Annotated in this window: 48 protein-coding genes (1 of these 48 cut by a window edge); 22 read left to right on the forward strand and 26 right to left on the reverse strand. The window is 66.5% G+C overall.

The window, feature by feature from the left end; all coding sequences use genetic code 11:
* Positions 1–686 carry the 5' portion of a SpbR family protein gene (spbR, locus tag QRN13_RS09440; RefSeq protein ID WP_055754841.1) on the reverse strand. It extends 454 nt beyond the left edge of the window, so 686 of the gene's 1140 nt are visible here — the first part of the coding sequence; the start codon lies at positions 684–686; its stop codon lies off the left edge, out of view.
* Positions 687–774: 88 nt separating this feature from the next.
* The gene (locus tag QRN13_RS09445; protein WP_284877697.1) at positions 775–1572 is read right to left on the reverse strand and encodes a transglycosylase SLT domain-containing protein; all 798 of its coding nucleotides are present in this window, start codon (positions 1570–1572) and stop codon (positions 775–777) included.
* Between the two features lie 166 nt (positions 1573–1738).
* Between QRN13_RS09445 and QRN13_RS09450 the strand changes: the two genes are divergently transcribed.
* The gene (locus QRN13_RS09450; RefSeq protein ID WP_284877698.1) at positions 1739–2470 is read left to right on the forward strand and encodes a TonB family protein; all 732 of its coding nucleotides are present in this window, start codon (positions 1739–1741) and stop codon (positions 2468–2470) included.
* Here the strand turns inward: QRN13_RS09450 and QRN13_RS09455 are convergent.
* Positions 2467–3480, reverse strand: coding sequence for an NAD(P)/FAD-dependent oxidoreductase (locus QRN13_RS09455; RefSeq protein ID WP_284877699.1), 1014 nt, complete (start codon positions 3478–3480; stop codon positions 2467–2469). The two genes, QRN13_RS09450 and QRN13_RS09455, sit on opposite strands and share 4 nt — an antisense overlap.
* Before the next feature lie 48 nt (positions 3481–3528).
* The gene (locus QRN13_RS09460) at positions 3529–5376 is read right to left on the reverse strand and encodes a phosphoenolpyruvate carboxykinase (GTP) (RefSeq protein WP_284877700.1); all 1848 of its coding nucleotides are present in this window, start codon (positions 5374–5376) and stop codon (positions 3529–3531) included.
* 282 nt (positions 5377–5658) lie between these two features.
* Between QRN13_RS09460 and QRN13_RS09465 the strand changes: the two genes are divergently transcribed.
* Positions 5659–6207: a DUF938 domain-containing protein gene (locus QRN13_RS09465; RefSeq protein ID WP_502868586.1), complete on the forward strand. Its 549-nt coding sequence runs from the start codon at positions 5659–5661 to the stop codon at positions 6205–6207.
* On the opposite strand, the gene QRN13_RS09470 is transcribed toward QRN13_RS09465, so the two are convergent.
* Positions 6208–6699 (reverse strand): hypothetical protein, encoded by a 492-nt coding sequence (locus QRN13_RS09470; RefSeq protein WP_228763712.1) that lies wholly within the window; start codon positions 6697–6699, stop codon positions 6208–6210.
* A gap of 279 nt (positions 6700–6978) precedes the next feature.
* On the opposite strand from QRN13_RS09470, the gene QRN13_RS09475 reads away from it, so the two are divergent.
* Positions 6979–7758: a pseudouridine synthase gene (locus QRN13_RS09475; RefSeq protein WP_284877702.1), complete on the forward strand. Its 780-nt coding sequence runs from the start codon at positions 6979–6981 to the stop codon at positions 7756–7758.
* Between the two features lie 9 nt (positions 7759–7767).
* Here QRN13_RS09475 and QRN13_RS09480 read toward each other — a convergent pair whose 3' ends face one another.
* The 8 genes from QRN13_RS09480 to QRN13_RS09515 all read right to left on the reverse strand — a co-directional run bounded on the left by QRN13_RS09480 (position 7768) and on the right by QRN13_RS09515 (position 14623).
* Entirely contained in the window at positions 7768–8520 is a 753-nt protein-coding gene (locus tag QRN13_RS09480; protein WP_284877703.1) for an ATP12 family chaperone protein, read from the reverse strand.
* Between the two features lie 17 nt (positions 8521–8537).
* A complete protein-coding gene (locus tag QRN13_RS09485; RefSeq protein WP_284877704.1) occupies positions 8538–10022 on the reverse strand; it encodes a putative 2OG-Fe(II) oxygenase in 1485 nt (494 codons plus the stop codon).
* Positions 10019–11044 carry an RluA family pseudouridine synthase gene (locus QRN13_RS09490; RefSeq protein WP_284877705.1) on the reverse strand — a complete coding sequence of 342 codons (1026 nt, stop codon included), beginning with the start codon at positions 11042–11044 and terminating at the stop codon, positions 10019–10021. Before QRN13_RS09490 ends, QRN13_RS09485 begins: the two co-directional genes overlap by 4 nt.
* Positions 11041–11436, reverse strand: coding sequence for a fluoride efflux transporter CrcB (crcB, locus tag QRN13_RS09495; RefSeq protein ID WP_284877706.1), 396 nt, complete (start codon positions 11434–11436; stop codon positions 11041–11043). Before crcB ends, QRN13_RS09490 begins: the two co-directional genes overlap by 4 nt.
* A gap of 40 nt (positions 11437–11476) precedes the next feature.
* Positions 11477–11965, reverse strand: coding sequence for a CC0125/CC1285 family lipoprotein (locus tag QRN13_RS09500; protein WP_284877707.1), 489 nt, complete (start codon positions 11963–11965; stop codon positions 11477–11479).
* A 64-nt stretch (positions 11966–12029) separates the two neighbouring features.
* Positions 12030–12752 carry an RluA family pseudouridine synthase gene (locus tag QRN13_RS09505; RefSeq protein ID WP_284877708.1) on the reverse strand — a complete coding sequence of 241 codons (723 nt, stop codon included), beginning with the start codon at positions 12750–12752 and terminating at the stop codon, positions 12030–12032.
* A 39-nt stretch (positions 12753–12791) separates the two neighbouring features.
* Positions 12792–13235 (reverse strand): hypothetical protein, encoded by a 444-nt coding sequence (locus tag QRN13_RS09510; protein WP_199059540.1) that lies wholly within the window; start codon positions 13233–13235, stop codon positions 12792–12794.
* A 71-nt stretch (positions 13236–13306) separates the two neighbouring features.
* On the reverse strand, positions 13307–14623 hold the full coding sequence (locus QRN13_RS09515; RefSeq protein WP_284877709.1) for a replication-associated recombination protein A: 1317 nt from the start codon (positions 14621–14623) through the stop codon (positions 13307–13309).
* A gap of 74 nt (positions 14624–14697) precedes the next feature.
* Here QRN13_RS09515 and QRN13_RS09520 point away from each other — a divergent pair, with 74 nt between their 5' ends.
* Complete coding sequence (locus QRN13_RS09520; protein WP_153924116.1) at positions 14698–15120, forward strand: VOC family protein; 423 nt, start codon at positions 14698–14700, stop codon at positions 15118–15120.
* A 4-nt stretch (positions 15121–15124) separates the two neighbouring features.
* Here QRN13_RS09520 and QRN13_RS09525 read toward each other — a convergent pair whose 3' ends face one another.
* Positions 15125–16528, reverse strand: coding sequence for a Do family serine endopeptidase (locus QRN13_RS09525; RefSeq protein ID WP_284877710.1), 1404 nt, complete (start codon positions 16526–16528; stop codon positions 15125–15127).
* Positions 16529–16747: 219 nt separating this feature from the next.
* On the opposite strand from QRN13_RS09525, the gene ettA reads away from it, so the two are divergent.
* Together ettA and QRN13_RS09535 are read left to right on the forward strand one after the other, a co-directional pair.
* Positions 16748–18415, forward strand: coding sequence for an energy-dependent translational throttle protein EttA (gene ettA, locus QRN13_RS09530; protein WP_284877711.1), 1668 nt, complete (start codon positions 16748–16750; stop codon positions 18413–18415).
* Between the two features lie 29 nt (positions 18416–18444).
* Positions 18445–19371, forward strand: coding sequence for a 2-hydroxyacid dehydrogenase (locus QRN13_RS09535; protein WP_284877712.1), 927 nt, complete (start codon positions 18445–18447; stop codon positions 19369–19371).
* 2 nt (positions 19372–19373) lie between these two features.
* Here QRN13_RS09535 and QRN13_RS09540 read toward each other — a convergent pair whose 3' ends face one another.
* Positions 19374–19778, reverse strand: coding sequence for an EF-hand domain-containing protein (locus QRN13_RS09540; RefSeq protein ID WP_284877713.1), 405 nt, complete (start codon positions 19776–19778; stop codon positions 19374–19376).
* Positions 19779–19897: 119 nt separating this feature from the next.
* Here QRN13_RS09540 and QRN13_RS09545 point away from each other — a divergent pair, with 119 nt between their 5' ends.
* Genes QRN13_RS09545 through metH form a run of 5 tightly spaced genes read left to right on the forward strand, consistent with a single transcriptional unit; the run spans position 19898 to position 26001 of the window.
* Entirely contained in the window at positions 19898–20857 is a 960-nt protein-coding gene (locus QRN13_RS09545) for an ArsR/SmtB family transcription factor (protein ID WP_284877714.1), read from the forward strand.
* Positions 20857–21798 carry a methylenetetrahydrofolate reductase [NAD(P)H] gene (gene metF, locus QRN13_RS09550; RefSeq protein ID WP_284877715.1) on the forward strand — a complete coding sequence of 314 codons (942 nt, stop codon included), beginning with the start codon at positions 20857–20859 and terminating at the stop codon, positions 21796–21798. Before QRN13_RS09545 ends, metF begins: the two co-directional genes overlap by 1 nt.
* Entirely contained in the window at positions 21795–22877 is a 1083-nt protein-coding gene (locus QRN13_RS09555; RefSeq protein ID WP_284877716.1) for a homocysteine S-methyltransferase family protein, read from the forward strand. The genes metF and QRN13_RS09555 overlap by 4 nt, the downstream gene beginning before the upstream one ends.
* Complete coding sequence (locus QRN13_RS09560; RefSeq protein ID WP_284877717.1) at positions 22874–23335, forward strand: hypothetical protein; 462 nt, start codon at positions 22874–22876, stop codon at positions 23333–23335. Before QRN13_RS09555 ends, QRN13_RS09560 begins: the two co-directional genes overlap by 4 nt.
* Positions 23335–26001, forward strand: coding sequence for a methionine synthase (gene metH / locus QRN13_RS09565; protein ID WP_284877718.1), 2667 nt, complete (start codon positions 23335–23337; stop codon positions 25999–26001). Before QRN13_RS09560 ends, metH begins: the two co-directional genes overlap by 1 nt.
* Positions 26002–26046: 45 nt before the next feature.
* Here the strand turns inward: metH and QRN13_RS09570 are convergent, their stop codons facing one another.
* From QRN13_RS09570 to QRN13_RS09580, 3 genes are all read right to left on the reverse strand, one after another.
* Complete coding sequence (locus QRN13_RS09570; protein WP_284877719.1) at positions 26047–26601, reverse strand: hypothetical protein; 555 nt, start codon at positions 26599–26601, stop codon at positions 26047–26049.
* Between the two features lie 142 nt (positions 26602–26743).
* Positions 26744–29617: a TonB-dependent receptor plug domain-containing protein gene (locus QRN13_RS09575; RefSeq protein WP_284877720.1), complete on the reverse strand. Its 2874-nt coding sequence runs from the start codon at positions 29615–29617 to the stop codon at positions 26744–26746.
* A 257-nt stretch (positions 29618–29874) separates the two neighbouring features.
* Positions 29875–30021 carry a hypothetical protein gene (locus QRN13_RS09580; protein ID WP_165116191.1) on the reverse strand — a complete coding sequence of 49 codons (147 nt, stop codon included), beginning with the start codon at positions 30019–30021 and terminating at the stop codon, positions 29875–29877.
* 65 nt (positions 30022–30086) lie between these two features.
* Between QRN13_RS09580 and QRN13_RS09585 the strand changes: the two genes are divergently transcribed.
* Positions 30087–30989, forward strand: coding sequence for an MBL fold metallo-hydrolase (locus tag QRN13_RS09585; protein WP_284877756.1), 903 nt, complete (start codon positions 30087–30089; stop codon positions 30987–30989).
* On the opposite strand, the gene QRN13_RS09590 is transcribed toward QRN13_RS09585, so the two are convergent.
* Both QRN13_RS09590 and QRN13_RS09595 read right to left on the reverse strand, forming a co-directional pair.
* Positions 30986–31654: a DUF1499 domain-containing protein gene (locus QRN13_RS09590; protein ID WP_284877721.1), complete on the reverse strand. Its 669-nt coding sequence runs from the start codon at positions 31652–31654 to the stop codon at positions 30986–30988. The genes QRN13_RS09585 and QRN13_RS09590 overlap by 4 nt on opposite strands.
* 18 nt (positions 31655–31672) lie before the next feature.
* Positions 31673–33301, reverse strand: coding sequence for a long-chain-fatty-acid--CoA ligase (locus QRN13_RS09595; protein WP_284877722.1), 1629 nt, complete (start codon positions 33299–33301; stop codon positions 31673–31675).
* A gap of 158 nt (positions 33302–33459) precedes the next feature.
* On the opposite strand from QRN13_RS09595, the gene udk reads away from it, so the two are divergent.
* Both udk and QRN13_RS09605 read left to right on the forward strand, forming a co-directional pair.
* Complete coding sequence (udk, locus tag QRN13_RS09600) at positions 33460–34107, forward strand: uridine kinase (RefSeq protein WP_284877723.1); 648 nt, start codon at positions 33460–33462, stop codon at positions 34105–34107.
* Positions 34108–34165: 58 nt separating this feature from the next.
* On the forward strand, positions 34166–34453 hold the full coding sequence (locus QRN13_RS09605; RefSeq protein WP_284877724.1) for a hypothetical protein: 288 nt from the start codon (positions 34166–34168) through the stop codon (positions 34451–34453).
* A gap of 542 nt (positions 34454–34995) precedes the next feature.
* On the opposite strand, the gene QRN13_RS09610 is transcribed toward QRN13_RS09605, so the two are convergent.
* Positions 34996–35778 carry a HisA/HisF-related TIM barrel protein gene (locus QRN13_RS09610; RefSeq protein WP_284877725.1) on the reverse strand — a complete coding sequence of 261 codons (783 nt, stop codon included), beginning with the start codon at positions 35776–35778 and terminating at the stop codon, positions 34996–34998.
* A 61-nt stretch (positions 35779–35839) separates the two neighbouring features.
* On the reverse strand, positions 35840–36046 hold the full coding sequence (thiS, locus tag QRN13_RS09615) for a sulfur carrier protein ThiS (protein ID WP_055755162.1): 207 nt from the start codon (positions 36044–36046) through the stop codon (positions 35840–35842).
* Between the two features lie 344 nt (positions 36047–36390).
* Here thiS and aroQ point away from each other — a divergent pair, with 344 nt between their 5' ends.
* The 5 genes from aroQ to lepB all read left to right on the forward strand — a co-directional run bounded on the left by aroQ (position 36391) and on the right by lepB (position 40252).
* Positions 36391–36837 carry a type II 3-dehydroquinate dehydratase gene (aroQ, locus tag QRN13_RS09620; RefSeq protein ID WP_284877726.1) on the forward strand — a complete coding sequence of 149 codons (447 nt, stop codon included), beginning with the start codon at positions 36391–36393 and terminating at the stop codon, positions 36835–36837.
* Between the two features lie 47 nt (positions 36838–36884).
* Positions 36885–37376: an acetyl-CoA carboxylase biotin carboxyl carrier protein gene (accB, locus tag QRN13_RS09625; protein ID WP_055808514.1), complete on the forward strand. Its 492-nt coding sequence runs from the start codon at positions 36885–36887 to the stop codon at positions 37374–37376.
* Between the two features lie 3 nt (positions 37377–37379).
* Positions 37380–38732, forward strand: coding sequence for an acetyl-CoA carboxylase biotin carboxylase subunit (gene accC, locus QRN13_RS09630; RefSeq protein WP_055808513.1), 1353 nt, complete (start codon positions 37380–37382; stop codon positions 38730–38732).
* Positions 38702–39409, forward strand: a complete 708-nt coding sequence (aat, locus tag QRN13_RS09635; protein ID WP_284877727.1) for a leucyl/phenylalanyl-tRNA--protein transferase — start codon at positions 38702–38704, stop codon at positions 39407–39409. Before accC ends, aat begins: the two co-directional genes overlap by 31 nt.
* 78 nt (positions 39410–39487) lie before the next feature.
* Positions 39488–40252 carry a signal peptidase I gene (lepB, locus tag QRN13_RS09640; protein WP_284877728.1) on the forward strand — a complete coding sequence of 255 codons (765 nt, stop codon included), beginning with the start codon at positions 39488–39490 and terminating at the stop codon, positions 40250–40252.
* Here the strand turns inward: lepB and QRN13_RS09645 are convergent.
* From QRN13_RS09645 to QRN13_RS09655, 3 genes are read right to left on the reverse strand one after another with little or no spacing between them, the layout of a single operon-like run.
* Complete coding sequence (locus tag QRN13_RS09645; RefSeq protein WP_199059520.1) at positions 40249–40587, reverse strand: EF-hand domain-containing protein; 339 nt, start codon at positions 40585–40587, stop codon at positions 40249–40251. The two genes, lepB and QRN13_RS09645, sit on opposite strands and share 4 nt — an antisense overlap.
* 26 nt (positions 40588–40613) lie before the next feature.
* A complete protein-coding gene (locus tag QRN13_RS09650; RefSeq protein ID WP_284877729.1) occupies positions 40614–41267 on the reverse strand; it encodes a DUF2155 domain-containing protein in 654 nt (217 codons plus the stop codon).
* Positions 41264–41656, reverse strand: a complete 393-nt coding sequence (locus QRN13_RS09655; protein WP_039247905.1) for an NADH:ubiquinone oxidoreductase subunit NDUFA12 — start codon at positions 41654–41656, stop codon at positions 41264–41266. Before QRN13_RS09655 ends, QRN13_RS09650 begins: the two co-directional genes overlap by 4 nt.
* A gap of 206 nt (positions 41657–41862) precedes the next feature.
* On the opposite strand from QRN13_RS09655, the gene QRN13_RS09660 reads away from it, so the two are divergent.
* The 3 genes from QRN13_RS09660 (at position 41863) to QRN13_RS09670 (ending at position 45909) form a co-directional block, all read left to right on the forward strand.
* Complete coding sequence (locus QRN13_RS09660; RefSeq protein WP_284877730.1) at positions 41863–44391, forward strand: TSCPD domain-containing protein; 2529 nt, start codon at positions 41863–41865, stop codon at positions 44389–44391.
* A gap of 57 nt (positions 44392–44448) precedes the next feature.
* Positions 44449–44940, forward strand: coding sequence for a pentapeptide repeat-containing protein (locus QRN13_RS09665; protein WP_284877731.1), 492 nt, complete (start codon positions 44449–44451; stop codon positions 44938–44940).
* An 81-nt stretch (positions 44941–45021) separates the two neighbouring features.
* Positions 45022–45909, forward strand: a complete 888-nt coding sequence (locus tag QRN13_RS09670; RefSeq protein ID WP_284877733.1) for a pentapeptide repeat-containing protein — start codon at positions 45022–45024, stop codon at positions 45907–45909.
* A 253-nt stretch (positions 45910–46162) separates the two neighbouring features.
* Here the strand turns inward: QRN13_RS09670 and QRN13_RS09675 are convergent.
* A partial coding sequence (locus QRN13_RS09675; protein WP_455708777.1) for an EF-Tu C-terminal domain-related protein occupies positions 46163–46290 on the reverse strand: 128 nt, incomplete at its 5' end.

Raw genomic sequence — 46290 nt, forward strand, 5'->3', positions numbered from 1 at the left:
GTCATCCGCTCACGAGAGTATTGGGCCAGACGGATCGCAGTTTCCGGGGCCACAGCGTGATGGCTGATCAGATGTTCGCGCACCGCCTCGCTGGCCAATTGGATCAACCGCTCGGTCACATGCAGCGGCAGGACCTGGCGATAGGCCACGGCGGTCAGCACTTCAGGTGCTTCGGCGAAACGATCGACGACGGTCGCCAGCGCCCCTTCGGACAGGTCGGCGTTGTCATTCGCCGCCAAGGTGCGAACCGACTGCTCACATCCTTCGGCCGCCAACACTGTTGCGACATCGCGCGACACCCGCGCCCGCCCCGCCACGGCGACCTGACGCACGACCGATCCGGCGCGCACGATCTCGATCAGATCCTCGTCGCTGAACGCCGGCGAGGAAGCGATGATCGGCAGGGCGATGCTGTCCAGATCCCCGGCCAGTTTGCGCGCCACGTCGTTGGGAATCAGATCGGACGCCTTAAGCGTCACGGCCATAGCGCGACGCACCAGTTCGGCGGCGTCATTGGCCAGCAGACGCAGGATTTTCTGCGCCGCCGCCCTGTCGTCCTCATTCAGTTCCGCGCGCTCCATGTTGCGGCACAGCTTGTGCGCCGCCTCGGCCCGCTCATCGTCGTCCGTCGCCTTGATCAGGCGTCGAATGTCCACTTCTGTCAGGCGGGCGCGGAAGGCGGTCATGGACGGCTCGTGATGGAATCGGACGTTGATCCCAGAATGAGACTGCCATGCTTAACGGGCGGTTTACCATCGGTTGCAATGCAACGACTCAGGTCGATTCCTTGCCATTTGGCGAGAAAGCGCCGCCGAAGCCGCTGCTGGACGATCCATCCTGACCGAGCAGTAGCGCCAGCAGCCCTTGATCCTGCTTCAGCCGATCCAGACGGGCGGCCAGCATCTGGTCCTTGTCGCTCAGGTTCGGCACGGCGTATTTCGTCTCGCCGGCTCCGGCGGCGGGTGCGCCCTCGCCTGCCGTGCGCTGCAGATTGGCGTGGACCTCGGCGATCGTGGCGGCGCGTCCATTGCGATAGAAGATGCTGCGGTTGGCCCGCGCAGCGTCGGGGAACAGCGCTGCGGCGCTGCCGCCCGGATTACGATCCATCGCCTCTATCAAACCGGCGGCCCCAGCCGGCCCCAGGAAATGAGCCGCATACAGATCGCCTGCGCCCGGTTCCTTGCCCGTACGTCCGCGCAGATATGCGGCATTGGACGCCGTCAACTCAGCCGCCATGGTCGAGGCCGCATGGGGATCGAACCGGAGGTCTAGCACCACGTTGCGCGCCGAACCCTCGACGCGCCAACGTCCGTCCGACCCGCGATGGATCAGGTCGGCGTATTGGCCGTAGCCGTGCTGGGCCCCGTGCTGCTTGACCGTGCCCAGCCAAGTCTGCTCGATGAATTGAAACAGGCCGGCGGCCGACGAGGTCGGGGCCTTGGCCGACGGGTTCATCGCGCTCTCGCGCCGCGCGGTCTTGACCAGGAAGTCATAGTCCACGCCAACGGCGTTCGACGCGCGCCGGATGGCCGCCTCTACTCCGCCTGTCGATGGAATCGCTCCGATACCCATGTGCGAAGGGTCGGCGAACGTAGTTAACCAACTCTTAATTCTTAACGGCCGCGTTAACGCCTCGACCTTCGTCGAACGGGAAAACTTCGCCGTAAAGCCGCCACAACCTGCGCGCTCAACTTCCAGTTACGGGCGCTGCGGGGGCGGTGAACGAGGGAGTGACGTTATGATGATCCGTGCTGCCGGTGGTCCCGGCTTGATCAGCCCGATCGACTTCGGGGAACGCAAGAAACCCATCCCGCGCTGGATGCTGGGCGCCATCGGCGTCTCAATCGTCCTGCACGTTGCGGCGGGGGTGGCGCTTTATAATCAAAGGTTCGAGCTAAGTGCGGCGCCCATCGACGACATCCTCGACCCGCCGGTCTCGGTGATGATGGCGCCGCCCAAACCCAAGCCCTTGCCCACGTCTGAAACGGCGGCACCGCCAACGCCCATTCACAAGTCGGCGATCCCCGTGCCCTCGACGGTGCAGACGGTCTCGCTGACGCCGCCCGAGCCCGGCGTCGTTACCGCTCAACCCGGTCTGCCGACCATCAGCGTCGCCCCCACCGGCGTCGAGGGCGGCACGGCAACCGTCGAGACGCCACCGCGCCCGCCGTCGGTGATCAACAATCCAACCTGGGCCAGCCGACCTTCGGCGGCGCAGATGGCGCGGGCTTATCCGACCCGCGCCGCAGAGAACGGCACGCCGGGTTCGGCGACGCTCAGTTGCGTGGTCAATGCGGACGGCGGCCTGAACGGCTGCCGTGTCGTGGGCGAGACGCCGAGCGGCCAGGGCTTCGGACGCGCCGCGCAGAGCCTGACGCGGTCGTTCCGCATGAACCCGCGCACCGTAGACGGCCGGCCTGTCGACGGCGCGACCGTCAACTTCACCGTCCGGTTCGCGATGGAGGGCTAGAATCGCCCAGGGTCGAGGGCGCGGGCGTGTGGCGACGCCGTCCGCCCCTCGATCGCATCGGCCACCACGGCGCCGACCAAGGGCCCCAGCAACCAGCCGTTTCGACGCGGCGCCAAGGCCAAAAACAAACCCTCTTCACCGGGCGCCGAGCCCGCGAGCGGCAGGCCATCCGCCGTCGCGCCTCGGATGCCGACGCGCCATTCGATCGTCAGAGGTTCGGGCGACCGACCCAGCGCAGCCCAAGCCGCCTGGGTCAGGCGTTCGGACGCCTCGGCATCCGGCGTCGTATCCCGCCGCCCCGGCTCCATCGTCGCTCCGATGACCGCACCCGAGGCCATTGGCGCGACATAGGCACCTGGTCCGCGCACGACATGATCGACAAGATGTTCGGCTGCGACGCCGATCTGTCCGCGGATCGGCTGGATTTCCTCGATCAATCGGCGCGCGACATCGGGCAGACCCGCAATGGCGTCACAGGCGCCGGTGGCCAGCACGACCGCCTCCGCATCCAGCCACTGATCGCCGATTTCGAGTCGCCAGCCGCCATCGGCGCGGGCGATCGTCGTCACCGTCCCCGCTACGACAGCCTCGCCCAGCGCCTGCCTTAGCGCGGCCAAAGCCTGTGTTGGCTCGACCTGATAATCGTCATCGGTCGTGACGCTGGCGCCATCGCGCCGCGCGTCGAAGCCCAGCGCGCGCAACCGCGCCTCCATCGCCCCCACGTCGCCGCCTCTCCATTCGGCGGGTCGACGCGCCAGAGCTATGCCGGCGGCGCTCGCGAACTCGGACCACAGGTCGCATCCCGCCCGAAACAGTTGGGCGCGATCCAGCGACACGTCATCGATGGCTGATTCCATCGCCGGGGCGATCATCCCCGCAGCCACCAGTGAGGCGTTCACCTCGCCGGGATCGACCACCAACACCGCCCGGCCGCGCCGATGAAGTTCAAACGCCGTGCAAAGCCCCAGCACGCCGGCGCCGACAATCACGATGGGAGAGGAAGATGTCACGGGCCGTCTGATCGACCCGTGACGCCCCTATTGCAAGATGGCTTTCGCCTATTCCGCGGCCATCGAGGCCGCGCCGGCGTGGTCGAGACGCGCGACCAGGGCCGCGTGCTGGTCCCACAGGGCGGTCGGCAGACGCTCGCCGAACTGGCGATAGAAGTCGGGGATCAGCGCCGCCTCTTCGGCCCAGACGCCTGCATCCACGTCCAGCAGGGTCGACAATTGCGCCGGCGTCAGGTCCAGGCCCGACAGGTCCAACGCAGCGACGGACGGCACGCGCCCGACCGCCGTATCGACCGCCTCGGCCTCGCCGTCGATCCGCTCGCTGATCCACTTCAACACGCGCGCATTGTCACCGAAACCGGGCCAGACGAAGCGGCCGTCCTGATCCTTTCTGAACCAGTTGACGAAGAAGATGCGCGGCAATTTCGACGCGTCTCTCCCCTGCCCCATCTTCAGCCAGTGGGCGAAATAGTCGCCCATGTTGTAGCCGCAGAACGGCAGCATGGCGAAGGGATCGCGGCGCAGTTCGCCGACCTTGTTCTCGGCGGCTGCGGTGCCCTCGGACGCCACTGTCGAGCCCATGAAGACGCCGTGCTCCCAATCAAAGGCTTCGGTCACCAACGGCACGGCGCTGGCGCGACGACCGCCGAACAGGATCGCGTCGATCGGCACTCCCCTGGGATCTTCCCACTCCGGTGCGATGGCCGGGCATTGGCTGGCGGGCGCCGCAAAACGAGCGTTGGGGTGCGCGGCGGGTTCGCCGGACGCGAGATCGTGCGGACGCCCCTTCCAGTCGGTCAGACCTTCTGGCGTCTCGTTGGTCAGACCCTCCCACCACACGTCCCCATCGCTGGTCAGGGCGGTGTTGGTGAAGATGGTGTTGGAAGCCAAGGTCTCCAGCGCATTGTGGTTGGTGTTGCGGCTGGTGCCCGGCGCGACGCCGAAGAAGCCGGCCTCGGGATTGACCGCATACAGTCGCCCGTCGTCGCCGAATCGCATCCAGGCGATATCGTCGCCGATGGTCTCGGCCTTCCAGCCCGGCAGGCTTGGCTGCAGCATGGCCAGGTTGGTCTTGCCGCACGCGCTGGGGAAGGCGGCGGCGACGTATTTCGCCCGGCCCTTCGGATCCGTCAGCTTCAGGATCAGCATGTGCTCGGCCAGCCATCCCTCATCGCGAGCCATGATCGAGGCGATGCGCAGGGCGTAGCATTTCTTGCCCAACAGGGCGTTGCCGCCATAGCCCGAACCATAGGACCAGATTTCCCGCGTCTCGGGGAAATGCACGATCCATTTGTCGTCGTTGCAAGGCCAGGCCACGTCCGCCTGACCATCGGCCAGCGGCGCACCCAGCGTATGGACGGCCGGCACGAAGACGCCCGTTTCGCCCAACTGATCCAGCGCCGATTTACCCATACGCGTCATCACCCCCATGGACAGGGCGACATAGCCGCTGTCGGTGATCTCGACGCCCAAGGCGCTGATCTCCGACCCCAGCGGGCCCATGCAGAACGGGACGACATACATCGTCCGCCCGGCCATGCAGCCGTCGAACAGACCGTCTAGACGGGCGCGCATCTCGATCGGATCGGCCCAGTTGTTGGTCGGGCCGGCGTCAGCCTCGTCGTCCGAGCAGATGAAGGTGCGGCTCTCCACGCGCGCGACGTCGCGGGGATCGGAGGCGGCGTAGTAGCAGCCCGGCCGCTTGGTCTGATCCAGCGCCTTCAGCGTGCCCTTGGCCAGCAGGTCGACGGTGATGGCCTCTTTCTCGGCCTCGGAGCCGTCGCACCAATGGACCTTGGCGGGCTTGGTCAGGGCGGCGACCTGCTCGACCCAGGCGATCAGCCCAGCATGGGCGGTGGGCGCCGGGCGCAGGCCGGGCGTGGAAGGCTTGGACAAGGACGTCTCCTGAGCAAAAAGAGCCCGGCGATCTGACGCCGCCATGACCCGACACATAACGATCACGCACTGTTACAAGCGAAATGCGCCGTCGTATCAGCCGCGTCAAACCGCGCACGAAAGCGCCGATGTCCACCGGTGTCGTCGGCAAAAGATCGCAGATGCGATCGCGGCTTCAGAGCGGTAGAAGGGCTTGTGCAAACACTGGATTCGCTCACTGTCCTGCCTGACGGCGCACTCACTTCGCCCGCCGCGCGTCGAAATGCCGAGGCGATTCTTCGCGTGCTCCGCGCCCACCTGCCGGCGCGTGGATCGGTGCTCGAGATCGCCTCCGGATCGGGCGAACACGCCGCCGCCTTCGCCGCCGCCCTGCCGGATCTGGACTGGACGCCCAGCGACCCCAGCGATCAGGCCCGCGACAGCATCGCCGCCTGGAGCCGCGAGCTCGCTGTGTCGAACCTGAAGCCGCCGTTGGCCCTCGATGCCGGCGATCCCACGACTTGGCCGACCGACATGTTCGACGCTCTGTATTGTGCGAACATGACGCACATCAGCCCCTGGTCGGCGACCGAGGGGCTGATGGATCTGGCCGGGCGAGTCTTGCGACGCGCCGGCGGCCTGCTGGCGCTTTATGGTCCCTACCGCGAGGCCGAGGTTCCGCTGGCGGACTCGAACGCGGCCTTCGACGCCAGCCTGAAGGCGCGAAACGTGGAATGGGGTCTGCGTGATCGCGAAGCGGTTGAGACCCTGGCCCGCTCGCATGGCCTTGCGGCCACGCTGCGGGTTCAGATGCCGGCGAACAACCTCATCCTGCTGTTCCGCGCCGTCTGATCAGACGATCGCGCCGACCAGCTTGGACAGTTCGGCCCGCTCGTTCAGGAGGGTCACCCCCCCGTCCTTGAACACCGCGCCCTCGGCCTGGGCCGATAAGCCGAAGCTGTCGGCCGCCAGCGCAACGCCGTCCGCGAAGGCGATGACCGTCAGACCGTTGGCGCGCGCCAGGTCGATCAGCGACCGCACGGCCGCCAACGACGCCTCATCCGTCGAACCGCCCGGAACGACCAAACCCTTCAGACGGCCTTCGGCGATGTCCTTGGCCGTTGCGGTGGCCAGCACGGTCACGCCGCCGGCGATCAAACTGGCGTCGCCCGTCGAAATCGGGGCCAAGCCCACGCCTTCGGCCCGCAACGCGCCCTCCACGTCGCCCAACTCGCCGAACGCCATGTCACGCCGCATCACCAGCCCCATGCGCAGACGGGTGGGAACAGGACGGTTGTAACCGGTGCGACGGGGGCCTGCGGAAGATTTGTTTTGAGCGAACAAGACGTCTCCTTGAGATGTTTCAATACTGATCCAGATCCGACAAGCGACGCTGTCGAACCACCCACGCCGATGACCAGAAAAATGAAAATCGATGGGTCCGACGCGTGTCGTCCCGCACTCTGGATCATTTGTGGAATGCCGGCAGATATAGTGACGATCCCGTCTGGATCAACCTGCCAGTTCAAACGGACCGGCCTTGCTAATCCTGAAAACGGCGACCCGCTTGCTCGCGATCCTGCCCGGCTCTAGACAGCCGCATCGACTGGACGACGGAATCGCATGGCCTTCACCCGCACCTATGATGGCGACGAACCCGTTCGCGTGAACAAGTGGCTGGGCCAGACCGGCGTCTGTTCGCGGCGCGAGGCCGATACCCTGATCGCCAATGGTCTGGTCTCCATCGATGGCGAGACGATCAGCGACGCCGGCCGAAAGATTCAACCGGGCGAAACCCTGACCCTGAACGACACCGCCCGGGCGGCCTTGGCGACGGGCATGACCCTGGTGCTGCACAAGCCGATCGGTTACGTCTCGGGCCAGCCCGATCCCGGCAAGATCCCGGCCGTGCGACTGCTGAAGACGCCCAATCGTGTCGGCGAAGGCGAGACGCCTGCGCGGGATGCCTCCCTGCCCCCCATCGGTCGGCTGGATGAGGATTCGCGCGGCCTGTTGCTTTTGTCGTCGGACGGCGTCGTCGCCAAGGCGGTGATCGGCCCGGCGTCCGAGTTGGACAAGGAATATCTGGTCGTCGTCGAAGGCCAGATCACCGAAGGCAAGCTCAGCAAGCTGCGCCACGGCCTGTCTCTGAACGACAAGCCGCTAAAGCCCGCCCGCGTCACCCAGATCGAGCCGCAGCGCCTTCGCTTCGTCCTGACCGAGGGCAAGTATCGCCAGATCCGCCGCATGTGCGAACTGGTCGGGCTGGAGGTCGTAGATCTCTATCGCACCCGCATCGGGCCGCTGGTATTGGGCGACCTGCCCGAGGGTCGCTGGCGCCACCTGACCGATCAGGAACGCGCGATGCTGATCGCCGCCTCGACGACGCCGCCCGCGCTCTAATAGAGCGCCCTAATCGAGCGCTCTGAACCACAGATCAAGCAGTTGGGCCTCCTCCCGGCGCGCCTCGGTGCGTTCGGCGGCCTCGGCGTCCACGCCCCACTGCTCTTCTTGGAACAGCTCGTCGATCCGCGACAGGTCGAACGCCGCCCCGCCACCCAACGCGCCCTGTTCCACCGCCAAGGCCAATACGGCCGACCCCAGCAGCGGCACAGCCGTCGCCAGTCCGGTCAGGCGGAAGTCGTCCAGCGACAGGGCGTGCGCCTTGACCCGCGCGATGGCGTCAGGCGACTGCGGCCGATGCACGATGCCGGCGACCGGCTCCAGCGCCACGCCCATCTCGCGCGCAGCCCAGTCACGCCACGGCCCCCATTCCCGCGCCTGGCGCTCGACCAGCGGCGTCGGATGTTCGGCCAGATAGCAGACCACGTCCGATCCGGCATAGGCCGCGATCTCGTCCGCCACCGGCTCGCGCGCCTGACCGATCCGATCGATGGCGGTCGAGGCCAGCCGGGTCGCCGGCATAGTCGAGGGATCCAGAAACTTGCCCTGCGCCGCCCATTCGTCGGCGACCAACTGCGCCGCAGACTGCGTCGGCAAGACCAGCGCCGCCTTGTCCGGCGTCTTCGGCGTGCGCCCATCCAACAGCACGGCCCAGCCCCCGTCCGCATGCGGCCCCACCGTCGCTTCGGTCCAGAAGCGAGAGATGCGATCCGGCGACTGCTCGACGAAACGTGGGCGATGCGGGGTGGGTTGGTCGGTCATCAGAAGGTCCGTTGGAATCAGGCCGGCACGACGTCGAACGCCAGCGTCAGACGCGACGCCTCGCCGCCGAACGGCTGGGTGCCATGCCACATATAGGAAGGAAACAGCACCAACATGCCGGGTCGGGGCTGCACATAGTGTTCTGCCGCCAAGCTCGGCAGGCCGGGCGGCGCGCCGAACCGCAACCAGCCCTCGCGGCGCTCGCCCTGCACCGCTGGCGGCAGTTCGATATGGCAGGCCGAGGACAGCCAGCCGTTCGAATGGATATGGTCGGCGTGAAATCCGTTCGGCCTCAACCGTACCGACCAACTGCCTTGGATGCGATAGTCACCTGTATTCCGGGCCCTCAGCGGATCGTCGCCCTGACCCAACGCGGCCATATAGTCGCGGATCGGCTTGTCGATGGCCTGGAAAAAGGCGCGAATGGCCGGATTTTCGCTCTGCGCCAAGGACGCGCTGGTCTGCGATCCCCCGCGCAGCGACTGGCCCACCGGATGGTTCTTTAGCGTATGCAGGTCGTGCAGCGCCTTCGCCAGATCGACCAGATAGGCCTCCAATGACGCCCACCCGTCAGGCGCCTCCAGCCGATATGGCCGCACGAAGGCGTCGTAGTCGTAAAGCCGGCCGTACCGCACATCGCCGAGCATCCGCCAGGCCGTCGCCTGAAAGGCCAGCACATGCTGGTTCAGCGGCTCGCACGCCCGCAACGTCTTGATCGTGACCAGCGCCGCCTCGGCCTGACCCAGCGCCAGCAGGCATTCGGTCTGGGTCACCATGATCGCCGGGACCTCGCCGCCCGCCAGCGCCGCCGCCCGGTTCGCATGGTCCAGCGCCCCGAGGGGATCCCACGTCAGACACGCCTGCGCCGCCGCCAGTTCCCCGGGCCCATCCAGCGGTCCGGCGACCAGGGTGCGATAGGCTCGCTCGCCCTCCCCTGCATATTCCAGCAGCTTCGCTTTGATCTGGCGCAGCAAAGGCGTCGCTGGCGATACGGCTATGGCGGCATCCAGCGGCGCGCAAGCGGTCTCTAGATCGGCGTCGCGCATCCAGATCAACTGGCTCAGATCACGCAGCGCATCGCCATAGCCGGGACGCCGCAGCAGCGCCTGACGGTAGGCGTCCTCGGCCTCGTCGAACCGGCTCTGCGCCTGCAACGCCCGCGCCAGCACCAGCCAGGTTTCGGGCGCATCGCCGCCGATAGACATGGCGGCGCGACATGCGGCTTCCGCCCCGGCCGACCATCCAAGATCGCCGAGGGTGGACGCCAGATTATGCCACGCTGGCACGCTGTGGGGCCGAACTGCGACTAGGCGCTGCGACAGCGCAGCACTCTCCTCCAGACGCCCCGCCCGCTTCAGAAGATCAGCCTGGACCGACAGCACCTGCCACGGCGAATCGGCCGGCTGCACCATGGGCGCCAGCATATCCAAGGCCGCGTTCAGCTGCCCGGCGGCGGCCAGAGCCTTGGCCCCTTCGACCCTCGCCTGGCCCCCCGCCGTCACCGGATTCGCTTCACGCCCAGGAAGGGATCGTCTTCAGCCTCGTCCTCGGAAAAGCCGAAGTGGGCGAAGCCGGCTTTCATTTCGGGGCTCAAGGGGGCGGTGACCTTGAGAACGCCTTCGCGCGGGTGGTCCAGTTCGATGCTGCGGGCGTGCAGTTGCAGCTTCAGCGGGCCCGACAGTTCGCGCGATTTCTCGTCGCCGTATTTCGGATCGCCCAGAATGGGGTGGCCGATCCCCGCCATATGGGCGCGCAGCTGGTGCGTCCGTCCGGTGAAGGGGCGCAGCGCCATCCATGACGCCCGGTGCGAGGCGCGGCTAATGGTGCTGAACGCCGTTTCGGCCGGTTCGGCGCGCGGATCCTTGCGCTCGGCCGGGCGCATCATCTCGAAATCGTTGATGCCGGTTTTCTTCAACGGCATGTCGATCTGGCCCGTATAGGGTTTCGGATTGCCGATGACGATGGCCCAGTAGGTCTTTTTGGCCTGCCGACGGGCAAAGGCGCCCGCCAGTCGCTTGGCCGCCTCCGGCCCCTTGCCCAGCAGCAGGACGCCCGAGGTGTCGCGGTCCAGCCGGTGGACCAGGCGCGGTCGCTCCAATCCCTCGCCCCAGGCCGACAGCAGACGGTCCACGTGACGGCTCGTCTTGGTCCCCCCCTGCACCGCCAGGCCATGCGGCTTGTTCAGGGCGATCACCATGTCGTCTTCGTAAAGCACCAGCGACTTGGCGAAGGCGATGTCCCTTTCGGACAGGGTGTGCGCGTCGCCCGCCTGTCGTGACGTGTCGTCGGGGATCGGCGGCACACGGACGGCGGCGCCGGCGGTCAGACGGCCTTCGGGTTTGATGCGCGCCCCGTCCACGCGGATCTGACCGCTGCGGGCCATCTTCTGCACCTGGATGTTGGACAGGTGCGGCCAGCGCCGACGGAACCAGCGATCCAGCCGGATGCCGTCCTCGTCCTCGGCGACATAGATCGTTAGGACTTCGCGCTTGGGCGCGTCTGCTGCGGGCGGCTGATCGGTCAAGCGGAAACTCCAAGGGCGCGGCGGGCGATCATCAGACCGACGAACAGGGCCGCGATGGCCAGAACCACCGAGCCGATCACATAGGCGGCGGCCAGGCCGATCTGGCGGCGCTCGATCATCTGTACCGCTTCCAGCGAATAGGACGAAAAGGTCGTGAACCCGCCCAACACGCCGACGGCGGCGAACAGGCGCACCACCTCCTGCTGCGCCCCGCCCCGGAACGCCAGCCAGCCGACAAGCAAACCCATCAGCAGACCCCCGGCGACGTTGGCGGCGAAGGTGCCCACAGGCCAACCGGCATTGGGCGCGAGCCGCCCGGCGGCGAGGCCCAGACCATAGCGCGCCATGGAGCCGATGGCCCCACCTGCTGCAACGAGAAGAAAACGTGTCATCGTGCGGCGATATATACGCCGCCCGCGCCGAAAGCGATGGTCAGCGCGGGATGGAGCCCTGCACCGAGCGCGCATCATAGGCGTTCGGACGATCCGGCTTCTGGCCGCGTCCCAAAACGACTTCCAGCGTCGTCGAGGTCGGCTGCGGTCCGCTGAAATTCAGACCGACGCCCACGCCGACACCCGAGGCCGAATAGCCGCCATATCGACTGCTGCCGCCACCGATGGAGACACTCGGGCTGACGCCGCCTGCGCCACCCGGCCGACCATCGGTCCAGCTCTGCGTCACCTCAAACCAGTCGTAGCCTTGTTCGGTGGTCAGGTCGGCGGCGCGCACCAGCGCCCAATCGGCGACACGGCCCGCCGCGCCGACGCCGTTGTAGGTGACCCGATAGCGATTGGATTCGATCCGCTGCTCGGAATATCCCTGCCCGTTCGGCCCCATCTGCGCGCCATAGGGCGCCAGGCTGGCGCAGGCAATCAGGGCCAGGGCGGAAAGACCGGTCAGGGCGAGGGCGAGACGCTTCATCAGAGGTATCCTTTCAACGACATAGCGCCAAAACGCACACGGCGTTCCCTGAAGCGCCAGCGCCCTAAAGACCCAGCGCCGTTCTCAGCTTCGCGAAATCCTCGGGCGGCGGCGATTCGACCGTCGTCGTCCCGCCCTCGGGATGCGGAAAAGTCAGTTTGGCGGCGTGCAGCATCAGACGCGGCGCAGGTCCAACGGGCGTGGTCAAAGCGCCGCCGTAGCGCACGTCCCCGATCAACGGCCGACCAATATGGGCCATGTGCACACGCAGCTGATGCATCCGCCCGGTCAGCGGCTCCAGCTCGACCACGGCCCCTTCAGGTCCTGCGGCCAAGGTCCGATAGCGGCTCTGCGACCCTTGCGCGCCCGGCGCGTCGAAGGTGACGACCCGCATATAGCTCTCGCGCCCAATCTCCTCGCGGCGCAACGGCGCGTCGATGGTCGCCGCCTTGGGATCAGGCGCGGCCGACAGCAGGGCCAGATACTGTTTCCTGAAACGCCGCATCTGCAACGCCTTGCCCAGAAAACTGGCCGCCGGCTTGGTCTTGGCCGCCAGGATCACGCCCGAGGTGTCGCGATCCAGCCGATGCACCAACTCCGGCCGCTTGCCGTTTGACCGCGCGAACGCCCAAAGCAGGTCGTCCAGCGTATGCGCCTTGATCCGCCCGCCCTGGCTGGACAGCCCCGGCGGCTTTGAGAAGGCGATGACGTGCGCATCCTCGTGGATCACCCACGACCGGACGGCGGCGATATCATCGGATGAAAGATCGGCAGGAACGCGGGTCACGGCGCGTCCATACGCGACGGCGCGCCCTACGTCAGCCCATCAGCGCAGCACGCCGCGTTTGCGCATATTGAACGCATAACCAAACAGTAGAACCGCAATCAGCAGGATGACGATCGGCATCCAGCTCATGGCCGCCAGTTCGGGCGGCGCCGGCGGCGGAGGATCGATCAACTTGCCATAGATCAGGCTGATCAACGCGCCCAGCAGCGACAGACCGAAGGCCGGAACCGCCCAACGCCGGCGCAAAAGCAGCAGCACCGAACCGATCACCGCACCCCAGACTCCCAGCGTCCACGGCAGATACATCCAGCCGGGCATGGCCTCGTAATACGCGACCATGGCGTCGTCGAAACCCGCCGCCCGCATGTAGGCCTCGCCCCGCGTCGTAGTCTGGATGAAGTCGAACGCTCCGAACCCGTTCCACAACAAAGACAACACGCCCACCAGCCACAGATGCCAGGGCGTTTTCACTGTCTCGATCATCGTCCCCTCCCAAGGATGTCAGGCCGGAACGCTAACCGCCTTATCGACTGGCGACAATGAACAGCGTTCAGTCAGTCGCCGGACGCGTCCGCCGCCAGCCGTGCTCGCATCTCGGCCCAGCGCTCCAAACGCGCCTTGACCTTCTCTTCGTGCCCCTCGCCCTTCGGCTTGTAGAAGGTGCGACGGTCCATCTCGTCGGGAAAGAAGTTCGCGCCCGAAAAGCCCTCGGGCGTGTCGGGGTCGTATTGATAGCCCTTGCCGTACCCCAGCGACTTCATCAGCTTGGTCGGGGCGTTGCGGATATGGGCGGGCGGCATAAGCGACCCTGTCTCATAGGCCGCCTTCTTGGCCGCCTTGAACGCCTCATAGACCCCGACCGACTTGGGCGCCGTGGCCAGGTGAACCACCGCCTGAGCCAAAGCCAGTTCACCCTCGGGACTGCCCAGGAAATCGTAGGTGTCCTTGGCCGCGTTGGCGACCAAGATCGATAGCGGATCGGCCTCGCCGATGTCCTCGACCGCCATCCGCACGATCCGACGCGCCAGATAAAGCGGATCCTCCCCACCGTTCAACATGCGCGCCAGCCAATAGAGCGCCGCGTCGGGGTCGGAGCCCCGAACCGATTTATGCAGTGCGGATATGAGGTTATAGTGTTCTTCTCGGCTCTTGTCGTAGGCGGGCGCCCGGCGTTGCAGCACGCCCGCCAGCCCCTGCACGTCCAGCTTTTCGCGCTCAGGCAGGTCGAACAGCACCTCCGACATCGTCAGCAGATACCGCCCGTCGCCGTCGGCCAGGGCCAGCATCGCCTGTCGCGCCTCCGGCGTCAGCGGCAGGGTCCGGTCCATATGCGTCTCGGCCCGGCTCAGCAGCTGATCCAATGCCGCGTCGTCCAGCCGCTTCAGCACATAGACCTGACTGCGCGACAGCAAGGCGCCGTTCAGCTCGAAGCTCGGGTTTTCCGTCGTGGCCCCGACCAGGGTCACCACGCCTGCCTCGACGAACGGCAAAAAGCCGTCCTGCTGGGCGCGGTTGAAGCGGTGGATCTCATCGACGAACAGCAGCGTGCTCTGTCCCGCTGCACGCCGCATCCGCGCCGCCTCGAACGCCTTCTTCAGATCGGCGACGCCCGAAAACACCGCGCTGATCGCCTGATACTCATAGCCCGCGGCCTGGGCCAGCAGGCGCGCGATCGTGGTCTTGCCCGTCCCCGGCGGTCCCCACAGGATCATCGACCCCAACCGCCCCGCCTCGATCATGCGCCGGATCGGCCCGCCTGGCCCCAGCAGATGATCCTGCCCCACCACCTCGTCCAGCGTGCGCGGACGCAGGCGGTCGGCCAAGGGGGCGTCGGGGGGCAGAATGCCGGAGGCTTCGAACAGGTCGCTCATGGGTGCGACCTATGTAGGCGTTCGCCAAAGGCTTTTCACGCGTTAGTATCGCGAACCGCCACGGAGACCGCACCATGACCGACGCCAATCCGAACCAGGGTCCGACTTCTGGCGTGACGCCGCATCTGACAATCCCGTCGCGCGGGGCCTCTGCGGCGATCGATTTCTATATCATCGCCTTCGGGGCCGAGGTGTTGGACCGCCGTCTCGCCGACGACGGCGAGCGGCTGATGCACGCCCACCTGAGGATCAACGGCGCCAGCGTCATGTTGAATGACGAATTTCCGGAATACGGCGGTTCGCAGGATGTGCGGCCCGCCGGCGTGACCCTGCATCTTCAGGTCGCTGATCCCGACGCCTGGTGGACGCGCGCCATGATCGTCGGCGGCGCGGAACCTGTGCTGGACATGGCCGATCAGTTCTGGGGCGACCGCTACGGCGTCCTGCGCGACCCCTTCGGCCACACCTGGTCGATCGGCGGGCCGACGAAGGCCTGACGACCTATCTCAGCACGCCGCGAATCTGACGGCCGCCACGGTTGACGACGACCTCCCACGGGCCGCGACCGGAACTGGCGGCCTCGACATCGCGGGCCGAGCCGATGGCGCGGCCATTGATGCTGACGATCAGATCGTTCTGACGGAATCCCGCACGCGCCGCATAGCCGCGCCCGGACACGCCGGTCACGATGACGCCCGTCGCGAACGGATCGCCGCCCAGGCGGTCTGCCAGAGCAGGGCTGAGCGCGACGACCTCGGCGCCGGCGAAGGGGCCGGACTGGATCGTCACCCCTTGCTTCGGATCGGCGTCGCCCGGCAGGGTCTGAACCCGCGCCGTCACGGTCTGCGCCCGACCGTCGCGCAGGATGGACACCTGCACTTGATCGTTCGGATTGCGCGAGCCGACGCGGTAGTTCAGCCCGTTCTGGTCGTTGATCTCCTGACCATCGACGGCGGTGATGACGTCGCCCTGACGAATGCCGGCGCGCGCGGCCGGACCGTTTGCGTAGACGTCGGTGACGACCAGCCCCTGCGGTCGGCTCAGGCCCAGGCTGCCGGCGATGTCGCCAGTCACAGTATCGCCCTTCACGCCCAGCCACGGCCGAACCACAGCCGTCGCGCCGCCCACTGCGCTGTCGACCACCCGCTTGACCATGGCCGCCGGCACCGCGAACCCGACCCCGGCCGAGGAGCCCGAGCGCGAAAAGATGGCGGTGTTGATGCCGATCAGGTCGCCGTCCATGTCCACCAGCGCCCCGCCCGAGTTGCCGGGATTGATGGCCGCATCGGTCTGGATGAAGGACCCGCTGTCGGAAATGCCGGTCTCGGTCCGGTTCAGAGCCGAAATGATGCCGTTCGTCACCGTCTGGCCCACGCCGAACGGATTGCCGATGGCCAGGACCAGATCGCCGACCTGCTGCTCTTCCTGATCGTCGATGGCCAGCACCGGCAGGCGGTCGCTGACGTTCTCCAGCCTCAGCACGGCGATGTCGCTACGCTCGTCGGCCAGGATGACGGTGGCGGGAAACTCGCGCCGATCGTTCAGCACGACCTTGATTTGCTGGGCGCCGTCGATGACGTGGTTGTTGGTCACGACGATCCCGTCAGAGCGGACGATGACGCCGGAACCGACTGATTCCGCCACCCGCGCCTGGGGAATGCCGCCGCCGAAGAACTGGAAGAAGGGATCGGCCTGCACGCGTTGCACGCTGCGCGCCGAGATATTGACCACGGCCGGCGCGGCGGATCGCACCACCGGCGCGAAGCTGGACTTCATCCCCGCCGCATCGGCCGGAGCGGTGCGCGTCGGTTGGGCGAACTCGCCCTCCTGCGCCTGGGAATTCGAGGGATTGCCGCACGCCGACAGGGCGAAGGCGGCGGCGAGCACGATCGATCGGGTCTTCATGGGCATCCGAGACTGGGGCATCCGAGACTGGCAAGCGTAGAATGACGCCATTCCGCACCCGGTTTCGGGCCGGATCAAGGCGTGTGAATGTCATCAACGGACAAGCTTTACAGCCGTTCCGTCCGGCCGCCTGCCCGCCATATTTGCCCTTCGCGCGCAGGATCGCTACATCCGCCCAAACCTCCCAATCCGACGAACCCGAAGGGCGCACCGCACCTCATGGCGCAGCAATATATTTTCCAGATGCAGGGTCTGACCAAGACCTTCCCCGGCGGCCGCAAGATCTTCGAGAACATCTGGCTCAGCTTCTACAACGACGCCAAGATCGGCGTCGTCGGCGTCAACGGCTCGGGTAAATCCACCCTGCTGAAGATCATGGCCGGCCTGGACAACGAGTTCAACGGCGAGGCCCGCGCCGCCGACGGCATCAAGCGCGGCTATCTGGAACAGGAGCCCCAGCTCGATCCGGCCCTGAACGTGCGCCAGAACGTCGAGGCATGGTGCGAAGAGAAGCAGTGGGTCAACCGCTTCAACGAAGTCGCCGCCGAACTGGGCGAAAGCTACACCGACGAACTGATGGAGGAGATGACCTCCCTTCAGGAGAAGATCGACGCCGGCGACGTCTGGGACATCGACAGCCGCATCGACCAGGCCATGGGCGCCCTGCGCTGCCCGCCCGACGACTGGGAAGTCACCAATCTGTCCGGCGGTGAAAAGCGCCGAGTGGCCTTGGCCCGACTGCTGCTGTCCAAGCCCGACATGCTGCTGCTCGACGAACCGACCAACCACTTGGACGCCGAATCCGTCGCTTGGCTGCAGCACCACCTGGAAAACTTCCCCGGCTGCGTCATCCTCGTGACCCACGACCGCTACTTCCTTGACCTCGTCACCAAGTGGACGCTGGAGCTGGACCGCGGCAAGGGCCACCCGCACGAGGGCAACTATTCCTCGTGGCTGGAAGCCAAGACCAAGCGCGTCGTGCAGGAGCAGTCGGAATCCGAAGCCCGACAGCGCGCCCTCACCCGCGAACTGGAATGGGTGCGTTCGGGCGCCAAGGCCCGTCAGGCCAAGTCCAAGGCCCGTCTGGCCGCCTATGAGCGGATGGTCGAGGAACAGGAATCGATGCGCGGCGCCCAGACGCACGCCCACATCCAGATCCCACCCGGGCCGCGCCTCGGCAACGTCGTTCTGGAAGTCGAGGGTCTGCAAAAGACCTACGGCGACAAGACGCTGTTCGACAACCTGACCTTCAAACTGCCGCCCAACGGCATCGTCGGCGTCATCGGCCCGAACGGCGCCGGCAAGTCGACCATGTTCAAGCTGATCACCGGCCAAGAACAGCCTGACGGCGGCACGATCAAGGTCGGTGAAACCGTTAAACTGGCCTATGTCGATCAGTCGCGTGACGACCTGAAGCCGGACGAAACCATCTGGCAGGCCATCTCGGGCGGCACCGACGTGATGATGGTCGGCAAGCGCGAGATCAACACCCGCGCCTATGTCGGCAGCTTCAACTTCAAGGGCGGCGACCAGCAGAAGAAGGTCGGCCAGCTGTCCGGCGGTGAGCGCAACCGCGTCCACCTGGCCAAGACCCTGGCCTCGGGCGGCAATCTGATCCTGCTCGACGAACCGACCAACGACCTGGACATCGAAACCCTTCAGAACCTCGAAGAGGCTCTGGAAGAGTTCGCCGGCTGCGCGGTGGTCATCTCCCACGACCGCTGGTTCCTTGACCGTCTGGCCACCCACATCCTCGCCTTCGAGGGCGACGGCCATGTGGAATGGTTCGAGGGCAACTTCGAAGCCTACGAACAGGACAAGATGCGCCGCCTGGGCGCCGACAGCATCATACCCAAGCGCATCCAGCACCAGAAGTTCGGCCGCTGATCGCCTGACCTGACAAGAGGAGCCGCTGCATGACCCAACGCCCCGCCGTTCTCATCATGCAGCGGCATCTTGCGCCGCTCTCGGGATTTCTGGAGAGCGCCTACGACGTCTATCGCTTCTGGGAAGGTCCGCCGATCGAGGCCGCCCACGACATCCGCGTCATGGTCGTCGCCGGCGAGGCGGCCCTGGACAAGGCGCTGATCGAACGCCTGCCGAACCTCGACCTCGTGGCCTGTTTCACCTCCGGCTATGACGGGATCGACATCGACTGGTGCCGCCAGCGCGGTCTGCCCGTCACCCACGCCCCTGGCGTCAATCACGAGGATGTCGCCGATCACGCCTTGGGCTTGATCCTGGCAGCACGCCGCCAGATCGCCTCGGGCGACCGTCAGGTCCGCGCCGGCGGCTGGACCTTCGAGACGCGCACCATCACGACGTCGCTCGCCGGCCAGAAGCTGGGCATCATCGGCTTGGGCCACATCGGCAAGGCCGTCGCCGACCGCGCCGAGGCCTTCCGAATGGCGGTCAGTTGGTGGGGGCCGCGGCCGCACGACGCCGAATGGCCACGCGCCGACAGCCTGCTGGCGCTCGCCAAGGCCAGCGATATCCTGGTCGTCGCCTGCAAGGCGGACGAGACCAATCGCGGCCTGATCTCGCAGGACATCATCGAGGCGCTTGGCCCCGACGGCCTTCTGGTCAACGTCTCGCGCGGTCAGGTCGTGGACGAGGACGCCCTGATCGCCGCCTTGAAGTTAGAGACATTGGGTCAGGCCGCCTTGGATGTCTTCGTCGAGGAGCCGACGGACCCAGCGCGCTGGGCCGACGTGCCCAATGTCATTCTCACGCCCCACACCGCCGGGGCCACGACCGCCGGGGTGCAGGGCATGCTGATGCTGCTGATCGAAAATCTGCAGGCGCATTTCACGGGCGAGCCGCTGAAGACGCCCGTCGTCTGACTTCAGCGGGGACGCTGCGGCCGCTCGTCCGCCGTCACCACGCCGTCGCCGTTCTTGTCCATCGCCTTGAAGGCGGCGGCGAGGCCCACGTCGAACTCCTCGCGAGTAATGCGCCCGTCCGCATCGGCGTCGAAGCGCGTCAGCATACGACCGCCGCGCGCATTGGCCAGTTCGCTGGCGTCGACCACGCCGTCTTCATTGGCGTCTAGGCGGTTGAACATCTGGGTCATGCGCGCCTGCATCTGGGCCAGGTTTTCGCGCTCCGGCGGCCGCATCTGTCCGCCCATGGGCCGCCCTGACATTTCAGGTCCAGACATTTGAGGCGCTGGCATCTCGGGAAAATCGCTCTGGGCGAACGCCGGACTGGCGGCGGGGAGAGCAAGGGCGGCAATGAACAGGCTACGCATGAGATCACTCCAAGACGGGTCTGTGGGCTTTAACGCGCGCACAAACCATTCCCGTCGACGCGTTTCCAAGAAACCGATTTCACTTGCCAAATCATATAAGGATATCTTTATATGAGCATATGAGTTTGTCCGCAGATCAGACTGTCGAAGCCCTCCGCGCCGCCGGCGAACCCACCCGTCTGCGCGTTCTGTCGCTGCTGGCGGGCGAAGAGCTGTCGGTCATGGAAATGTCCCGCATCCTGGACCAGAGCCAACCCCGGGTGTCGCGCCATCTCAAGCTGATGACCGACGCCGGGCTGATCGAACGCTTTCCCGACGGCGCCCGCGTCTATTACCGTCTGTCGCATGACGCCCAGGCGCGCCGGCTGATCGACACGGTGCTGGACATCCTGGCCGAAGACGCCGGTGAAGCCGATCATCGGCGTCTGGACGAGGTCCGCAAGGACCGCGAGGAAGCCGCCGCCAGCTATTTCGAACAGGTCGCGCCCCAGTGGGACCGCCTGCGTTCGCTCTACGTCAGCGAAAGCGCCGTCGAGGCGGCGCTGGAAAAGGCTGTGGGTCCCGGCCCCTTCGAACGGGTCGTCGATCTGGGCACAGGTTCTGGCCGGATGCTGACCCTGTTCGGCAAGAAGGCGAAGATGTCGGTCGGGCTGGACCTCAGCCAGAACATGCTGAACATCGCCCGCACCAACGTCACCAAGGCGGGTGTGGAACAGGTCGAACTGCGCCACGGCGACATCTTCGCCACCCGCCTGCCCGCCGCCAGCGCCGATCTGGTGATCGTGCATCAGGTACTGCACTACCTGTCCGATCCGTCCGCCGCCGTCGCCGAGGCCGCCCGCCTGGTCAGTCCGAACGGCCGTCTGGTCATCATCGACTTCGCCCCCCACGACTTCGAACACATGCGCGAGGCGCACCAGCATCGCCGTCTGGGTTTCGCCGACAGCGAGATCAAAGGCTGGCTGCAGGACGGCGGCCTTACGCCCTCCGCCCCCATCGCCCTGCCGCATGACGCCGAGGGCCTGACTGTGACCATCTGGACGGCGGAACGCCGCGTCCAGGACAGAAAGACCGCCTGATGGCCTCCTTAGCTGACGCCCGCGCCCTGCTGCTGTCGCCCCTGGGCCCTGTCGCTCGCGCGGGGTCCAACCGCGACGACGTGCGCGTCTCGTTCGAATTCTTCCCGCCAAAGACCGATGAGGCCGAGGCCAATCTGTGGAAGGCGATCCGCCGTCTGGAGCCGCTGAACCCCGCCTTCGTCTCCGTCACCTACGGCGCCGGCGGTTCGACCCGCGAGCGGACCCACCGCACAGTCCAGCGCATCATCACCGAGACCTCGCTACGCCCTGCCGCCCACCTGACCTGCGTCGAGGCCAGCCGCGAAGAAGTCGACGAGGTCATCGAAGGGTACAAGGCGATCGGCGTCGATCACATCGTGGCTCTGCGCGGCGATCCGCCCGGTGGTGCCGGGATCGGCGGCGTCTATCAGCCGCGCGCCGACGGCTACGCCAACGCCACCGAACTGACCGCCGCCATCAACCGCATCGGCGGCTTCGACGTCACGGTCGGCGCCTATCCCGAACGCCATCCCGAAAGCCCCTCCATCGATCACGACATCGATGTGTTGAAGGCCAAGGTCGACGCCGGCGCGACCCGCGCGGTCAGCCAGTTCTTCTTCGACATCGACGCCTTCCTGCGGTTCCGCGACCGGGTGCGGGCGGCGGGCGTCACCATCCCCCTGATCCCCGGCGTCATGCCGGTGTCAAACTTCGCCGGCCTGACGCGGATGTGCGACGCGTGCGGCGCCAGCATCCCTGAGTGGCTGAAGGCGCATTTCGACGGCCTGGACGACGATCCCGAAACCCGCAAACTGCTCGCCGCCTCCGTCGCCGCCGAGACCTGCGCGCGTCTGCAGGAAGAGGGTTTCTCGGACTTCCACTTCTACACCCTGAACCGCGCCGACCTCGTCTATGCGATCTGTCGCGTTCTGGGCGTGCGCGAGACGGCGGCAGCCCAATGACTCGCGCAGAACGCATCGCCGCCCTGCATCAGGCGGCCAAGGAACGCATCCTGGTCCTCGATGGCAGTTGGGGTGTCATGATCCAGCGTCGCGGGCTGGACGAAGCCGACTTCCGCGCCGACCGCTTCGTCGCCGCCAACGGCTATGACGAGAAACACCAGATGAAGGGGAACAACGACATCCTCTGCATCACCCGCCCCGACGTCATCGCCGACCTGCACGACCAGTATTTCGGCGCCGGCGCCGACATCAGCGAGACCAACACCTTCTCGGGCACAACCATCGCCCAGGAGGACTACGCTCTGGACGCCCAGGCGGTGTGGGACATCAATCTGGAAGGCGCGAAACTGGCCCGCGCCTCGGCCGACCGATGGACGGAAAAGGAGCCGCACAAGCCGCGCTTCGCCGCCGGCTCGATCGGTCCGCTGAACAAGATGCTGTCGATGTCGTCCGACGTGAACGACCCCGGCGCCCGCAGCGTGACCTTCGACCAGGTCTATGAGGCCTATCGCCATCAGGTGAAGGCCCTGAACGAGGGCGGGGTCGATCTCTATCTGATCGAGACCATCACCGACACGCTGAACTGCAAGGCCGCGATCAAGGCGATCAAGGACCTGGAAGACGAGGGGCTAGACGCCCTGCCCATCTGGATTTCGGGCACCATCACCGACCGCTCGGGCCGCACCCTGTCGGGCCAGACGGCGGAAGCCTTCTGGAACAGCGTGCGCCACGCCAAACCCTTCGCCGTCGGCTTCAACTGCGCCCTGGGCGCCGACCTAATGCGACCCTTCATCGCCGAGCTGAGCCGCGTCGCCGACACCTTGGTCGCCGCCTACCCCAACGCCGGCCTGCCCAACGCCATGGGCCAGTACGACGAGGAACCGCACGAGACCGCCCACTTCATCGAGGAATGGGCCGCCTCAGGCCTGGTCAACATCGTCGGCGGCTGCTGCGGCACAACGCCGGATCATATCAGGCACGTCGCCGAAGAGGTCGCGCCGCTGAAGCCGCGCGCCATCCCGGATCGACCGGTGGCCTTGCGGCTATCCGGCCTCGAACCGTTCGAGATGGTGGCGTGAGCAAGACCGCAGAGGTCGCTGCTTTCCGCAGCCTCCGCGAGCAGTTGCGGCAGTTCTCCCGTGAGAATCCTCAATGCTCGATCGACCATGAATCAGAAAAAGCGATCCTATTTCGGCTGGGATCGGGCGAGGACTTCTCATTAGTTGAAGTTGCGATTGGCAGCTTTGAGCTTCGCACCGAGTTGGATGTCGGTTGGAGCTATGAGATTCTACAGAGTGAGAAAGATGTAAATCGGCTTCTAGCGGCCTGCGACTCAATAATGGCTGGACGCGGCGTATCCATTGCAGGCCCAAATGGATATCCAGTTCGGTCTTGGCTGTTTCTCAACAGTCGCGGCGTACGTGAAGCGATGACATCAACGGCAGTTTCGATTCGGTCCTGCCGACGCGCGCGGTCCATCAAGAAAAGCGCTTGGCACCGCCGCAAATTGCTTTCGATTAAGGGCCCTACATTCTGATGCGTCCCACCTTCATCAATGTCGGCGAGCGGACCAACGTCACCGGCTCGGCCAAATTCCGCAAGCTGGTGGTCGAGGGCGACTATTCGGCCGCCTTGGACGTCGCACGCCAGCAGATCGAGGCTGGCGCCCAGATCATCGACGTCAATATGGACGAAGGCCTGCTGGACGGCGTCGTCGCCATGCGGACCTTCCTGAACCTGATCGCGGCCGAGCCCGATATCGCCCGCGTGCCGGTGATGATCGACAGCTCCAAATGGGAGGTGATCGAGGCGGGCCTGAAATGCGTTCAGGGCAAGCCGATCGTCAACTCGATCAGCATGAAGGAGGGCGAACAGGCCTTCCGCGACCATGCGATCAAATGCCTGCGCTACGGCGCCGCCGTCGTGGTCATGGCCTTCGACGAGGTCGGCCAGGCCGACACCGCCGCCCGCAAGATTGAGATCTGCACCCGCGCCTATGACATCCTGATCAACGAGGTCGGCTTCCCGCCTGAAGACATCATCTTCGACCCCAACATCTTCGCCGTAGCGACAGGGATCGAGGAGCACGACAACTACGCCGTCGATTTCATCGAGGCGACGCGGGAGATCAAACGCACCCTGCCCTACGCCCGCATCTCGGGCGGCGTGTCGAACGTCTCGTTCAGCTTCCGCGGCAACGAGCCGGTGCGCCGCGCAATCCACAGCGTCTTCCTGTACCACGCCATCAACGCCGGCATGGACATGGGAATCGTCAACGCCGGCGACCTGCCGGTCTATGACGACATCGACGCCGAACTGCGCGAGGCGGTCGAGGATGTGATCCTGAACCGGCCGCAGCGGACCAATGTCTCGAATACCGAGCGTCTGGTCGACATGGCGCCCCGCTACAAGGGCGAGAAGGGTCAGGCCCGCGTCGTCGATCTGAAATGGCGCGACCAGCCGGTTGGCAAGCGGATCGAACACGCCCTGGTTAACGGCATCACGGAGTTTATCGAGGTCGACACCGAAGAGGCGCGCTTGGCTTCAGAGCGCCCGCTGCACGTGATCGAAGGCCCGCTGATGGATGGGATGAACGTGGTCGGCGACCTGTTCGGCTCGGGCAAGATGTTCTTGCCGCAGGTGGTGAAATCCGCCCGCGTGATGAAACAGGCCGTCGCCTGGCTGGAGCCCTTCATGGAGGCCGAGAAGGCCGGCAAGCCGCGCGAGCAGGCGGGCCGCATCCTGATGGCCACCGTCAAGGGCGACGTCCACGACATCGGCAAGAACATCGTCGGCGTCGTGCTGCAATGTAACAACTACGAGGTCATCGACCTCGGCGTCATGGTCCCGGCCGACCGCATCCTGGACGAGGCCAAGGCGCACAATGTCGACATCATCGGCCTGTCCGGCCTGATCACGCCGTCGCTGGATGAAATGGTCTTCGTCGGCGCCGAAATGGAGCGGCGCGGCTTCAACATCCCCCTGCTGATCGGGGGCGCCACCACCAGCCGCACCCATACGGCGGTAAAGATCGAGCCCGCCTACCGCCGGGGCTCGACCACCTATGTCGTCGACGCGTCGCGCGCCGTCAGCGTCGTTTCGGGCCTGCTGTCCAAGACCGAGCGCGCGAAGAACGAGGCCGCCACCCGCGACGAGTACATTCGCATCCGCGAGCAATATGCCCGCGGCCAAGAAGTGAAGGCGCGAGCCACCCTGGCCCAGGCGCGCGAGAACCGCTTCCGCATCGACCCCACCCAGCCCATGCCCGGCAAACCATCCTTCCTCGGCGTGAAGGCGTTCGACGCCTGGGACCTGCAGGACTTGGCCGACCACATCGACTGGACGCCCTTCTTCGCAAGCTGGGAGCTGATCGGCCGCTATCCGCTGATCCTGGACGACGAGATCGTCGGCGAGGCGGCGCGTGACCTTTTCGCCGACGCGCAGGTGATGCTGAAGCGGATCATCGACGAGAAGTGGTTCACGGCCAAGGGCGTGGTCGGCTTCTGGCCCGCCCACGCCGACGGCGATGATGTCGTCGTCTATGCCGACGAGAGCCGGGATGCGGAGATCGCCCGCTTCCACACCCTGCGCCAGCAGATCAAGAAGTCGAACGGCAAGCCGAACCTGGCCCTGTCCGACTTCATCGCCGAGAAGGGTGAAGACTATATCGGCGCCTTTGCCGTCACCGCCGGTCACGGCGAGTTGGAGATCGCCAAACGGTTCAAGGACGCCGGCGACGACTATTCAGCCATCCTGGCGACGGCCCTGGCCGACCGTCTGGCCGAGGCCTTCGCCGAACGGCTGCACAAGGCGGTCCGCACCACACTGTGGGGCTACGCCGCCGACGAAACGGCCGACATCGACGCGCTGATCGCCGAACAATACCAGGGCATCCGCCCTGCCCCCGGCTATCCCGCCCAGCCCGATCACACGGAAAAGGCCACCCTGTTCCGCCTGCTGCAGGCCGAAGACCACGCCGGCATGGCCCTGACCGAAAGCTACGCCATGACGCCGCCAGCCTCGGTGTCGGGCCTCTACTTCGGCCATCCGGGCAGCCATTATTTCGGCGTGGGCAAGATCGATCTGGACCAGGTCGAGGACTACGCCCGCCGCAAGGGCTGGGACGTCGCCACGGCTGAGCGCTGGCTGGCGCCCATCCTCAACTACGATCCCTACGCCGCCAAACGCGAAACGGCGGCTTGAGCCGGGCTCAAGCCGCCGTCTGTCATCCGGTAACAGCCGAACCGATCAGTTGATGCCAACGCTCTCCAGCGTGGCGGGCGGCGTGGTGATGTTGTCGCGCAGGCGGCGCGCGGCGTGCTCGCAGCGACCCGGCAGACCGAAGAACAGGCCGAACGACTGGCTGCGCGCCTCGGCGTCGGGGTTTGCCATCAACGGCGCCCACTGCGCCTTGACGGCGGCGACCGCCTGCTCAGCCTCGGCCTTCGAAGCCGCCGACTGACGCGGCGCAGCCGCCGCCAGGGCGCTGCGGAAATCCTGGGCTTCGAGACGACCCAGACGCACCAGCTCGACATCCTCCGGCGCGCGCGACGTCAGCGTCTCGCCCAGATCAGCATGTCCGGTCACCAGCGCATCGCACCACGCCACCAGCGGATAGTCGGCGCTCGGCGCGCCCCGCGGCAACGGCCGTGCATAGGCGATGGCCTCCCGCGTCTTCAACGCATCGGCGGTCTCGCCCGAGCGATTACCCGTCACGATCGGTCCATCCTGCGTTTGAGCGACCGCCGCGCCGACAGCCAGCAGCGACAGGACCGACAGTCCGGGAACGACAAATTTCAGCATGATCTTCCTTGAAGGGGCGCGTCGCACAATGGCGACGATCCGTAACGCTCGCCCGCCCGAATGGTTTTTCTACGGCGCCGCTTAAACGAAAAAGGCGGCGGAGCGTTGCCCCGCCGCCTCAGTGTCGGTGATCCGAGACGGATCAATACTTCAGGCGAGCGCCCACGAAGAAGTAGCGGCCGACCACGTCGAAGTTGTTCGGGTCGGTGTTGCCGTCGTTGGCGTTGTCGAACACCGGCGGGGCCTTGTCCGCCAGGTTGCGAACGCCGCCGAAGATTTCAACGTTGTCGTTGAAATCATACGAGGCGCTGACGTCGTGGTACCAATAGGAGTCGGTGCCGACATAGCCGCCGTCCTGGAAGTCAGGGATGTTGCCCTGGTTGTCCATGGCGTCGATGTAGGTGCCGGAATAGTTCACGCGGACCGGACCGAAGTCGTAGCCGAGCGAAACGTTTGCCTTCCATTCCGGCAGGCTGGCGCTGATGTTGTAGGCGCCGACCGTGCCCTTATACTCGATGCCGTCCAGCTCGTAGCTGTCCAGGTAGGTCAGGTTGACAGCGACGTCCAGCTTCTGACCCCAGAAGCCGCCGCCCCACGGAACGTTCCAGCCGTAACGCGTCGAGAAGTCCACGCCGCTGGTTTGCAGTTGCGAGACGTTGCCCAGCGGTGCGCGCGCCTTCAGGTTTCCGGCCGGATCACGATAGATCAGAGGCAGACCGATGCCAGCGTTGTTGCACTCTGCAACTGCCGAGACCGGAGCGCCCGTCGCGCCCGAAGCTGCGGCGCCAGCCGCGAAGCACTGGTTCACGATGCCGGAAACGCCGCCGAAGATGGTGCCGATGTAGTCCTCGACCTTGATGTCATAGTAGTCGAGCGACATCGACAGACCCGGAACAAAGGTCGGCTGCCAGACAGCGCCCAGCGTGACCGTGTCCGACGTTTCTTCGGTCAGGTTCGGGTTGCCGTAGAAGAACGACTCTGTTTGCGTGTTCTGAGCGACGAAGCCGGTGGCCACCGGATCGAAACCAAGTTGCGCGGTGCAGAAGTTCCGCACGCCAGCCGACAGGGTACGAGAGGCGCCCGACGACGGGTTACGCGTGGTGCAAGGGTCCAGAACCGCCGGGAAGCCTTGGTCGTTGGCTTGGAACAGCTCAAAGACGTTCGGCGCACGCACGGCGCGTTGATAGATGCCGCGGAAGCGCAGGCTGTCGACAGGCTCCCACGAGCCGCCAGCCTTGTACGCGTAAATCTTGCCGACCGTGTCGTAGTCCGCCATGCGGGCGCCGACTTCCAGCTCCAGCGACTTGATGAACGGCACGTCGCGAACCAGCGGGATTACAGCTTCCGCATAGAGTTCCTTCGATTCCGTACGACCAGCGACAGGGCGCTCGGCGTTGAAGCCGAAGATGTCGCCCGAAGCCTTGGCGGCGTCCGGCGTGAAGCTCAGCTTGTCTTCACGATATTCGGCGCCGAAAGCGACCGACAGCGGACCGGCGGGCAGTTCGAAGGCGGTGCCGGTGACGTTGAAGGTCAGGTTCTGACGTTCAAAGATGCTGGTGTCGGCGAAGTTCAGGCGAATGAAGTTTGCGGCCTGCGGGGTGATGGTGCCGGCGCCGAACAGATTGACCGGAACACAGCCCGGGAAGAGTTGCAGCGAAGACGCGGCGCAGCTCGTCGCCGTACCGCCGGCGGCCAGCGCGGCGGCCAGACGCGAACGCGACACATCGTTTTCAATCGAGGTGCGCAGTTCCGTGCGGCCGTAGGCATAAACGCCTTCAGCCTTCCAGTCGCCGCCCAAGTTGGCGCGAAGACCGCCATTGAACTGAAGGACGTTGGTGTCGTGGCTCTCGACGCGGGCGCCGACTTCAGCCATACGACGATCGAAGTTCAGCGGAGCCGTCGGATTGGGGCGCGAGTTGGCGTAGGCTAGCAGCGCGGGGTAGTTCTGCACGAAGTAGTTGCCGTAAGGGATGTTGATCCCGGTCGCCGGCGTCGGCGCCAACTGAATGTTGTTGCGGGTGTTGGTATAGAAGACTTCGGTGAACGCCGTGAAGGTGTCGTTGATGTCATAGTGACCCAACAGAACCGCATTGTAGCGTTCCGACGGCGACTGCAGCAGGTTGACCGGTGCGAAATCGTAACGGTCGCTGGAAGCGCCCAAGCCGAAGTCGTTGTTGAACTGTCCTGGGACGCCAGCGGTACGGAACGAGCGGCGGCAAGGGGTCGGCGCCGTCGAGCAGCCGACGGCCGTATAGTTGTTGGTGCCGAGGTTGTTCAGACCACCATAGATGCCGGTGCCGGAACCGCCTGCGTTGCTGCTGAGCGCCCAGGGACGATCTTCGTTCGGCAGGAAGCCGTCACGGTCGGCATAGCCGACGAAGCCGGTCACATTACCGCGACCGTCAGCGATATTGGCGCCGAACATGGCCGAGGCGTTGAACTGCTCGCCGTCGCCGAAGCCGGAGACGCCGTATTGAGTGTTGACCGCCAGACCTTCGAAGTTGTCCTTGAAGATGAAGTTGACCACGCCGGCCAGAGCGTCGGAGCCGTAGGTCGCCGAGGCACCGCCGCTCACGACTTCTACGCGCTCGATCAACGCGGCAGGAATGCTGTTCAGGTCGACGGCGTTCGATTTGTCGTAGGGAACGAAGCGACGGCCGTTCACCAGCACCAGAGTGCGGCTCGGGCCGAGGCCGCGCAGATCGACGGTCGCCGAACCGTTGGCCGGGTTGTTTGAGTTGGCCGACAGGCCGGGCACAACTTGCGGAAGCTGGTTGAGGATCTGCTCGACGTTCACATCGCCGCGCGCCTGAATCTGCTCGGCGCTGACGGTGGCCACGGGGCTGTTTGCGACATAGTCCTGGCGCACGATCCGCGAGCCGGTCACGACGATTTCACCGACCTCGGTAGTGCCGTCCTGCGACTGAGCGAATGAAGGGCTAGCCGCCATAGCCAGTGCGGCGCCACCAATCATGGTAGTGGCCAGCAAGCTGCGGCGATATTTGACGTTATTCAAGGATAGCTCTCCCATGATCGATGTAGAGCCGCGATTGCAGCCCACCGAATCCATATCCGTGTGCCAGCCGAATAGCTGGTTGCGCGAGAGAGCATACCAACGCTTGAAGTAAGTCCAGCGCGAAGACGCATTCACGCCACAACTGAGACGAACCTGTCACAGAGACGACACACCCGCTTTAGCAGGCCAGAAAACGACCGAAGGTAGGCCTCTTGGATCAGCTTGGCTGGCTGCCGCTCATAAGTGTCAGTATATGTTCAACGTTGGATCATCACCCGCGCCGCATAGGGTGCGGGCTCCGGCGTGCAGGAGGCGGCGATCAGTTGCACCGCGGCGAGACACAGGATCGCCGCCGCGACGAACGGGAGCCGATTTGATACAGCATTGGCGATCGAACGGGCCATTGGGGCGCTCCAGGCATGATTACCGAGACGTTAACGCAAGCTCTGCGCCAAACGCGGCCGTGCCGATGATTCCGTTCGTAAGGGCGTTCGACTTCGCCTATGGGCGGCGCGATCAGGTGTCGCCATTGATCCAGCGGGTGATCGCCGACAATCCGGGGCCGTTCACCTTCACCGGGACGGGGACCTATATCGTCGGCCGACCGGATCCAGGGGCCGAGGTCGCGGTGATTGATCCGGGGCCGCTGGATGAAGCGCATCTGGCGGCGCTGATGGCGGCGGTCGAGGGGCGGCGGGTCAGCCATGTGCTGGTGACGCATACGCACCGAGATCATGCGCCTTTAGCCCGGCCGTTCGCCGAGGCGACCGGAGCACGGATTTGGGCGGCCCGGCCTCCGGTGCGGGAAACGCATGCGTCGGGTACGCTCGATGAAGATGACGATGCCGACTTCGCGCCCGATGTCGTGCTGACGGGCGGCGAGGTCATCGAAGGCGACGGCTGGACGATCGAGGCGATGTTCACGCCCGGTCACGCGTCCAATCACATAGCCTTCGCCTTGCGCGAGGAGAACGCGCTGTTTTGCGGCGACCATGTCATGGGCTGGTCGACGACGGTCGTGGCGCCGCCGGATGGGAACATGCGTCAGTATATGGCCAGCCTGGAGGCGGTGATCGCGCGTGATTTCGACGTGTTGTGGCCGACGCACGGAGCGCCGGTGACGCAGGTGCGGCCGTTTCTGGAAGCCTATCGCGCGCATCGACTGGAGCGGGAGGCGCAAGTTCTTCAGCGGCTCGAGGCAGGGGACCGCACGATCGCGGAGATGGTCCCGGTTCTGTACGCCGCCGTCGATCAGCGGCTGTGGCCGGCGGCGTCGCTGTCGGTGCTGGCGCATCTGATCAAGCTGGTCGAGGACGGCGCGGCGATCAGCGATGGCGCGCCCGGCCTGTCGGCGCAGTTCCGGCTGGCTTAGCGTCCCGCCTCCAGGTTTCGGGTGATTTTCGCGGCGAGACGGCAGGTGGCGCCGCCGTCGGGACGACTGTCGCGGGCGGCGACGCGGATGTCGGTACGGCCGGGGCGGATGCGGACGACCGCGTCGGTGGCGAAACCGAACCAGGCGCCGGCGTGCACGGCTTCGACCTGGAAGGTTGTGGCGCGGGTGACGACGAAGCCGGCGTCGACCAGGGCCGAGGTCGCCTGCTGGGCCAGGACCTGGGTCGGGACGGCGTCCACGCCGTCACAGGTCTGCGGCGCGCCGCTGCGCACGCCGGCGGCGCGCGGCAGGCCCGGAGGCTCGTCAAGATTGGTGCTCACGTCACGCGGATGGGGCGTCGCATCCTGGCCCTGACGCCAGACAAAGCCGGCGACGGTCGCGCCCGAGAGAGCTAGCGCCGCCAGCGCATAAAGACCCCTGCCCTTCAGGTCGCGCAGCGCCAGCACCGCCGCCGCCAGAGCCGCCGCCAGACCGACCCAGGCCAGGATGCGCGCCACGGTCCAGGTCAGCAGGTCATAGCCGATCGCCAGATCGAGCCCGCCGAACCGCGTCGCCGTGACGGCCGCCACGATCAGCACAAAGGGCGCCGCCGCAAGCGCCGTCAGCCAGGGCAGAATGGCGGGTACGGGCTTTCTGGTCGGCATTCAGGCTCCTGTTCTAACTTAGGCAGCGGTCGGCAGACGATAGTCCTTCATCCGGTCGCGCAGAAGCTTCTTGTCGATCTTGCCGGTCGCGCCCAGCGGGATGTCGTCCACGGCGACCACATCGTCGGGCATCCACCATTTGGCGATCTTGCCGGTCAGGAAGTCCAGATGCTCCTGCTTGTCCAGCGTCTCGTCGGGCTTGAGCTTCAGGATCAGCACGGGCCGTTCGTCCCATTTGGGGTGGGCCGCGCCGATGACGGCTGCGATCTCGACCTTGGGGTGGCCGACGGCGATGTTCTCGATCTCGATGGAGCTGATCCACTCGCCGCCAGACTTGATCACGTCCTTGGCGCGGTCGGTGATCTGCATGAAGCCCAGGTCGTCGACCGTGGCCACATCGCCGGTGTCGAAGAAGCCTTCGTCGTCCAGGATCGAGCCATCTTCCTTGAAGTAGGCGCGGCTGATCGTCGGCCCCTTGACCATCAGACGACCGAAGGTGGCGCCGTCGTGAGGCAGTTCAGCGCCCGCCTCGTCCTTCAGCTTCAGCTCGACGCCCAGCGGCGGCACGCCCTGCTTCAGGCGGTACTTCATCTGCTCGTCGTACGAGAGCTTCAGGATTTCGGGCGGCAGGTTGGCGATGGTGCCGATGGGCGAGGTCTCGGTCATGCCCCAGGCATGGGTCACCTCGACGCCGAAATCGTCTTGGAAGCCGCGGATCAGGCTTTCGGGGCAGGCCGAACCGCCGATCAGCACGCGCTTCAGGGTCGAGAAGCCCAGGCCGTTCTGTTTCATGTGGGCGAACAGGCCCTGCCAGACGGTCGGCACGGCGGCCGAGAAGGTGACGCCCTCCTGTTCGATCAGCTCATAGATCGACTGACCGTCCATCTTGGCGCCCGGCATCACCAGCTTGGTGCCGGCGGCGGGACCGGCGAAGGCGATGCCCCAGGCGTTGGCGTGGAACATCGGCACGACCGGCAGGATCACCTCCTTGGGCGTAGCGCCCATCACCGTGGCCTGAAGGCCCATGAAGGTGTGCAGGAAGTTGGAGCGGTGCGAATACAGCACGCCCTTCGGATTGCCCGTGGTGCCGGATGTGTAGCAGAGGCCGCAGGCCGTCTGTTCGTCGAAGTCGCCCCAAACCACGTCGGTCGATTGACCGGCGATCGCGTCCTCATAGGCGACGGCCTTGGGCAGCTTCGTCTGCGGCATGTGGGCGGCGTCGGTCATAATGACGACGCGCTCGACCTTGGGGATATGCGGCAGGATCGCTTCCAGCAGCGGCACGAAGGTCAGGTCGACGAAGATGATCCGGTCTTCGGCGTGATTGATGATGTAGACGAGCTGTTCGGGGAACAGGCGCGGGTTCAGGGTATGGCACACCCCGCCGATGCCCATGATGCCGTACCAAGCCTCGATATGGTTGGCGGTGTTCCAGGCCAGGGTGGCGACGCGGTCGCCAGGCTGGACGCCCCAGTCCTTCAGCGCGCTGGACACGCGTTTGGCCCGCTCGTGGATCTGGGCGTAGGTCGTGCGGACGATGGGCCCCTCGACCGAGCGCGTCACCACTTCGCGCTCGCCATGCCAGTTTTTGGCGTGGTCGATGATCTTGTCGACCGTCAGCGGCCAGTCCTGCATCAAGCCCAGCATGTCGTATCCTTGTCCCTTGGATGCGTCTGCTTTGATGCGACGCTTGAGCCGACGCTAACATCGGTGATCGGCGATAAGCAACGTGACGTAGCGTCAGCCACGGCGCGGCGGATCGTCCCCCGTGGCGTTGGCGGCGCGACCGCTCTAGAAGGCCGCCCATGACCATATTGATCGCGATCACGGGGGGCTCCGGCTCCGGCAAAAGCACCCTGGCGGAGGCGTTGGTGTCGGCCCTGCCGGAAGGTTCGGCCGCGCTGGTGCGCGAGGACAGCTATTACAAGGACGCGGCCTCCCTGCCCGGCTTCGACGCCGCGAACTTCGACTTCGACGATGTGACGGCGCGCGATCACGACCTGATGATCGCGGACCTGAAGGCACTGAAGGCCGGCCGCGCGGTGACGGCGCCGGTCTATTCCTTCATCCATCACGGCCGCGAGCCGGGCGGCGAGCCGATCCCGGCGGCCGAATTGGTGATCGTCGAGGGCACGCATGTTCTGTGCACCCCCGATCTGACCGCCCTGTTCGACATCCGGGTCTTCGTGGACACCCCTGCCGACATCCGCTTCATCCGCCGCCTGCTGCGCGACCAGGCCGAGCGGGGCCGGTCGGCGGATTCGGTCGTGGCGCAATATCTGGCAACGGTGCGTCCGGGCCACGAACGCCTGACCGAACCGTCGCGCACCCACGCCGACTTCATCGTCGCCGATGCGACGGCCGCCGTCCGCCTGGAAGACCCCCAGGCCGTGGTGCGTCTGGCGGCCCCGGTCCTGGCCCATCCGTTGCTGCAGGCGCTGCTGGACGACTAGCGAAGACATCTCCGACCCGAAATTCGGCGGGGCGAAGCGCGACCGGCTCAGCGGGCGGATGACCATTCATCGCCCTGATGCGCGCCCGTTCGGCGGCCTCGGCCTGTTTCTCAACCAGGATGGCGTCCAGCCGGATGTATTCGAGTTCCAGCAGGGCGCGAAGACGGTCATCCTCGGCCTCTTCCTCGGGCGTCTGTCTGTAAGGCGGCGGGAGACCGCGACCGGGTTTGGGACGGCGAGGTTTGGGGCGGGCCATGCGGGTCTCCGGACACGGGTTATCGGCTTCGCGCGGTCGCAGCGAAGTCTGGAGGGCTGGGCGGAGCGCCGGGCCTTCGCCCGGAGTTGATTTGTAGTGTTACCGTTTCGACGAAGGATGGACGCTCCGCGCGGAAGGTTGGCCTGCAAGCTCGGGGCGCCGAGCGGTGGCGGTCTTATCGCCTAACCCCATAAGCCTGCGACGGGTCGGCGGTCCCTGCGAGGACCGTCCCGAGTGCGATCGAGTATCCCCCTCGACCCTCCGGCGGCGCACCGTGTGTCGCCGTCAGCGCAGGCCGTTTCAGACCCGCTCCCGTTCCATCCGCTCTCGCCGCCGCAAGGTCGCAGGCCAGGCGAGCCCTCCATGCGACGAGACGGATGTATTATGGGCCCGTTTGACCCCGTGGACGGGAGACGGGGGACATAAATCAGCAAGCGATTGAAATCGTTTGGGAGGGGCCAGCGACATTGCGATGGCTGAACATCGTCTCCTCCCCATCCATGGGGAGGTGGCTCGAAGCGCAGCGAAGAGACGGAGGGGCTCTTCACCGCATCGGTGGCCCGTGAGACTTGAAGAACCCCTCCACCGCTTCGCGGTCCCCCTCCCCGCCAAGCGGGGAGGAGACGGTTGGATCAGATCAGTCCCGCCAGCGGCGACGACGGGTCGGCATACTTCCGCTTGGCCATCCGCCCGGCCAGATAGGCGTCGCGGCCGGCGATGACGGCGTGCTTCATGGCCCGGGCCATGCGGATGGGGTCCTTGGCGCCGGCGATGGCGGTGTTCATCAGGACGGCGTCGCAACCCAGCTCCATCGCGCGGGTCGCGTCCGAGGCCGTACCGACGCCCGCATCGACCAGCACCGGCACCTTGGCCTGTTCGACGATGAGGCGGACGTTGACCTCGTTCTGGATGCCCAGGCCCGAGCCGATCGGGGCGGCGGCGGGCATGATGGCGGCGGCGCCGGCGTCTTCCAGCCGCTTGGCCATCACGACGTCGTCGGTGCAATAGACCATGACGTCGAACCCGTCCTTGATCAGCAGATCCAGCGCCCGCAGCGTCTCGATCATGTCGGGATACAGGTGGGCGGTGTTGGACAGCACTTCCAGCTTGACCAGGCTCCATCCCCCGGCCTCGCGCGCCAGGCGCAGAGTCCGGACCGCATCCTCGCCCGTGAAACAGCCGGCGGTGTTGGGCAGGAAGGTAAAGCGATCCGGCTTCACATAGTCGACCAGCATCGGCTGGGTCGGATCGGACAGGTTCACGCGGCGCACGGCGACGGTCACGATCTCGGCCCCGGCCGCCTCGGCGGCGGCGGCGTTCTGGGCGTAGTCGGCGTATTTGCCGGTGCCCACGATCAGGCGCGAGTTGAAGGTGCGGCCGGCGACGGACCAGGTTTCGTTGGCTGTATCGGTCATGGATGCTGACCTAGGCCTCTCAGGCGCGCGGGGGAACCCGTCGTAGCCGGATTTGATCTGATCACCCGCCGCCGACGAACTGGACCAGTTCGATACGGTCGCCTGCGGCCACGGGCGTAGCGGCATGAAGGGACTTGGGCACGATCTCGAGATTGCGTTCGACGGCGACCTTGCGCGGGTCCAGCGACAGTTCCTCGACCAGGGCCAGGATGGTGGCGGCCTGGACCTGACGTGGCTCGCCATTGAGATGGATCTGGTGCACGCGCATTCTTCCTGACCTTCGCCTCGCCGACCGTCGCGCGTCAGATAGACGGTGACAGGCCGGTTCGCCAGACTGTGCGCTCAGCCCGCCTCAAACAGGAAGGCGCCGACCGCGACGGCCAGGGCCGCGAAGGTCGCCACCACGGTTCTCAGGATCAGTTTGCCGTCCTGGCGCATCCTCGGCGCTCCCTCAGGCCGTCCCGACCAGGGACGATGGCGGCCGGCGCTGCGAAATCCACGCCATCGCACGTAACGTCGGGTAAGGTTCGACGCCGCGAGCGTTTGACCCACGCCCTGCGTCCGCTAAAAGGCCCCTCTTGCGCCGCGCTGCGCCGGATCGATTCTGGAACCATGGCCGAAACGCCCGTCATTCATGTGCTGAACGGCCCCAATCTGAACCTGCTCGGGGTTCGGGAGCCGGACATCTATGGCCGCGACACCCTGGCGGACATCGAGCAGCGCTGCGTCCGGGCGGCCGGCAAGGCGCAGATCGTGTTTCGCCAAACCAACCATGAAGGCGTGCTGGTCGACTGGATCCAAGAGGCGCGCGAGGGCGCCCACGCCCTGATCCTCAATCCGGCGGCCTATGGGCATACGTCGGTGGCGCTGCACGATGCGCTGAAGACGCTGTCGATCCCGGTGATCGAGTTGCATCTGTCCAATCCGGCGGCGCGCGAGGCGTTTCGCCATCACTCCCATGTGTCCTCCGCGGCGACCGGCGTCATCGCCGGCTTCGGCGCGGCGGGCTATGAACTGGCCGTCCAGGCGGCCCTCACCCAGGTTCGGGAACGCGGCTGAGCCCCGTCCCGTTTATCAAAGACCACGAAAGACAAGGCGCAACTCCAATGGCCGATGACAAGAAACACGCCGAAATCGACGCCGCCCTGGTTCGCCAGTTGGCCGAGATCCTGAACGAGACCGATCTGACGGAAGTCGAGGTCGAGCGCGGCGAACTGCGCATCCGCGTGGCGCGCGAAGTGACCGTCAACGCCGCCCCGGTTCAGTACGCCGCCGCCCCCGCTCCGGTCGCCGCTGCGCCCGCCGCCGCTGCTGCGCCGGCCGCCATGCCGTCGGACCCCGCCACCATCGTCGCCCGCGCCGGCGAAGAGGTGAAGTCGCCGATGGTCGGCACAGCCTATCTGCAGGCCTCGCCGGAGGCCCCGGCCTTCGTCCAGCCCGGCGACAAGGTCAAGAAGGGCCAGACCCTGCTGATCGTCGAAGCCATGAAGACGATGAACCCGATCCAGGCCCCGCGCGACGGCGTGGTGGCCGAAATCCTGGTCGGCGACGCCCAGCCGGTCGAGTTCGGCGAACCCCTCGTCCTGCTGGAAGCCTAAGCCGTGTTCACCAAGGTCCTGATCGCCAACCGCGGCGAGATCGCGCTGCGCATCCACCGGGCGTGCAAGGAGATGGGCATCTCCACCGTCGCCGTGCACTCGGAAGCCGACCGCGGCGCCATGTGGGTGCGGCTGGCCGACGAGAGCGTCTGCATCGGCCCCGCCTCGGCCGCAAAGTCGTATCTGAACATCCCCTCGATCATCGCGGCGGCCGAGATCACCGGCGCCCAGGCGATCCACCCTGGCTATGGCTTCCTGTCCGAAAACGCCCGCTTCGCCGAGATCGTCGAGGCCCATGGCATGACCTTCATCGGCCCCAAGCCCGAGCATATCCGGGTGATGGGCGACAAGATCAGCGCCAAACAGACGGTCAAGGACGCCGGCATCCCCGTCGTCCCCGGCTCGGATGGCGAAGTCGAGACCGTCGAGGCCGCGATTGAGGCGTCCAAATCCATCGGCTTCCCTCTGATCGTCAAGGCGGCGGCGGGCGGCGGCGGACGCGGCATGAAGGTCGCCTTGACGCCTGACGATCTGGTCGAGGCTGTCCAGACCGCCCAGTCCGAGGCCAAGGCCGCCTTCGGAAACGGCGCCGTCTATATGGAGCGCTACCTCCAGAAGCCGCGCCACATCGAGATCCAGGTCATCGCCGACAGCCACGGCAATGTCGTCCACCTGGGCGAACGCGACTGCTCGCTGCAACGCCGTCACCAGAAGGTGCTGGAAGAGGCCCCCTCGCCCGCCCTGTCGGCCGAGGGTCGCAAGCAGATCGGCGAGACGGTCAACAAGGCCATCGCCGCCATCGGCTATCTGGGCGTCGGCACCATCGAGTTCCTGTGGGAGGACGGCGAGTTCTTCTTCATCGAGATGAACACCCGCCTGCAGGTCGAGCATCCAGTTACGGAAATGATCACCGGCGTCGATCTGGTACGCGAACAGGTGCGCATCGCCGCCGGTCTGCCGCTGTCGTTCACCCAGGACGACATCGAGTTCAAAGGCCACGCCATCGAGGTGCGGATCAACGCCGAGAACCCGGAGACCTTCACCCCGTCGCCGGGCAAGATCACCGACTTCCATGCACCGGGCGGCCTGGGCGTGCGCCTGGATAGCGCCATCTACGCCGGCTATTCGATCCCGCCCTATTACGACAGCTTGATCGGCAAGCTGATCGTGCACGGTCGCGACCGCGAAGAGGCCATCGCCCGTCTGAAGCGTTCGCTGAACGAGGTCGTCATCGGCGGCGTCGACACGACCATCCCCCTGTTTCAGAAGCTGCTGGCCGAGCCTGACATCCTGTCGGGCGACTACGACATCCACTGGCTGGAGAAATGGGCGGCCCGTCAGAAGGGCGACGCCTGACCGACCCCGATTTCAGCGCCAGCGGGCCTTTCGGCGGTTTCGGCCCCGAGGACCTGCTGGCCTGTTACGCCCGGGGCGTGTTTCCGATGGCCGAGGCGCGCGATGATCCGCGCGTCTTCATTATCGAGCCGGAACAGCGCGGCGTCATTCCGCTAGACGCCTTCCACATCCGCAGCCGCCTGCGCCGCACCGTGCGGAGCGAGCCGTTCGAGGTGCGGGTCGATACCGCCTTCGAAGCGGTGCTAGATGGATGCGCGGCGGCGCAAGGGCCGGATCGCGAAGACACCTGGATCAACGGCCCGATCCGGCGGCTGTACGCCGCCCTGTTCGCCATGGGCTTCGTCCATTCCATCGAGTGCTGGCGTGATGAACGGCTGGTCGGCGGGCTTTACGGCGTGTCGCTGGGCGGGGCCTTCTTTGGCGAGAGCATGTTCAGTCGCGAACGGGATGCGTCCAAGGTCGCTCTGGTGCATCTGGTCGCGCGCCTGCGAAAGGGCGGCTGGGACCTGCTGGACGCGCAGTTCTTGACCGACCATCTGAGCCAATTCGGTGCGGTTGAAACGCCGCAGGCGGCCTATCTGGAGCGGCTTCAGCCCGCGCTGTCGGTCAGGCCGAACCAAAGGGCGTTGCGCGAGCCCTTGACCGGCGCAGAAGCGGTCGCCTTAGCCAGCGCCTAGTCTGTCCGGACACGATTTGGGGCCTGTCCCGACAGGTTCGGATTGGCGTCTTCGCCCGGCCCGGCGGTCAATGGCGGCATGACACAGACCCCGCCAAAAGCCCCGCCCCGCCCGTCCCTTCTTCGCGACGTGCGAGAGATCGCCCTGACGCTGATCTTCGCCATCATCCTGGCGCTCGCGATCCGCATCGTGCTGTTCCAACCCTTCACCATCCCCTCGTCGTCGATGGAGCCGGGGCTGGTGACCGGCGACTATATCGTCGTGTCGACATATCCCTATGGCTGGAGCACGGCGTCTCTACCGTTCAATCCGGCGATGTCGGCGGGACGGCTGTTCGGGCGCGAACCGAGACGCGGCGACGTGGTGGTGTTCCGCCTGCCGCGCGACCCCAGCGAGGCCTGGATCAAGCGCGTCGTCGGCCTGCCGGGCGACACGGTTCAGGTGCGGGGCGGCGTAGTGCTCGTCAATGGCGACCCGGTTCGACAGACCCGGCTGGATGTCGTCGCCGATCACGATGCGCCGCAGCGACGGGTCCAGCAGGTGCGCGAGACCCTGGCCGACGGACGATCCTACGTCACCTACGACGGCGGATCGGGCCTGCCGGGCGACGACACGCCTGCGCGCCGGGTGCCGGCGGGTCACTATCTGATGATGGGCGACAATCGCGACAACTCGCTGGACAGCCGCTGGCCGCCCGAGATCGGCGTCGGCCTACTGCCGGCCGAAAACATCATCGGCCGGGCCGAGGTGGTGCTGGCCTCATGGAAGCCGGGCGCAGGCCTGTTCAAGCCCTGGACGTGGCTGGACCTTCAGTGGGACCGGTTCCTGGTCCGCATCCGCTAGCGCGCGCGGTATTCGTCGAAGCTGACGACACCGTCGTGATTGCGGTCCAGCCGGTCGAAATCGGCGCGGGTGGGCGACGACTGGGCCAGGGAGGGCGCGGCGACGGCTCCGAGCGCCAGGCCCGCGACAGCGGCGGCCACCAGGGGCCGCCAGCTCAGGCGGGGTTGAGGACGCCCCGACGACGTCGCGTTCAGCTCGGCGTCTATGAAGCGGCGAATGGCGTCGCTGGCTGTCCGGCCCTCGTCACGGCACCGGGCCATGAAGGCGGTCTTGGTCGCGTGAGGCAGACGGATTTCGACCGTTTCGGTCTTCTTGGGCGGCTTGTTGCGATCCATGGCGCGCCTCCTCGCGGCGTCAGAGCTCAGTTCTTACAGCCGACGACCCAGGCGTCGTAGTAGGGGTTCTGGATGCCGCTGACGGCGGGCGACGAGGCGAACATCCAGCCGCGGAAGATCTGGCGGCCTTCCTGCCGGCCGCGCGCCTGAAGCGAGACGTCCATATAGGCGATGGCGTCTTCGGTCAGTTCGTCGGGCGTCGTCACCTCGCACGCGCGGGCTGCGAAGATCAGATTCTGGTTGAAGCGCACGGGACGACCGCCGACCTCGACCTCGAACTTCATCGTCTCGGCGGTGACCTTGTCGATGGCCTGGATGATCGCGAACTTGCGACGCTGGCGGCGCGCAGGCGTGGCGGGCTGGTCGATGGCCTTGGTCGCGACGGGCTTCTCAGCCGCGACCTCCTCCTCGGCCTTTTCCTCGACGGCGGCGTCCTCGGCGATGACGACGTTTGGCGGCGGGGCCACGGCGACCGGAGAACGCGGAGCCGGCGCGCCCGCAGGCGGCGTCTCGGTCGGGACCGAGGGTTGGGCCGGGGTGGTGCGCAGAATGTCGCCGATTGGATCCTGGACCGGACGCGCATCGCGCGGCGCGTCCTGAAGCACGCTGGCGGTCACCGCGCCGGCGCTCAGCACAGCCACGACGGACGCCGCGCCCAACAGGATGCGGCGGATTTTCACTCGGGCGTCCACGCCTGATAATCGCCGGTCGCGGCCGGGCGCTTGGCGTCGCCGGCCAGCGAGCCGGGCGGACGCCAGGCCAGGGGCGTGCCGGTCAGATTGGGCAGGTGCTCCTTCTCCCAGGCGCGACGCGGCAGCGGCTGCTCGGTCGGCGGCTGGTCGAAGGTGTAGTGCAGCCAGCCGTGCCAGTCGGGCGTCACCTTGGACGCCTCGGCATAGCCGTCATAGATGACCCAGCGACGCTTGCGGCCGTCGTAGCTGACGTTGTCGCGGCTCTCGTAATAGCGATTGCCGTTCTCGTCCTGGCCGACGAAGCGACCGCGCTTGGCGATGGTGAACCGGGTGCCGATCGTGGCGCCCTCCCACCAGCCGAAAATCTTGCTCAACACGTCGTGGAATCCAACCGTAAGGGGTCGCCGGAAAGGGAGGCGGCGTCTGGCTCGGATCATAGAAACCCGCGCCCTCTTCGTCCAGCGTTCAAGCGCCTTGCGGTGAATCGATATCTTGTGGGCAACCCCGCACTGCGACACCAGATGTATTGGCTAAGTCGCGTGTGCATCCTAGGCTTCCCCAAACCTTTCCGAGAGACGCCGCCATGCGCTTTCAATCCGGCTTCGCCGCTCGCGCCGAACGAGTCGCGATGGAGACCCGCGCAATCGAGCGCCCCTCCGGCGTGCAACAGGTCCTGGCCCCCGCCGGCTGGTCCGATGTCCGGATCGAGGCCTGGTTGGACTGGGTCGAGGCGGAAGGGTTAGCAACGCCCCTTTCCGGCGACTGGCTGAACGGCGGCGTCGACGCCTGGGCGGAGGGGTTGGCGGCGACGGGCGTGGCCGAGGGTGTGTTCGACCGGGCCGAGGCCGCGACGTTCGTCGAGGAACTGTCGGGCGCCTTCAGGCTGGGCCTGGCGGCGCCGGCCGCGTCCGGACCTGCGGCTGTCGGCGTCGTCGATCTGAACGATCCCGGCGCGGCCGCGCGATTGCAGGCGCACGCCGGACGGCGCGCGGCCGCGCGCCTCGGCGCCCAGGCGGCCGATGCTTTGGCCGAGGCGCTGGCTGGCGTGGCCGACGCCGTGGACCGGTGCGAAGGCCCGCGCGGCGACTGCGGCGATCCTTCGCGCAATCCGGCCCTGGGCCGTGCGGCGGCCCTGGCGCGGCGGTGCGGCGCCAGCGACGCCGATATCCTGAGAGCGATCGATGGCGAACAGCCCGCAATGGCCTTGGAGCCTATGGTCGAAGGCGCGCCTCTGGTCGCCTTGGCGGACCGGACCCAGATCGCGGCGGGCGCGCCCGAAGGCTCGCTGGCGGCCGAGGCGGCGCTGGACGGCGGTCTGATCGTCGCCTTCGACCCGCGCGATGCGGAGACCGCGACTGCGCAGACCACGCGGGCTTTGATCGATCTGAGCGCCCTCATGGCGCTCGACGGAGACATGGCGACCAATCTGGCGGATCTGACCCGCCTGCTGACCGTGGCGCTGGACCTTCAGTCCGCGCGGCCCGGTCCCATCGCGCTGGGACTGGATGGCCTGCTGGACGCGCTGGCGGCTGACGACGACCGCACGTCTCAGGCGCAGACGCTCGCGGGCCTGGTCGCGGCGACGGCGGCGATGACCTCGGCCGAACTGGCGAGCCTGCGCGGCCCCTGCCCCGACTGGGAAGACCTGGAGAAGCCGCGTCGCCATTCGGCCATCAGCCTGTTCGTCGACGATGCGGAGGCGCGGCTGCGGCTGGGCCTGGGCCGCGTCTCGGCGGTCGATGTGTTCCAGACGGCGGACGGCGAGATCGGTCGCCGCCTGCACCCCGCGCTTGCCTCGGCCATCTCTGCCGCCGGCGGCGATGTCCAGGCGGCGGAGCGGTGGACGTTCGGTCGCCGCACCCTGGTCGAGGCGCCGGGCATCGACCATACAGCCTTGCGCGCCCTGGGCTTCACCGACATCGAACTGGCCGCCATCGAGACCGCCCTGGGCTGGGCCGAGGATTTCGACACGGTCTTCGCCGCCCCCGTCCTGGACCCCGGTTTCATCCGCGACGTCCTGGGCGTGGAAGACGGCGATGGTCTGCTGCTGACCCTGCTGGGCGTGTCGGAAGAGGCGGAGACGGCGGCGACGCGCTGGGTCTTCGGATATGGCGATCTGCGCGACTGGCCTGAGGCGCCGGCGTCCGTCGCCGCCCTGCTGGCCGATCCGGCGGCGGCGGCGGCCGACCTGCGGCGCGCCGTCGAGCCGTTCAGCGACATGCCGGACCTCGCGATCGAACCGATGGACTGGCGCACGACCTCCACCCAGGCCGCGCGACTGCTGAGCCAGGGGGCCCTGGACGGCCGTCGCGCCCTTCGCCTGTCGCGCGCCGCGCCGCCCGCCGGCCCGCTGCTGTCCCTGCCGCCGCTCGACGCCGTCCGCCCTGAACCTGCCCGCGAAGCGCCCCGCCCGGCTCCGACGGAACGGGTCGTCGAACGCGTGGTCGAGCGCGAACGCGCGCGCCGCAAACTGCCCGACCGGCGCAAGGGCTATATCCAGAAGGCCGCCGTCGGGGGCCACAAGGTTTATATCCACACCGGCGAATACGAAGACGGCGAACTGGGTGAGATCTTCATCGACATGCACAAGGAAGGCGCCGCCTTCCGCAGCCTGATGAACAACTTCGCCATCGCCATCTCGATCGGCCTGCAATACGGCGTGCCGCTGGACGAGTTCGTGGACGCCTTCGTCTTCACCCGGTTCGAGCCGGCCGGCCGCGTCACCGGCAACGATTCGATCAAGTCGGCGACCTCGATCCTGGACTACATCTTCCGCGAACTGGGCGTCTCCTATCTGGACCGCGTCGAGTTGGCCAACGCCGGGACCGAAGACCTGAACGCGGACGGACTGGGGGACGGTAAACCCGACGCCAACGCGGCCGTGCCCGCCGCCCGCTTCATCTCCAAAGGGTTCGCGCGCGGTTCTGCGCCCGACAATCTGGTCGTCCTGCCCTTCGGCAAGAAGGGCGAGCCGGAAGCCCGCGCCGCCGCCAACAGCGAGGCCGTCGCCTGTCCCGCCTGCGGCGATTTTAGCCTGCAACAACGCGGCGCCGCCTGGGCCTGCGACACCTGCGGGGCGGCCCCGGCGCTTCAGGGCGGCGATCAGGGCTAGGTTAAGGGTTATGGCCTAGGGTTTGCTGACAGACGATCGAACGTCGGAGCCCGGTCCATGAAACGCACACTTTCTCTCGGCCTGATCGCCGCCCTGCTGGCCGTCGCCGCGCCCGCCCTGGCCCAGAACGCGGGCCAGATCGCCAGTGTGCGACGCGGCGCCTCCTGCGCCGGTTGCAATCTTTTTCAGGGCGACTTTTCGGGGCTGGAGGCGCGGGGCCTGAACCTGGCCGGTTCACGCCTGCGTCAGGCGGACCTGAGCCTGTCGGTAATGAACCGCACGCAATTCTCCAACACCGACATGCGTGACGTCGAAGCCTATGGCGGCGTTTTCTCGGGCTCGAACTTCTCGCGCGCCAACCTAACCAACGCCAGTTTTGTCGGCGCCTATCTGGAGGGCGCAAGCTTCGCCGGCGCGACCCTGTCGGGGACCAATCTGTCGGGCGCCCAGCTGGCGCGGGCCACCGGCCTGACCCAGGCCCAACTGAACCGGGCGTGCGGCGACGGCTCCACCGTCCTGCCTCGGGGCTTGCGCATTCCGGCCTGCTGAGCGGCGCCGACCTTGCCTCGATTTCATGAAGTTACCTCGATTTAAGTAGGTGCGGCGGGGGTTTCGAGGCATTCAGAGTGCGTGAAACAGATCGCTGAACATATCCGGGTGCGCCCCACATTGGCTCTGCTGACGCTGGGAATGGCGCTCGCCGCCTCCCCCGCCTTCGCCGGGGTCGAGATGTCGATGCAGGACCGCGACGTGGCCCGTTCGGTGTCGCTGGGCGGATCGTGCAATCGCTGCGAACTGTCCGGCCGCAATCTGTCGGGCGCCACCTTCACCGGCGCCAGCTTCATGAACGCCACCCTGGTGGGCGCCAATCTGCGCGGCGCCGAGATGATGGGCTCCAACTTCACGGGCAGCGATTTCAGCCGCGCCAACATGGGCGGCGTCGAGATCGTCGGCGCCAACTTCACCTCCGCCAACTTCACCGGGGCGCAAATCAACGGCGCCGAGGCGCAAGGATCGTCCTTCGTTCGCGCCAACCTGACCCGCGCCAATCTTTCGGGCAGCGAGATGCACGGCGTCAACTTCACCGGCGCCACCCTGGCCGGAACCAACTTCTCCAACTCGGAACTGTTTGGCGCCACACTGGCCAATGTTCGGGCGTCCGGCGCCAACTTCGCCAGCGCCGAGGTCACGGCCTCGAACCTTTCGGGCGGCGATTTCTCCAACGCGGACTTTTCGAACGCCAGCCTGGATGGGGCGCGATTGACCGGCGGCAGCTTCTCGCGCGCCGACTTCTCCAACGCCTCGCTGCGTCGGACCGATATTCGCGGCGCGGACCTGTCGGGCGCGCGCGGCCTGACGCAGGACCAGATCAGCGAGGCCTGCGGCGACGGCTCGACCCGCCTGCCCGGACGCCTCTCGCCCCAGGCTTGCCGCAGCAGTTCTATCCGCATCGTCCGCGCAGCCCCCACGCCGCCCGTGCCACCCCGCGTGCGCAACCTGGTCAACGCCGAAAACTAGGCCGTCCGCCTCGGACTCGTCCTCCGGGACTGCTCTGCATTTCAGGTCAGACCGCGCTACGGACACCAGAGGCCTTGGCCTGCGGCGCCCTCGATCGAATTCGGCACTTTAACAGCGCCCTCTGGCCAGGCCTGAAGGATAGCCCGCACAGCAAAACGGCCTCCAGATTGCTCTGGAGGCCGTTCTGTTACGCTACTGTATCTTTCGGCCTATGCGCGCCTCGCGGAGGCGCGCGACTTGAGGCCGGGTCTTCTTACTCGACGATCTTGGCCACGACGCCGGCGCCGACGGTGCGGCCGCCTTCACGGATGGCGAAGCGGAGGCCCTGGTCCATCGCGATCGGGGTGATCAGCTCGACGTTCAGCTCGGCGTTGTCGCCCG

It is taken from the genome of Brevundimonas sp. MEB006b (genome assembly GCF_030209705.1).
Lineage (GTDB): Bacteria > Pseudomonadota > Alphaproteobacteria > Caulobacterales > Caulobacteraceae > Brevundimonas.

Coding starts and splice junctions, on each gene's coding strand:
- QRN13_RS09445 (WP_284877697.1), bottom strand. CDS start 1,572: ATGGGTATCGGAGCGATTCCATCGACAGGCGGAGTAGAGGCGGCCATC.
- QRN13_RS09450 (WP_284877698.1), top strand. CDS start 1,739: ATGATGATCCGTGCTGCCGGTGGTCCCGGCTTGATCAGCCCGATCGAC.
- QRN13_RS09475 (WP_284877702.1), top strand. CDS start 6,979: ATGGCCTTCACCCGCACCTATGATGGCGACGAACCCGTTCGCGTGAAC.
- QRN13_RS09480 (WP_284877703.1), bottom strand. CDS start 8,520: ATGACCGACCAACCCACCCCGCATCGCCCACGTTTCGTCGAGCAGTCG.
- crcB (WP_284877706.1), bottom strand. CDS start 11,436: ATGACACGTTTTCTTCTCGTTGCAGCAGGTGGGGCCATCGGCTCCATG.
- QRN13_RS09500 (WP_284877707.1), bottom strand. CDS start 11,965: ATGAAGCGTCTCGCCCTCGCCCTGACCGGTCTTTCCGCCCTGGCCCTG.
- QRN13_RS09510 (WP_199059540.1), bottom strand. CDS start 13,235: ATGATCGAGACAGTGAAAACGCCCTGGCATCTGTGGCTGGTGGGCGTG.
- QRN13_RS09515 (WP_284877709.1), bottom strand. CDS start 14,623: ATGAGCGACCTGTTCGAAGCCTCCGGCATTCTGCCCCCCGACGCCCCC.
- QRN13_RS09520 (WP_153924116.1), top strand. CDS start 14,698: ATGACCGACGCCAATCCGAACCAGGGTCCGACTTCTGGCGTGACGCCG.
- QRN13_RS09525 (WP_284877710.1), bottom strand. CDS start 16,528: ATGAAGACCCGATCGATCGTGCTCGCCGCCGCCTTCGCCCTGTCGGCG.
- ettA (WP_284877711.1), top strand. CDS start 16,748: ATGGCGCAGCAATATATTTTCCAGATGCAGGGTCTGACCAAGACCTTC.
- QRN13_RS09535 (WP_284877712.1), top strand. CDS start 18,445: ATGACCCAACGCCCCGCCGTTCTCATCATGCAGCGGCATCTTGCGCCG.
- QRN13_RS09540 (WP_284877713.1), bottom strand. CDS start 19,778: ATGCGTAGCCTGTTCATTGCCGCCCTTGCTCTCCCCGCCGCCAGTCCG.
- QRN13_RS09545 (WP_284877714.1), top strand. CDS start 19,898: ATGAGTTTGTCCGCAGATCAGACTGTCGAAGCCCTCCGCGCCGCCGGC.
- metF (WP_284877715.1), top strand. CDS start 20,857: ATGGCCTCCTTAGCTGACGCCCGCGCCCTGCTGCTGTCGCCCCTGGGC.
- QRN13_RS09555 (WP_284877716.1), top strand. CDS start 21,795: ATGACTCGCGCAGAACGCATCGCCGCCCTGCATCAGGCGGCCAAGGAA.
- metH (WP_284877718.1), top strand. CDS start 23,335: ATGCGTCCCACCTTCATCAATGTCGGCGAGCGGACCAACGTCACCGGC.
- QRN13_RS09570 (WP_284877719.1), bottom strand. CDS start 26,601: ATGCTGAAATTTGTCGTTCCCGGACTGTCGGTCCTGTCGCTGCTGGCT.
- QRN13_RS09580 (WP_165116191.1), bottom strand. CDS start 30,021: ATGGCCCGTTCGATCGCCAATGCTGTATCAAATCGGCTCCCGTTCGTC.
- QRN13_RS09585 (WP_284877756.1), top strand. CDS start 30,087: ATGATTCCGTTCGTAAGGGCGTTCGACTTCGCCTATGGGCGGCGCGAT.
- QRN13_RS09590 (WP_284877721.1), bottom strand. CDS start 31,654: ATGCCGACCAGAAAGCCCGTACCCGCCATTCTGCCCTGGCTGACGGCG.
- QRN13_RS09595 (WP_284877722.1), bottom strand. CDS start 33,301: ATGCTGGGCTTGATGCAGGACTGGCCGCTGACGGTCGACAAGATCATC.
- udk (WP_284877723.1), top strand. CDS start 33,460: ATGACCATATTGATCGCGATCACGGGGGGCTCCGGCTCCGGCAAAAGC.
- QRN13_RS09605 (WP_284877724.1), top strand. CDS start 34,166: ATGACCATTCATCGCCCTGATGCGCGCCCGTTCGGCGGCCTCGGCCTG.
- QRN13_RS09610 (WP_284877725.1), bottom strand. CDS start 35,778: ATGACCGATACAGCCAACGAAACCTGGTCCGTCGCCGGCCGCACCTTC.
- thiS (WP_055755162.1), bottom strand. CDS start 36,046: ATGCGCGTGCACCAGATCCATCTCAATGGCGAGCCACGTCAGGTCCAG.
- aroQ (WP_284877726.1), top strand. CDS start 36,391: ATGGCCGAAACGCCCGTCATTCATGTGCTGAACGGCCCCAATCTGAAC.
- accB (WP_055808514.1), top strand. CDS start 36,885: ATGGCCGATGACAAGAAACACGCCGAAATCGACGCCGCCCTGGTTCGC.
- aat (WP_284877727.1), top strand. CDS start 38,702: ATGGGCGGCCCGTCAGAAGGGCGACGCCTGACCGACCCCGATTTCAGC.
- lepB (WP_284877728.1), top strand. CDS start 39,488: ATGACACAGACCCCGCCAAAAGCCCCGCCCCGCCCGTCCCTTCTTCGC.
- QRN13_RS09645 (WP_199059520.1), bottom strand. CDS start 40,587: ATGGATCGCAACAAGCCGCCCAAGAAGACCGAAACGGTCGAAATCCGT.
- QRN13_RS09660 (WP_284877730.1), top strand. CDS start 41,863: ATGCGCTTTCAATCCGGCTTCGCCGCTCGCGCCGAACGAGTCGCGATG.
- QRN13_RS09665 (WP_284877731.1), top strand. CDS start 44,449: ATGAAACGCACACTTTCTCTCGGCCTGATCGCCGCCCTGCTGGCCGTC.